Below are 57671 nucleotides of genomic sequence, written 5' to 3'. Positions count from 1 at the left end.
ACTTCCCCTCGCTCGCGCGGACGCGTGTGGTGCCGGAGGTTCCCGAGGCGCCAGAGACTGCCGAGGCGACAGAGATTGCCGAGGTACCGAAGACTCCCGAGGCGCCTGCGACAGTCGATGCGTCCGCGACTCCCGAGGTGCCGGGCGGCTCGGATGCCGCTACCGCCTCGGCGTCGGTATCCGATTCCACCCCGCCGGCGCGCGCCCGCGCGTCACTGTGGCGGGCACCCACCGCCGTGTTCCTCATGCTGTTCTTCGGGCTGCAGTCGATGAACGCGTATTTCCAGATGGGGTGGCTGCCGCAGGTCTACATCGACAACGGCGTGTCGGCGTCGGTCGGATCCGTGGCGCTGGCGCTCGTCGGCGCGCTCAACATCATCGGCGGACTCACGATGCCCACGATCATCGACCGATCACGCTGGCTCGCGATCTATCCAGTCGTGTTCTCCGTGTTCGCGGCCGCGGGCTACCTGGGGCTGTACCTCGCCGCGGACACGTGGCCGCTGCTGTGGGCGTTCCTGCTGGGGCTGGGCGGCTTCTGCTTCCCCACCGCGATCGCTCTCATCCCCGCGCGCAGCCGGACCCCACTGGTCACGGCCCGCGTGTCCGGCTTCGTCCAGCCGTACGGCTACTTCGTGGCGGCCGCGGGCCCGCTGATCGTCGGTGTCGTGTACGGCGCGACGGGGGAGTGGTCGGCGATCCTGCTGGGGCTGGTCGCCGCGACAGTGCTCATGGCGATCGTCGGCTACCGTGCCAGCCGCCGCGGCTTCATCGACGACGAGCTCGAGGCCGGAGCAGGGGCGGTCTAGCAGCCACCCTGACCCGGATCTGCCGAGCCGCCGCCCGGATCTGTCGGCCACGAGCACCGCGACCGCAACCGCGACCCACCAGCTTTCATCAGACCGCATAGGAAAGAAGTCGTGCGACCTGATGAAAGCTGGTGGGTCGCGCGGGTGACGACGGTCGCGCCCCGCCGGGTCGCCGGAGTCGCGCCCCGCCGCCCCGTCAGAACTGCGGCCCGTCAGCGCTGCGGCTCAGTCCTTCTTGGTCGGGCGGAACAATGTCTCCTGCGCGATCGTCGCCAGATGCGCGCCATCTTCCGCGCCCAGCCGCCCTCGGTACAGCCCACGACCATGGGTCACGGCCTCGGGGTGCAGGTCCATGAGCACCCACCCGTTCATGTCGACGTTCCGGTGGAACCACACGGCGTGGTCGAGGCTCGCATCCGACGTGAAGTCATCCGTGTTGTACGCGCCCACACCGGACGAGATGTCCGACAGGTACGTCAGCGCGCACTGGTGCAGCAACTGTGATTCGCCCAGGTCCTCCGTGCAGCGCGCCCAGAAGCGCAGCGGGTAGTCCTTCGCGGCGTAGACCTGCTCCGTGGTCCGCGCTTCGAAGCCGAACATCCGCGGAAGCGTGGAATGCGTGCCCATCGGCGCCTCGGCGACCGGCAGCGGATCGCCGTACTCGGGGCTCTCCACCGGGTGGGCGAACGACGCGGACATGCTGAAGATGACCTTGCCCTCCTGCAGCGCAACGACGCGGCGTGCGGAGAACGACCGGCCGTCGCGGTCACGGAACACCTGGAGGACGGTGGGCTTGGCCGCGTTGCCCGGGCGCAGGAAGTAGCCGTGCAGGGAATGCGGCTTCCGCGCCGCCTCGACGGTGAGTCCCGCCGCCATGAGCGACTGCGCGGCGACCTGTCCGCCGTACAGGGCGTAGGGCTCTTCGAAGACGTAGCCGGCGCGATAGATGTTCGTGTCGATCTCTTCGAGCGACATCATCTCAGTGAACGACCCGTCCATCGGGGCGGCGTGGGAGAACTGGACTTCCGGCATGGAGCCTCCGATCAGCAGGTGAGGACACATGCGTGGCATGTGCAGGGCGTCACCTGATCCTAGGCGGACGCTTCCCGTGGGCGATCCCCCACCCCGATCCACCGTCGCTCAGCCACCCCACACGCTCATCCTCACACGCCCACCCCACACGCAGCCGGCCAGCAGTTAGACTGCTCGGACATGTGACATGGGGTGCCCCACCTCGCGCGCCGCACCTGCGGTGCACGGCGGGAAGGGCTGAGACCACACCCACCGAACCTGCTCTAGTCAGTACTAGCGAAGGGATCGTCATGACGACAGTCGACGTCGCCGCACACCTCCGTACGATGCGCGCCCAGGTGCCGCTCGTCCAATGCATCACCAACACCGTCGTGCAGCAGTTCAGTGCGAACGTGCTGCTGGCGGCCGGGGCCTCGCCCGCGATGCTGGACCACGAGGCGGACGCCGCCCAGTTCGCCCGCATCGCGAACGGCATCCTCGTGAACTTCGGCACCGCGACCAGCCACCAGCTGCTCGCCGCCGATGCCGCGACCGCAGCCGCCGCAGAATCGGACACGCCCTGGGTGCTGGACCCCGTGTCCTTCGGCGGTGTCGCCCACCGCACCCTGCACATCCGCCGCCTCGCCTGGTCCCATCCCACCTGCATCCGCGGCAACGCCTCGGAGATCTCGGCACTGGCTGGTGCGGGCGCCGGAGGACGGGGCATCGAATCCACGGACGAGGTCGACGCGATCCTCGACCACGCCGGTCGCCTCGCCACCGACACAGGCGCGATCATCGCCGCCTCCGGCCCGCGTGACGCGATCATCGACACCCACCCGGACGATTCGGGCCGCCTCCTCCTCGCCCGCGTGGCAGGCGGCTCCCACCTCATGCCGCTCGTCGTGGGCACCGGATGCTCGCTCGCGGCGCTCACTGCGGCCTACCTGGGTGCCGTCACACCGGAGCGGGCCCAGGACCGCTTCGCCGCCGTCGTGACCGCGCACGTCCACTTCGCAGCCGCGGGTGCGGTCGCCGCACGCACCGCCGAGGCCCCCGGCTCCTTCGCCGTCGCCTTCCTCGACGCCCTGCACACGGTGTCGGAGGACGACCTCGCCGCAGTCGACGTCACGGTCGAGACCGTGGAAAGGACACACTGATGACCAGCCCCACCCCCGTGCTGCCCGCGCGTCTGGCTCCGTACGACTGGAGCCTGTACCTCGTCACCGACACCGCGCAGTGCGCCGCTGCCGGCCGCACTGTCCCGCAGACCGCTGCCGAGGCCGTCGCCGGCGGAGTCGGGATCGTCCAGATCCGCGACAAGCACGCCTCCGACGCCGAGGTCGCCGCACTCACCCGCGACACCATCTCCGCGATCCGGGCCACCGGACGGTCGATCACTCCGGTGGATGTCTCCGGGTCTGACGCCGCACCCGGTCCAGGCGCCGCATCCGGATCGGGCAGCAGACCCGGCCCGGGCGTGACCCCCGCAGCATCGTCCGAACGTCCCGTCGCAGTCTTCGTCGACGACCGGCTCGAGGTCGTGAAGTCACTTCGCGCCGAGGGCCTCGACGTCCACGTCCACGTGGGCCAGACCGACGAACCGGTCGAGGACGTCCGCGCGGTCCTGGGCCCGGACCCTCTCGTCGGGCTGTCCGCCGGCAGCCCCGCCGAGTTCTCCGTCGCCGGCTCCCTGCGCGACGAGACGACGGGAGCCGCGCTCGTCGACCTCGTGGGCATCGGTCCGGTGCACGACACGACGACCAAGCAGGGCGCACCCGCGGGGATCGGCCCCGAGCGCACCGCCGCCCTGGCGTCCATCGCCGCAGAGATGGGACTGCCAGCCGTCGCGATCGGCGGGATCACCGCGGACCGCGCCCCCGCACTGCGCGACGCTCCGCTCCTGGGCATCTGCGTCGTGTCCGCGATCTGCACAGCCGAGGATCCCCGCGCTGCGGCGAACGCCATCCGCAGCTCCTACCTCGCCGCCTGACTGAGCGTCCTCGCTCCACCCGAAAGGCCTCTATGACCTCGCCTGTGCCAGCGTCAGTGCCCGTGCCTGCCCACTCCCGCCCGCCTGTCGCCCTGTCGATCGCGGGGACGGACCCCTCCGGAGGCGCCGGCATCCACGCGGACCTCAAGGCGTTCACCGCTCGCGCCGTCTACGGCACGACGGTCATCACCGCCCTCGTCGCCCAGAACACGCACGGCGTCAGCCGCGTCTACCCGATCGACACGGACTTCGTCGCCGATCAGTTCGACACCGTGCTCGAAGACATGCCGGTCGACGCGTCCAAGACGGGCATGCTGGGGTCCCGGGAGCTCGTCGAACTCGCTGTGGACCGTGCCTCACGGACCCGCGACGACGGGCGCTCCCACCTGGGCTTCCTCACCGTCGACCCGGTCATGGTCGCGACGTCGGGGCACCGCCTCCTCGAGAGCGACGCGGTGACCGCGGTGCGCGATCTGCTCACTCCGGTCGCCCAGCTCATCACACCCAACCTCCCGGAGGCCGCCCTGCTGCTGGGCGACGACGTCGCCGAGGCCACAGACGTCTCCCAGCAGCGTGCCCAGGCCATCGAGCTCGTCCGCCGAGGCTCCCGCGCCGTCCTCCTCAAGGGCGGCCACATGGACGGCGACCGGCTCGTCGACGTGCTCGCGGTCGCGGCGGCGACCGGGACCTCGGCGGCGGCAGCGGCCTCGGGAGAGTGGGTCCAGGACGGCGACGTCGTCCTCCGCGAGTTCCACCACCGGCGGATCGCGACCCCGCACACGCACGGGACCGGCTGCACGCTGTCGGCCGCGATCACCGCGGAGACGGCGGCGGCAGTGCATGCGGGCCGCGACATGTCGTCGCCGGACGCCATCGCCGAGGTCGTCGCCAGCGCACTCGCCTACCTCGCCCGCGCGATCGGGTCGGGGTCCGGGTGGCGGCTCGCGTACGACCCGGCCGATGCCCACGGACCGGTCGACCATCTGGTCGACCTCACGAGCCACGTGCGAGGACCGCACGGACAGGGACAGCAAGACCAAGGTCGGCACGGTCAAGGACAGGGAGAAGCATGATGCGGACGTATGAACAGGGTGAGCACAGCAGCGCGGTGTGGGCCGGGGTGTCGGGGACGCTGGAGAAGATCGAGGCGCTCGACTTCCTCGACCGACTGGCCGCGGGCGACCTGGACGCCCAGTCCTTCGTGAACTACATCCACCAGGACGGTCTCTACCTCAACGGATACGCGAAGGCGATGTCGCTGCTCGCGGCGAAGGCGCCCACCGCGGAGGAGGCCCGGTTCTGGAACCGGTCCGCCGCAGACGCCGTCGAGGCGGAGACGGTGATGCACGCGGACCTGCTGTCGGACGACCGGTTCGCGAAGGTCTCCGAGGAGATCGCCCCCGGCGGCGTCGCGGAGCCGTCGCCGACCACGCTGGGCTACGTCTCCTACCTCGTGGCGACCGCCGCGACCGAGCCCTACGAGGCGGGCGTCGCAGCCGTCCTCCCGTGCTTCTGGGTGTACGCCCACATGGGGAAGGTGCTCGTCGAGCGCGCCGGCGACCTCACCGCCAACCCGTACGCCGCGTGGGTGCAGGCGTACGACTCACCCGACTTCGACTCCGCCGTCGACGACGCGGTCACGCTCTACGAACGATGCGCAGCCGGGACGACGGAGGACGGCCGGGGGCGGATGGCCGACGCCTTCGCACAGGCGACGGTGTACGAACTGCACTTCTGGGCGACCTCGGCGGCCTTCCAGGACTGGAGCGTGTGACCAGGACTGGAGCGTGTGACGCACGGCTGCGAACCCGGGCGCACGCCCGGCGCGAGACCCGACGGCACGCCCGGGAACAGTCGCGGGCCGGGTGCTGTTGTCGGTGGTGAGAGCGCACGATGTCCGGGGTGCGCTCGACTGAGGAGGAGAAGACATGAGTGTTGAGCAGTTCCTGCCCGAAGAGGGTGCCGTCACGATGTTCACGACGTCGTGGTGCGGCTACTGCCGTCGGCTCAAGCCGCAGCTCGACCAGGTCGGGATCGACTACTCCGAGGTGAACATCGAGGACATCTCCAACGGTGCGGCCATCGTCGAAGAGGCGAACGGCGGCAACCAGACGGTCCCCACGCTGCTGTTCTCCGACGGGTCCACGCAGACGAACCCGTCGCAGGCGCAGGTGAAGGCGAAGCTCGAGGAGCTCTCCGCCGCAGGATGAGCAGCCTCACGCTCACTCAGGAGTTCCAGCACGCGCTGGAACTCCTGAGTGCTGGTCGCCACCTGTTCCTCACCGGGCGCGCGGGAACGGGGAAGTCGACGCTCATCCGGCACTTCGTGGACACGACGGACCGGAACGTCCTCTCCGTCGCACCCACCGGCATCGCCGCACTGAACGTCGACGGGTACACGATCCATCGGCTCTTCTCGTTCCCCATGGGGGTGAACGCGGAGACGGTGCGCAGCGGCCGGTACCACCCGGGCCGCTTCGCACAGGCGCTCGCCTCGCTGGACACCCTCATCATCGACGAGGCGTCCATGGTGCGCGCCGATCTCTTCGACGCGCTCGCCGCAGCTCTGGAACGGTTCGGCCCACAGCCGGGAGAGCCCTTCGGAGGCGTCCAGCTGGTGCTGGTCGGTGACCTCTATCAGCTGCCGCCTGTCGTGCACGATGACGAAGCGGCATACGTCGAAGAGCATTTCGGCACGCCGTACTTCTTCTCCGCGAAGTCCTTCGAACCCGATGCGTTCCCCTCGGTCGAGCTCACGACGGTCTTCCGACAGGTCGGTGACTCGCGCCTGGTGGACCTGCTGAATGCGGTGCGGGAGGGAACGCTGCTGGACGACGCCCGCGCGGAGCTGAATGCCCGCACGGACGCGGACTTCGAGCCGGCACTCGACGAGTTCTGGCTGACGCTCGCCACCACCAACCGCATCGTGCGCTCCAGGAATCGTCGGATGCTGGAGCGCCTCGACGCTCCGACCCAGACATTCCGCGCGGAGATCCGCGGAGACACGGACGGGTTCGAGCACCCCACCGACGACGATCTCGCGCTCGCCGTCGGAGCCCAGGTGATGCTGCTGAACAACGACCCGTCCGATCGCTGGGTGAACGGGTCGATCGGGAAGATCACCGCGATCAGCAGTGACGACGGCGAACCCGTCGTCCACGTGCATCTGCGCGACGACCGCACCGTCGACGTCCGTCCGCACACGTGGGAGATCACCCGCCCGGTCGTCAGCGGGGGCTCGCTGACTCACGAGGTCATCGGCACGTTCACCCAGCTTCCGATGAAGCTGGCGTGGGCGATCACGATCCACAAGAGCCAGGGCCAGACGCTGGACCGTGTCGTCGTGGACCTCACGGGCGGGACGTTCGCCAACGGTCAGCTCTATGTCGCGCTCTCCCGCTGCACGAGCCTCGAGGGACTGGTGCTCAGACGCGACGTCCTCCCACGGGATCTGAAGTCCGATCCCCGCATCCGGCGCTTCCTGGCGGGTTCCGGCGGTTCCGCGGCGTCCCTGGGGGACGTCTACCTGTCTGCGCTCACCGTCGGGAACGCGGGGGACCGCTACCGTCCACGGCCGGTGGAGATCGCGGCCGTCACCGATGACGGGGACGAGGCGACGACGGTCGTGAACCCCACGAGCGACCTCTACGCGGCCCGCACGGACTTCGGGATCACGACCCGCGACGTCCAGCTCGCGCCGCTCCTGTCGGAGGCCTGGTCGGCATTGTCGCCGCTGCTCGCCGGCCGCGTGCCGGTCGGAGTCCGGATCGACGAGTCGCTGGGCTGGATCGACTTCGAGCTGAAGCGGGTCGGCCGCGTCGAGCCCATGCCGCTGGGCGTCGAGCTGCCGCTCACCGAGACGACGGCGGCGGAGGCGGAGGGACTCCGCGCACCGACCGCGCTCGCCCGTGCCCGTGCGGCCCGCGACCTCGCCGCCCGAACAGGACTGCGGGGAGACGCTGCAGGCCACGGCGGCATGCCCTTCCCGACCCTCGCCCGAGGCCGCGGCTACCTCCTCGCCCGCACCTCCGGACCGGACGGTGCCCGAGGCCCGGAGGGATTCACCGTCGGCGGGAACCTGTCCGCCGAGGACGACCCGGCGCTCGTGCTGGCGCAGATGCTCGAGGACGCGTGGTCACGCGTGACGGATCGGGACGCGGAGATCGTCGTGCGGCTGCGCGACGTGGAGGAGCACTTCGGTGTGAGCATCCTGCCGGAGGGCTTCGAACTGGAGGAAGCGGCCGGGGCCGGTTCAGTGCTCCAGGCCGGAGTGCGGGTGTGCTTCACCGGAGAGGTCGTCTCTCCGACCCTGGGATCGCTGGATCGCGACCAGATGGAGGACCTCGCCCGAACCCGCGGTCTGATCCCCGTGCCGACCATGACGAAGACCAGGACGGATGTGCTCGTCGTCGCGGAGCGCGGTACCCAATCGGGCAAGGCCAAGAAGGCCGCCGGGTGGGGAAAGCCGGTCCTCCACGCGGACGAGTTCCTCACGTGGGCGCATGGATGAGAGCCGGCCGCGACCATTCGCCGCCTGCGTGCCCCGGACGCCGCTGCAGGAACCGGCCACGCGAGCACGGAAGCGGCGAACGGGCCCACCGGTCTGCGTGACAGGTCCCTGAGGATCGGCTCTGCGCCCAGCCGGTAGGCTGGGAGGGTGAGCCAAGAGATTGAGATCGGTCGCGGGAAGCGGGGTCGTCGCGCCTACGGGCTGGACGACATCGCCGTGGTCCCGGCCCGTCGTACCCGTGACCCCCAGGACGTCGACCTGTCGTGGCAGATCGACGCCTATCGCTTCGAGCTGCCGTTCATCGCGGCGCCGATGGACTCCGTGATGTCGCCGGCGACGGCGATCGCGCTGGGGAAGCTCGGCGGCCTGGGCGTCCTCGACCTCGAGGGACTGTGGACCCGCTACGAGGATCCGCAGCCCCAGCTCGACGAGATCTCCCGACTGGACCGCGCCTCGGCCACGGCCCGCATGCAGGAGATCTACTCGGAGCCGATCAAGCCGGAGCTCATCACCGCGCGCATCGAGGAGATCCGCGACGCGGGCGTCACCGTCGCCGCGGCGCTGTCCCCGGCCCGCACGCTCGAGCACTGGAACACCGTCGTCGAAGCCGGTGTGGAGCTGTTCGTCATCCGCGGCACGACCGTGTCCGCGGAGCACGTCTCCAGCGGTGACGACACCCTGAACCTCAAGCAGTTCATCTACGAACTCGACGTCCCCGTCATCGTCGGCGGGGCCGCCACCTACACGACGGCGCTGCACCTCATGCGCACCGGCGCCGCTGGCGTGCTCGTCGGATTCGGCGGCGGCGCGTCCTCCACCACGCACCGCACCCTGGGGATCCGCGTGCCGATGGCCACCGCCATCGCGGACATCCACGCCGCACGCCGTGACTACATGGACGAGTCCGGCGGCCGCTACGTGCACGTGATCGCCGACGGCGGACTGGGCCACTCCGGCGACATCGTCAAGGCCTTCGCGATGGGGGCCGACGCCGTCATGCTGGGCACCGCCCTGGCCCGTGCGGACGAGGCCCCCGGCCGCGGCTCGCACTGGGGCGCAGAAGCGCACCACGCGCAGATGCCGCGCGGGCACAAGGTCGAGCTCGGCACGGTCGGCCCGTTGGAGCAGGTGCTCCAGGGTCCCGGCCACACCGCGATCGGCGAGGTGAACATCGCGGGTGCACTGCGCCGTGCGATGGCCACCTCCGGCTACCTGGACCTCAAGGAGTTCCAGCGCGTCGACGTCGTCGTGTCCCCGGAAGCCGATAAGCGGAAGCTCTCCTGAGTGCTCCGACTCGCGCTGACACCGCGATGGCTGTCATTCCTCGCGCTGGTGCTCGTCCTGGCGAGCATCTTCGTCGGCCTGTCCATGTGGCAGGTCGACCGCGCTCAGCATAAGAACGACGTCCTCACCGCGCAGGACGTCGACACGATGCGGCCGTTCAACGACGTGCTCGACGCGCAGGTGCCCATGCCCCAGCGCCTGGTCGACCAGCGCGTGAGCCTGTCCGGCCGCTACCTCCCCGATGCCGAGGTGCTGGTCACCGACCGCATCCACGAGGGGGACTCCGGATTCTGGGTCGTGACGATGTTCGAGGTCGCGGGCGCCCAGCTGGGTGAGGAGGCCCAGTTGAGCAGCCCCGATACGGCCACCGCCAAGCCCATCGCGATCCCGGTGATCCGCGGCTGGGTGGCCGATGCGGCCTCGGCGGCGGACCATCCCGCACCCGCGGGAGACATCGACATGGAAGCCCGGCTGGGTCCCGTCGAGGGGCCGCTGCAGGCCTCCGACCTGCCGGACGGGCAGGTGCGCAGCGTGTCGACGTCGCAGCTGATCAACATGTTCGACGTCCACACCTACTCCGGCGTCCTCTTCCCGGAGCACGCCTCCATGACCGGCGCCGGTGACGGCATGCCGCACGTCGACCTCGAGGCCGAGGAGGACGGCAAGGGCGTCGACTGGCAGTCTGCGATCTACGCGCTCGAATGGATCTTCTTCGCAGGGTTCGCCTTCTACATCTGGTTCCAGCTGCTGCGCGACGCTCACCGCGCACAGCAGCAGGAGGAGTTCGGCGGGCCCACCGAATACGTCATCGTCAAGCAGGCCGGCGAGAAGGACCTGCAGTCGAGGGGCTCGCAGACCGGCGACACGCAGACCAGCGACACGCAGTCCGGACGCACGGACACCAGACGCACGGACGCCGGCGACACGGACACCAGCAGCACCCGGAACACGCACGCAGGAGGAACACCGCAGTGACGCAGAACCCCGATGCCGCGCCACAGTTCGACCCGGACGAGGTGTGGACGGTCAAGCAGTTCACGTCCGCACGGAACGCCGTGCGGTTCTACCGCGTGATGGCGCTCATCACCGGCACGATGCTCATGATCCTCACCGTGGAGATGCTCTACAAGTACATCTACGTGCCGTTGGTGCTGGGCGGCTCTCCCGCTGAGGCGCTGAACTTCGGCGGCTTCGACCTCGCCGCGGCGATCGCGATCAGCCACGGCTGGTGCTACGTCGTCTACCTCATCGCGTGCTTCTGGCTGAACTCGTCGATGCGGTGGAAGCTGGGTCGCCTGCTGATCCTCGCACTCGCGGGCGTCGTGCCCGTCATGTCGTTCATCCTGGAGCGCCGCATCCACCGCCAGGTCGAAGCGGAGCTCGATGCGGCGGTCGTAGTCGCACCCAAGGAGTGACGGTGCACGCTGAGGTGCCTGTGCAGGAGCGCTTCGACCCGTACGAGAGGCAGAGCGTCCGGCGGACCTTCGGTCGCATCGGCTGGCTCAAGACGGAGGTGCTGGGCGGCCTCGTCGTCGCACTGGCGCTGATCCCGGAGGCCATCGCGTTCTCCATCATCGCGGGCGTGGACCCGCGGGTGGGTCTCTTCGCGGCCTTCACCATGGCGGTCACCACCGCGATCCTGGGCGGGCGACCCGCGATGATCTCTGCGGCGACCGGTGCCGTCGCCCTCGTCATCGCACCGCTCATGGACTCGCACGGACTCGACCACCTCATCGCGGCCGTGATCCTGGCCGGTGTCTTCCAGGTGCTGCTCGCGCTCGTGGGCGCCGCGCGGCTCATGCGGTTCATCCCGCGTCAGGTGATGGTCGGCTTCGTCAATGCGCTGGCGATCCTCATCTTCATCGCCCAGGTGCCCGAGCTCATCGGCGTGCCCTGGCTCGTCTACCCGCTGGTCGTCGCGAGCCTCCTCATCGTCTTCCTCCTGCCGAAGGTCACGACGGCAGTCCCCGCGCCGCTAGTCGCGATCGTCGTCGTCACCCTGCTGGTCGTCCTGAGCGGGTGGAGCGTGCCGACCGTGGGGGACAAGGGCGAGCTGCCGGAGTCCCTGCCCATGCTGTTCTTCCCCGATGTCCCGCTCACGTGGGAGACATTCCAGGTGATCGCTCCGTACGCTCTGGCGATGGCGGTCGTCGGTCTGCTGGAATCGCTCATGACCGCGAAGCTCGTCGATGACATCACGGACACCCGCTCCCACAAGACGAGGGAGTCGTGGGCGCAGGGCGTCGCGAACATCGTCACCGGCTTCTTCGGCGGCATGGGCGGCTGCGCGATGATCGGCCAGACGATGATCAACGTGAAGGCATCCGGTGCGCGGACGCGGATCTCCACGTTCCTGGCGGGCGTCTTCCTGCTCATCCTCGTCGTCGTGCTGGGCGACATCGTGGGACTCATCCCGATGGCCGCCCTCGTTGCGATCATGATCTTCGTCTCCTGGGCGACGTTCGACTGGCACTCGATCAGTCCGGCGACGCTCAGGCGCATGCCGAAGTCGGAGACGACCGTCATGCTCGTCACCGTCGTCGCGACGGTGTGGACGAACAACCTCGCGATCGGTGTGGTCCTGGGCGTGCTCGTCGCGATGGTGGCCTTCGCCAATCGCGTCGCCCACTTCGTCACGGTGGACCGGGAGGTCGTCCCCGCGGCCGATGGCTCACATGACGCCGCAGTCGCCCGCTACACCGTGGAAGGCGAGCTCTTCTTCGCCTCGTCCAACGACCTCTACACGCTGTTCCACTACGCGGAGGACCCCAGCCGCGTCATCATCGACATGCGCGCCTCCCACGTGTGGGACGCCTCGACGGTGGCCGCGATCGATTCCGTGACGGAGAAGTACGAGTCCTACGGCACCGTCGTCGAGGTCCACGGCCTCAACGAGGCCAGCCGCCGCATGCGGGAGCGCCTCTCCGGCACACTGGGTGACTGAGACGGGAACTGAAGGAGTGCACATGGGCGAGTACGACCACCTGCGGCTGATCGACGGTGCCGGTGCGGCGATGCCGCCGTACGAGCAGATCCGCCGCGGCATCATCGACGCCGTCGCGACGGGCGAACTGCTCGCGGGCGACAGGCTCCCGGCGATCCGGGCGCACGCCACGGACCAGGGGCTCGCCGTGAACACGGTCGCCCGCGCCTACCGCGAACTCGAGGAGGCCGGGATCGTCACCACCCGCCGGGGTGCCGGCACCCGCATCAGCGAGGGGATCGATCCAGCGGATCTGCCGACGGCCTCGGGCCTGGATCCGGCTGTGGAGACCTACGCCGCCGAGGTCGTCGCCACCGCCCGTGAACGCGGACTGCCGCTCGACCAGCTGGTCGTCGCGGTGCGCGACGCTGTGGCCGGCTGACGAGCGCGCGTGAACGGCACGGTGGCGGGGGACGTAGGATGGCACGCATGAGTGAGTCCCCCTCCGCTGCGGGTATCCCGCACCCGCAATCACGCCCGGTCCTCGTCGTCGACTTCGGCGCCCAGTACGCCCAGCTCATCGCTCGCCGTGTGCGGGAGGCGGGCCTCTTCTCCGAGGTCATCCCGCACACCGCCACGGCAGAGGAGTTCGCCACGAAGGATCCCCGGGCCATCGTGCTCTCCGGCGGGCCGTCCTCCGTGAATGAAGAGGGAGCACCGGCGCTGTCGGCGGGTGTCCTCGATCTGGATGTGCCGGTCTTCGGCATCTGCTACGGCTTCCAGACGCTCGCCCGCGCATTCGGCGGGACCGTCTCGAAGACCGGCAAGCGGGAGTACGGCTCGACCGTCGCGACGGTCGCCGCGGACGGCGGCGCGCTGCTCGACGGGGTGAGCGGTGAGCAGAAGGTGTGGATGTCCCACGCGGACTCCGTGACGGAGGCCCCCGAGGGCTTCTCCGTCCTCGCATCGACCGCCTCGACCCCCATCGCCGCGTTCGAGGACCGCGCACGGAAGTGCGCAGGCGTCCAGTGGCACCCGGAGGTCCTCCACTCGGAGAACGGCCAGAAGGTGCTCGAGAACTTCCTCTTCGAGGTGGCGGGCCTGGAGGCGGACTGGACGGACCAGTCGATCATCGAGGACCAGGTCGCACGGATCCGCGCGCAGGTGGGCGACAAGAAGCTGATCTGCGGCCTGTCCGGCGGCGTCGATTCCGCCGTCGCGGCGGCGCTCGTGCACCGGGCTGTGGGGGACCAGCTCACGTGCGTGTTCGTCGACCACGGACTGCTGCGCGAGGGCGAGCGGAAGCAGGTCGAGGAGGACTTCGTCGCCTCGACCGGCGTGCGCCTGGTGACGGTCGACGCGGTCGACACGTTCCTGGGCGAGCTCGACGGCGTGACGGATCCTGAGGCCAAGCGGAAGATCATCGGCCGCGAGTTCATCCGCTCGTTCGAGCAGACTGCGGCGGATCTCGTCGCAGAGTCCCGTGAGGGCGCAGGTGGGGACATCGAGTTCCTCGTCCAGGGCACCCTGTACCCGGACGTCGTCGAATCCGGCGGCGGGGCCGGCACCGCGAACATCAAGAGCCACCACAACGTGGGCGGACTCCCGGAGGACCTGCAGTTCCAGCTCGTCGAGCCGCTGCGGGAGCTCTTCAAGGACGAGGTCCGAGCGATCGGCCGCGCCCTGGGCCTGCCCGAGATCATCGTCGGACGCCAGCCGTTCCCCGGCCCCGGCCTCGGCATCCGCATCGTCGGTGCGGTCTCCGCGGAGCGCCTCGCGATCCTCCGCCGCGCGGACGCGATCGCCCGCGAAGAGCTCACGAAGGCGGGCCTCGACGACGAGATCTGGCAGTGCCCGGTCGTGCTGCTCGCGGACGTCCGCTCCGTGGGCGTCCAGGGCGACGGCCGCACGTACGGCCACCCGATCGTGCTGCGCCCGGTCAGCAGCGAGGATGCGATGACGGCGGATTGGACGCGGGTGCCGTTCGACGTGCTCGCGCAGATCTCCAACCGCATCACGAACGAGGTCGACGAGGTCAACCGCGTCGTGCTCGACGTGACGTCGAAGCCCCCGGGCACCATCGAGTGGGAGTGAGCGGGCGAGTCGCGCTGGCAGCGTGACTCGCCCTTTCGCGGCGTGAGCAGTCGGCTCGCGGAGTGGGGCAGTCCGCAGGAACGATGAAGGAGGCCTCCATGGATCTCGACGATCTCCTGGAAGCGCTGAATGCCGGTCAGACCATCACGGGGGACTCCCCGCTGCACGAGGTCATGCACCGCACCAGTCAGGATGCGCTGCGCATCACCGGCGAGCTGAATGGCGGGTATCACGAGCCTGCACAGGTGCGTGAGCTGCTGGCCTCACTCATCGGTGGGCCCGTCGATGAGACCGTCACCGTCTTCCCTCCGCTGCACTCCGACTTCGGGAAGAACATCGCGCTCGGGAAGCGCGTCTTCATCAACTCGGGCTGCCGGTTCCAGGACCAGGGCGGAGTGACGATCGGCGACGACTGCCTGATCGGGCACAACACGGTGCTGGCGACGCTCAACCATGATCTCGACCCCGCGCGGCGCGCAGACATGCACCCGGCTCCGATCGTCATCGGTCGCAACGTGTGGATCGGGGCCAACGTGACTGTCCTGCCGGGAGTGACGATCGGGGACGACGCAGTCGTGGCGGCCGCGTCCGTGGTGACGAAGGACGTCCCGAAGGGCACTGTCGTGGTGGGTTCCCCGGCGCGCGTGGTGCGCACGGTGACGGACTGATCCCAAGCGCAGCCGTCCGCCTCGCCTCCTGAACGGTGTTCAGGTACTGTGTGCCCCATGCCCTGAACGCCGTTCAGGAGTACGGTGTCGCACAGACGAAGGAGTTCCCATGTCACACGCAGCGACCGCAGACCGCGGAGCGGTGTCGCAGTCCGAGGTCTCGGCCTCCCGCAGTCGATGGGGCGCCGGCGATCTGGCGTTCATCGCGGTCTTCGCGGCTCTGCTCGCGGTGTTCGCCGCGATGCCCGCGATCCCCGTAGGCGGAGCGGGTGTACCGATCACCCTCCAGACACTCGCCATCGCGCTGTGCGGCATGGTCCTGGGGCCCGCGCGCGGCTTCCTCGCCACCGCGCTCTATGTGGCGCTGGGGCTCATCGGCCTGCCGATCTTCTCGAACTTCTCCGGCGGCCTCGGTGTGCTTGCGGGACCGTCCGCCGGATACATCGCGGGCTTCGCGCTCTACGCGCTGGTGGTCGGTGCGATCGCCGGCTGGGCCGTCAAGCGCCTGCGCGGCTGGAAGCTGTGGCTGGCCCTCTTCGCAGGCGGGCTGATCGCGAGCTTCCTCACCGTCCACCCGCTGGGCATCACGGGCATGTCCCTCAACCTGGGCCTCACCCTGCAGCAGGCGTTCGTCGCGGACATGGCCTTCTGGCCCGGGGACGTGCTGAAGAACGCCGGCGCAGCAGCCCTGGCCGTCGTCGTCCACCGCGCCTTCCCCGCCGTGCTGATCCGGCGATGACTGATTCTCCGATGGCTGACCCCGCGATCGTCTTCGATAACGCCGGCGTCCACGTACTCGACCCGGCTGCCGATCGCCGTCCGGATGAGGCGACGAGCCGCACGATCCTCTCGGACGTCTCGTGCACCCTCACGGAGCCGACGGTGACCGTCATCGGGGCCAACGGATCCGGCAAGTCGACCCTGCTCCAGCTCATCAACGGGCTCATCCCGGTCGACGAGGGGCGGGTCATGGTCGACGGGCTCGACGTCGCAGACCGCGGACGTGAGGTCCGGCGGCGCGTGGGATTCGTCTTCACGGATCCGGCCGCTCAGCTCGTCATGCCCACCCCGCTCGAGGACGTCGAGCTCTCCCTCAAGCACCTCGTCCGTGACAAGCGCGAGCGCCGCACCCGCGCACTCGCAGTCCTCGACGAGCTGGGCGTCGCGGATCTGGCGGAGCGCAGCGTGTACGAGCTGTCGGGCGGGCAGCGGCAGCTCGTGGCCCTGGCGACCGTCCTCGCCGTCGACCCCGCAGTGCTGGTGCTCGACGAGCCCACGACCCTGCTCGACCTCGCGAATCGGGAGAAGCTGCGCGGCGTGCTCGCCGACCTCGTCTCCCGTCGCGGAGTCCGCACCATCCTCTCCACCCACGACCTCGAGGTCGCCCAGGACGCCGAGCGCACCCTCCTCATCCACCATGGTCGCCTGCATGCGGACGGCGCCCCCGCCGAGGTCGTCGCCGCCTACCGCGCGGTCGTCGCCGAGGAATCCCGCGCCGTGGAGTCCGGCGCGCCTCGGGCCCGTGAGTGACGGCCCGCGCATGAGAGCCCGCATAGCGAGAGAACGAATAGTGAGAGCCCGCACAGTGAGAGCACGCGCATGAGGGCCCGCCAGCGCTTCCTCGGGCGCCGGGTCCCCGGTGACTCGTGGCTGCACCGATCGCCCGCGTGGACGAAGCTCGCAGGCGTCGCCGCCCTGAGCGTCGTCGTGCTGGCGACGCGTGACGCCCAGGTCAACGTGGGCCTCCTCGTGCTCATCGTCGCCGTGGCGGTCAGCGCCCGTCTGCCGCTGCGTGAACTCGTCGCTCCCGTCCTGCGGATCGGCCTGATCATCGTGGCCGTCTTCGCCGCGCATCTCTGGCTCACGGACTGGGCCACTGGCCTGCGGCTCTCCTCGACCATCGTCGTGTGCATCATGGCCGCCGCTCTGCTCATGCTCACGACGACGGTGGGCGAGCTGATCGCGGTGTTCGAGGTCCTCGCGTGGCCGCTGCGGTTCGTCGGCCTGCGACCGGCGACCGTCGGCCTGGCCGCAGGGCTGGTGGTCCGCAGCCTCCCCGTCATCGCCGACCTCGCGCGGGTCGCCGGAGACTCCGCCCGCGCCCGAGGTCTCGAGGGCTCCCTGCGCGCCCGCACCATCCCGCTGGTGCTGGGCACGGTGAAGTACGCGCAGGACACCGGGCGCGCCCTCGAAGCGCGCGGCCTCGAGTGAGATGCTGAGCCTCCGCTGAACGTGAGTCATGTCATAACAGCGGTGCTCTGAGTCACACGTCACCTCCCTTCCGGATACCGTGGCGCATATGGGACTCATAGATGACCTCAACACATGGCTCGGCAACGCCGAAGGGTGGCTGTGGACCTGGCTGGGCATGCCCGTCGTCGGGCTGCTGGCGCTGTACTTCACGCTGCGCACCGGCGCCGTCCAGTTCCGGATGCTGCCGGCCATGTTCCGTTCCATCACGGAGAAGCCGCAGTCCGACGAGGGTTCGAAGGATGACACGAAGTCGCTGTCCGCATTCCAGGCGTTCGTGATCTCCGCGGCCGCCCGCGTGGGCACGGGCAACGTGTCCGGCGTGGCGGGTGCGATCTTCATCGGCGGTCCCGGCGCCGTCGTGTGGATGTGGATCATGTGCCTCTTCACCTCCGCGGCGAGCTTCATCGAGTCGACGCTCGCCCAGCTGTGGAAGGTGCGCGCCGACGACACCTACAAGGGCGGGCCCGCCTTCTACATCCATCGCGGTCTGGGCAGCCGCGGGTTCGGCGCGTTCTTCGCGCTGCTCTTCATCTTCTGCTTCGCCCTGGCGTTCACCTCGCTGCAGGCGAACACGATCACCGATGCCGTGAGCGGTGCCGTCGGTGCCTTCGCAGATCCGGCGGGTCTGCCGTGGCTGCCGTTCCTCGTGGGCATCGTGCTCGCACTCTTCACCGCCGGCATCGTGGTCGGCGGGATGCGCCGGGTCGCGAACGTCGCCCAGAACATGGTCCCGGTCATGGCGGCCATCTACCTGCTGATCGGACTCATCGTCGTCGGCATGAACTTCGGCGAGCTGCCCCGCGTCTTCGGCCAGATGTTCGAGGGCGCCTTCAGCCCGCAGGCGGCTGTGGGCGGCGGCATCGGCGCTGCGATCGTCAACGGCGTGCAGCGCGGGATGCTCTCCAACGAGGCGGGCATGGGCTCGGTGCCGAACGTCGCAGCGACGGCCTCGGTCAGCCACCCCGTCAAGCAGGGCCTCGTCCAGACGCTGGGCGTCTACTTCGACACGCTGCTCATCTGCACGATCACCGCGTTCATCGTGCTCGTGGCCTTCCCGGACCCCTCGACCGGCGGCGAGGGCCTCCTCATGGTCCAGGAGTCGCTCACCGCGAGCCTGGGCGCCTGGTCGGCGATCCTCCTGGGCGCGATCATGCTGCTGCTCGCGTTCACATCCGTGCTGGGCAACTACTCCTACGGCGAGGCGAACGTCCACTTCCTCACGTCGAAGCGCGGCTGGCACCTGGCCTTCGGTCTGTCCGTCGTCGCGATGGTGTTCATCGGCTCCGTCATCTCCGTGGAGCTCGCGTGGTCCATCGCCGGGGTGTCGATGGTCGTGATCGCGCTCATCAACCTGGTCGTCATCACGATCCTCGCGCCGACTGCGATGCGCCTGCTGCGCGACTACCGGGCGAAGCTGGGCAAGGGGGAGGACCCGATCTTCCTCGCAACCGACATGCCGGACATCAAGAACGTCGAGACTTGGGCCCCGGAGGACGTCAGCGACTACGTCGACATCCACGACAGGACCTCCGCCCAGGGAGCCTGAGCCCAGCCGCTCACGTCCTCGCTGACCTCTCTCGCAGAGCCCAGCCGCTCACGCTCTCGCGAAACGCCGGTGACCGGTATGAAACACCGCGCCTGAACACGGTGTTTCATACCGGTAGCCGGCGTCTCGCCGTGTGTGCTGGTGGCTGTACCTGTGCGGGTCTCGTGCACGGGCCTCCGGCGGCGCCCGTCAGACGAGACCCACGACTGCGCCGTGCCCCTCAGGCGCGCCCCAGGCCCCACCCCTCAGACGCGGTCCTGCGCCCACCGGGCACCACCGGTGTACGACCGGCCGATGACCTGCGGCGCGGGCCTCGCGATCGCCGCCGAATAGTGGCCGATCAGCTGCGAGCACACGCTCTTCCACGTGCGGCCCAGCACTGTCTCCCGCGCCGTCCGCCCGAAGGCCCTCCTCTTCGCCGCATCACCGGCGAGGTCCGCGACGTGTGCGCGCAGCCCCTCGAGGTCGCCCGGGCGGTACAGCCACCCGGTGCGGGAGGAGTCGACGAGGTCCAGCGGTCCGCCGCGCGCCGGCGCCACGACGGGGACCCCGGAGGCCATCGCCTCCTGGATGGTCTGGCAGAACGTCTCGAACTCGCCCGGCGAGGCCATGATGTCGAAGCTCGCGACGGCCTGGGCCAGGGCGTCCCCGCCCAGGAACCCGGTGAAGTGGGCGTCGGGGAGCAGACGTCTCAGGCGGTCCTTCTGCGGCCCCTCGCCGACGATGACCAGCTTCACGTTCGGGACCGAGGACAGGATCCGCAGGTCCTCGACCTGCTTCTCCACGGCGAGGCGTCCCACGAAGCCGACGACGACCTCGGGCCCGGTGCCGTTCCCACTCACGCCGACCTTCGCGCGGAACGACGCGGACCTGTGGGAGGGGTCGAACCGCGAGGAGTCGACGCCGCGGGCCCACAGGCGCACATCGGATACTCCGATGCCGGTGAGCTGGTCGATCGTGTAGGACGACGGTGCGAGCGTGAGGGAGGCGTGCTGGTGGATGGTGCGGACGTGGTTCCACAGCACGGTCTCGAGGCCGCGCATCCCGTAGCGGGCGGCGTAGGCGGGGACCTCGGTCTGGTAGACGGCGACGGACGGGATGCCCAGATCCTGTGCGGCGAGCACGCCCCGCCATCCCAGGACGAAGGGTGAGGCGACGTGGACGACGTCCGGGTCGAAGTCCGCGAGCAGCCGCCGGATCCGGGCGACTCCGCCCGGGGCCACGCGGACCTTGCGGTACTTCGGCATCGCGAAGCTGGGGACTCGGAGGACTCTGGCACCTGCGACCTCGCGCGGACGATCGCCGCGACTGCCGGGTGCGATGACGATGGCTTCGTCTCCGCGCTCGGCCAGATGGTCGAGCACGCGGAGCAGGCTGTGGCTGACCCCGTTCATCTGCGGGAGGAACGATTCTGCGATCACTGCGACTCTCACATGGTTCATCTCACGTGACGAAGATGACGGATACCGGGTGGAACAGGTGACGTACCGGCGAACGCCTCGCGAATCCGCGGTGCTCTCCGGACCCGCCTGCGTTCTCACACCGGTCAACGGCGCCTGAACCACCGGTGAACATGTGTATTCTGCGGGTATCGGAGTCCCTGGGGACTCGCGGAGAACTTCGTCGGAGTGGGGGCTTCCAGACACATGCAGTGGGTCGTGCTCGTCGCTGTGATCGCGCTGGTGGCAGGCATCGTCGTACTCCTCACCACCCGCTACAACCAGCTGTCGCTCAACCGATCGCTCACGCGGGAGGCCCGTCGGCAGTTCGACGTGGCCCGCGCAGCCCGGCACGGACTCGTCCCCGTCTACGTCGATGCGGCCGGGCGCGTCCTGGGCGAGGATCCGCGCATCGGAGACCTCGAAGCGGCGGTGGCGAACGCGCAGGCCGTGCGCACCCGCATCGACGCCGGTGTCGCCGAGCACGTCGTGACCGATGCCGTCCGCGCCGTCGCCGCAGGCACCCGGGAGAGGGTGGGCACTCGGACAGAGTCCGGCAACAAGGCGGAGTCCGGCGCCCGGACGAAGGCGGCCTCCGCCGAGGCCCTGTGCCGGTTCGCCGACGACCTCCTCTCCCAGCTCGAGGCGCACGAGACCCACATCGGTACCGCGGTCCGGCATCACAATTCGAGCGTCCGCGCCTACACCCGTCGGCGTGCCCGGATCCTGTCCGCACCGTGGCGCGGTGTGTACGCGACGGTCGCGGAGATCGACTACACCCCGTCGGAGCTCGATGAGCACCACATCGATGACGATGCCTCGCCGGGTTCGGAGAACTACCGGCCCGGACGCGTCGGGGAGGGCCTGTGACACAGACGCCGGACGGCGACGCGTCCTCGGCTCCAGCAGTCCCAGCAGCCGCGGCACCTCCAGCAGCCCCGTCCCGGTTCCGGATCGACCTCGGATACGTGGGGACGGACTTCCACGGATGGGCGGCCCAGCCGTCCCTGCGAACCGTTCAGGGTGTGCTCGAAGAGGGGTTCGCCACAGTCTTCGGGGAGCGGGTGCGCACGGTCGTCGCGGGAAGGACGGACGCAGGCGTCCACGCGAGGGGGCAGGTGGTCCACTGCGACCTCCGGCCCGATGCGCTCGCCCATCTCACCGGCAGGGGGAAGCGGACCAGAGAGCCGGCCGACGGTCTGGTGAGCCGGCTGCGCGGGGTGCTCCGGCATCTGGGCGCCCCGGACCTCGTGATCCACGGGGCGCAGGAGGTGCCCGCAGAATTCGATGCGCGGTTCTCCGCCGTGTGGCGCAGGTACTCCTACCGCATCGCGGACGACGAGGCGCTGCGCGACCCCCTCGCGGCGCAGCACACGGTCGTCCATCGCGGGACGCTCGACCACGACGCGATGGCGGGGGCCGCCTACGAGGTGCTGGGGCTCCATGACTTCCTGCCGTTCTGCAAGCCGCGACCGGAGTCGACGACGATCCGCACGCTGCTCGACCTCGCAGTCGTCCGGGAGGATTCGGGGGTCATTGCGCTGGACCTGCGCGCGGATGCGTTCTGCCACCACATGGTGCGTGCGCTGGTGGGCGGACTGGTGCGTGTGGGATCCGGTGCGTGGAGCGTGACGGAGCCCGCGCAGCTGCTGGCGCGAGCGGAGGCGGGGGCGGACCGTGCGGAACTGCCGCCCATGCACCTCATGCCTGCTCACGGTCTCGTCCTCGAGGGAGTCGGGTACCCCGACGGGCCGGATGGATGGGCGCTTCAGGCGGAGTCCGCGCGCAACCGCAGGCAGCCGGGCGAGCTCCGCGGCTGAGCGCTGCTGCAACCGTTCATGGGAATTCACGCCGCATTCATGCGAACTCGGGCTATTCTTCGAGTGTATTCACAAGAATCTCGGACGTAACACCCACCTTCTGTTATGAGGACGACGATGAAGAAGACTTTCCTGCGCGGCGTGGTCGCTGGTGCGGCCGCCACGGGGATGGTGCTGCCACTGGCGGCGCTGCCCGCATTCGGCGATGCGCCCGCCGGCACCCAGGTCCAGCTGCTCAACATCACCGACTTCCATGGGCGGATCGCAGAGGCCGGCCACGGCGTCGCCTCCGTCGCCGAACGCGAACGCGCGGCCTTCGACGGTGAGACTGCCATCCTGACGGCCGGCGACGACATCGGTGCCTCCACCTACGCGTCGTCCTCGCAGGAGGACCAGCCCACGATGGATGTGCTCAACGCGATCGGTGCGGACGCCGCATCGGTGGGCAACCACGAATTCGACCGCGGCTACGCGGATCTGCGTGACCGCGTCAGCCCGAACACGGACTTCCCCAACGTCGGCGCGAACGTGTACGCGAAGGGCACGACTGAGGTCGCGGACGGGATCGACCCGTACGCGATCGTCGAGCAGGGCGACGTGCGGATCGGCGTCATCGGTGCAGTGACGGAGGAGACCGCACAGCTCGTGAGCCCGGGCGGCATCGAGGACATCGAGTTCGGCGATCCCGTCACGGCGATCAACGACGCCGCAGAAGAGCTCGAAGCGCTGCCGGACGACGAGAAGCCGGACCTGACGGTCCTCGCGGCGCACCTGGGACCAGGCGATGTCTCCGACCTGGATTCTGCCCTGTCGTCGAACGAGGAGTTCAACTCCGTCGTCACGGGTGCGGACGCGTCGATCGATGCGATGTTCTTCGGACACTCGCACATGCAGGCGAACTTCTCCGCCCCCGTGCCGGGCGACGACGGGCGCACGCGCCCCGTCGTCCAGTCGGGCAGCTACGGCGAGATCGTCGGCAAGGTCACGCTCACCAGCGAGGGCGAGGGCGACTGGTCGGTCGACGAGCAGGCACTGCTCGAGACCGCGGACCAGTCGTTCGACTCGCCCGTCGTGGATGAGGTCGACGGGATCGTCGCGGACGCCGAGGAGACGGCGAACGAGATCGGCTCCGAGGTCGTCGGGACCATCGACGAGGACATCACCCGCGCGTTCAACGAGGACGGTTCGGAGGACCGCGGCGGCGAGTCCCAGCTGGGCAACCTCGTGGCGGACGCCCTCAAGGAGGGCGTGGAGATGTCGCAGCTCGAAGAGGCCGACTTCGGCATGACGAACCCGGGCGGCCTGCGCACCGACCTGCTCGTCGATGACGTCTTCGGCGGCGAGGAGCCGGGCGAGGTGACGGTGGGCGAGCTCAACGCCGTCCTGCCGTTCGCCAACGACCACGGCGTCGTCACGCTCACGGGTGCGGACGTCATCCAGCTCATCGAGGAGCAGTGGCAGCCGGACGGGGCGTCGCGCTCGTTCCTCCACATGGGCATCTCCGACGAGCTCGACGTCGTCTACGACTCCGACGCGGAGCGCGGCGAGCACGTCGTGTCCGTCGAGTTCAACGGTGAGGAGATCGACCCGAACGCGGAGTACCGCGTCGCGACACTGAGCTTCCTGGCCTCCGGCGGCGACAACTTCTCCGCCTTCGCCAACGGCGAGTTCCAGCAGTCGGGCATCACCGACTTCGAGGTCTGGGAAAACTACTTCGAGACCCGCGACGTCGTCGAAGGGGATCCGCAGGAGCGTCAGGCGGACTTCGCGCTCGACGTCATCAACACGGAGGATCTCACAGCGTCGTTCGCCTACTCCGGCGGCGAGGAGATCGAGGTCGAGCAGGGCGGCGACGTCGGGCTCACCTTCATGACCGAGGCCGCGCGTGACATCGACGGCCCCTTCGACCTGGCGCTCGAGCTGCCGGAGGGCTTCTCCGCCGACCTCGCAGGAGTCGAGGACGCGTTCACGGCTGCGAACGCCACGGCTGCGGAGTCCGCAGTGCTCGAGAAGATCGCAGAGGGCACGACGGAGAGCGAGCTCACCGTCGCTGCCGGCGACGACGTGGAGGCCGGCGAACACACGGTCACCGCGACGCTGATCGCGGATCCGGAGCACGCGTGGTGGGACGACAACCCGCTGCCCGTCAGCCGTTCGCTCGACCTCACCGTCACCGTCACCGATGCCCAGCCGGGTGAGGACGACGATGACAACGGTTCCGATGACGGTGGCAACGGTGATGACGGCGGCAGCGGTGACGACGGTCGCGACGACGACAACGGCGGCGACGACAATGGCAGCGATGACGGCGGCAACGGCGATGACGGCCGTGACGACGATGCCCGTGACGATGACAACGGCGATCTGCCCCGCACCGGTGCAGAGCTGGGCGGCATCCTCGGCCTCGCTGCGGCACTCGTCGCAGCCGGCGGCGCGGCACTGGCGGCCAGCCGCAAGCGCGGCAAGGGGCTCTGACGGGTCAGGACCTCTGACTAGTCAGGATCACTGACTGGTGAGAAACTCAGCCGGACCAGTACCTCAGCCGGACCAGTACCTCGGCCGGGCCAGTACCTCGGCCGGGCCAGTACCTCGGCAGACGGAGGGCCCGCACGGAAACGTGCGGGCCCTCCGTCTGCAATCCCAAGGTGAATCTCCCGCCTGAATCTCCCGCCCATGATCGCCTGCACTCTCGAGTGAGTACAATCCGGTCTCAATGCGCCACAGGTCTCAATGCGCCACACCGTGGACCAGGTTGTACTCACTCGAGCACGAGACGGGCGGAGCAGGAGCCGTCCGCTCACCCTCACCCTCACCCGAGTGCGGGCTGCTCCTTCGCCTTCAGCCCCACCAGGTGGGTGAGGGCCGGTACCAGGAAGAGGATGCCGACGGCCGGGACGACGATGCCGGAGTCGTTGATGAACGTCCCCACGGTCAGCAGCACGGCCAGTGAGATGACGGAGGTGCGCAGCAGCGGCATGTCGCGATACCACTCGCGCAGCAGGGGGATGCGGAAGCGGGCGGGGGAGATGGCGGCCCACAGCACGGCCGCCAGCGCGAACGGCAGGAGCATCGTGAGCCAGCTCTGCGTGAGGATGTCGATGTTCATGCCGATCTTCCGCAGGAGCACAGCGCCGGCCTCACCGGTGAGGATCGAGTCGAAGAAGTTCCCGAAGTGGGTCCGCTGCTCCGCGGGCCGCAGCCAATCGAGGAACAGCACGAGCAGCATGAGGCCCGCCGCGCCGCCGCCGAACAGCAGCAGCCTGCGCCATGACAGCTTCACCCCGGCAGCGGTGAGCGCGAAGACGGCGGTGCCCAGGACGAGGGTGGGCACGGATCCGAACTTGGTGCCCAGCCCCGGTGTCGCGAGCAGAACGCAGGAGGCGAGCACCGCCACGATGACCACTGTCGTGATGGCCCAGCGGCGGTGCATCCAGGAGCAGACGACGCCCAGGCCCAGGAGGAGCGCGGTGCAGTACAGCGCGAGCGCGGAGTTGCCGATCCCGTAGAACCGGGAGGCGATGAGCAATGGCTCTCCCAGCAGCGTCGACATCTGCAGCGAGGAGCCCGTGATGACGTCGACGGCGAGCACCCCGACGGTCGTGGCGGCTATGAAGCCCAGAGCACCGGCCGGCAGCCTGCGCCACGGGCCCAGCAGCGCGAGCGCGGAGAGCACGATCGCCCACCCGACGACTCCGCCCAGCATCGCGACGTCCGCGGACGGCGACCGCTCCCACGGCAGCACGTTCACGAGGAACGTCGACACCGGCAGAGCCGCGGCGAGCAGCCCTCCGACCTTCATCGCGTTCGCGACCCGCCGCACTCCGCGGCGCTTGGCGATCACCGTGCACGTCACCAGCAGGCCGGCGAGCAGGAGCCCCCACGCGGCATAGAACCATGCGGAGATGTTCTCCTGGGTGAGGACGGCGGTCTGCCGGTCGATCATCGCCTGCTGCTTGTTCGCCGCGTCCGTGGGGCCGTCGACGAACGACAGGGGAGCCCCCGCCATTCCGCCGGTACCGGTGACGCCCGCGGACGCGAGGAGCGTGGGGGTGAGGTCCGTGACCTGCACGAGCCCGGGCTGCCGTGTGGACGACGAGGTGAGCAGCTGGGACGATCCCTGACCGCCCATCGGGCCCCCGGCTCCGATCCCGCCGCGCACGGCGGAGAACTGCATCCGGGAATCATCGGTGCGTGCATCGGCGATCGACGCGGCGATGATCGTGGGGGAACCCTCGGCGGGCAGTTCGTCGATCGATGCGAGGACCTCGCCGACCGCTTCGTCGATGCCCGCGACGGACTGTCCCGGCGAGTACACGCTGCCGAGGTCGACGAGCACGATGTCGGATGTCGACGACGCCGCGGCCACCTGCTCACCCACCTCACCGGGCTCGCGCAGGGGCTGCCAGTCCTCCGTGCGCCCGTCCGGCTGCGCCGTGCCGATGGCCGCGCCGGGGCCGATCCCGGTGACGCTGGCGTCGGCCTCCTTCGCCGTTTCGGTGAGCGTCCCGACGGCGGGCGTGTAGTTGTCCTCCGCGGCCTGGTCCAGGTACACGTCCCAGTCGGGCACCCACCCGCCGATCGGCTCCTGCAGCACGCGGCACGTGGGCCGGGGCTCATCCGCGGCGCGCCGTCCGGAGCTCAGCGCGAGCCACCCGTCCGCAGCACAGCTGGTGGGCCGTACGGAGCGTGGGGTGAGCGAGCCGACGGCGCTCTCGTCGATGAGCCGCCACAGGTTCGGCGTCCGGTTCGGATCGAGGTCTTCGAAGGTGACGCCCGCGAAGCCCAGGAAGACGACGGGGTGAGCGCTCGCCTCGTCCTGCGCGGGAGACGCCACCTCTGCTGGAGACGCCACCGCAGGTGCGGCCGCCAGTGCGAGGATGAGGATGACGGCCCACACCGCCGCGAGTGCGCGCCTCATCGGTCGGCCTCCACAGCTTCCGCTGTCGCCTCGGCCTCCACGGCCGACTCGGATGTCCTGTCCGCAGAGCCCTCACGCGCTGAGTCGGCACTGTCACGGTCGATGCCCACGCTCATGACGACGAGCATCGGTACGAGCATCATGGCTCCGGTCGCGGGGACCGCGACGCCGGAGTCGGTGATGACGAGTCCCACGCCCAGTGCGATGGCCGCGGAGAGGAAGCCCGCGTGGACGGTGGGGTGCGCGAGCGCCGGCGGCAGGGTGTTCGCCCACGGTCGCGCGAGTGCTGCAGTGGCCTGGTAGCGCTGCAGGTACGCCAGGCTGAAGAGGACGGTGAAGACGGCCAGCGGCACGACGATCGCGAGCGCCGGGTTGATGACCATGATCCTGAGGTTCGCCTCGAGCTTGCGGGTGATCACCTCGATGAGCTGACCGTCGAGGGCCTGGCCGAAGAAGTTTCCGAAGTGCGAGCGCTCGGCGGGCGGTCGCAGGTAGTCCAGCCCCGCGACGCCCACGATGATCGTCAGCGCACCCGCCCCGATGAGCGCCAGGCGCACGATGCTCACACGGATCCGGAAGAGGGACAGCAGCAGGACGGTGAATCCGACGAGCGCGGCGACGGTCCCGCCGAACTTCGCACCCCACGCCGGGTTGCCCAGGACGAAGACGGACACGAGGGCGAACCCCGCGACCAGCAGGCGCGCGGTCACGGTCCTGCCCGTGTCGACGAGTCGTGACGCGATGATGCCCAGGCCCAGGAGCGCTGCTGCGAGGAAGAGCGCGGCGCCCTGATTGCCCAGTCCGTAGAAGCGGCCCGCGACGATCGGGTTGTATCCCATGAGCGCGTTGAACTGCAGGCGCGAGCCCAGCGCGACGTCGGCGACGAGCACGACGGCGGACACCAGCGACACCGCCGCCACACGGCCCTGCCAGGTGCGTCGCCACGGTCCCGCGATCGACACCGCCACGAGGGCCGCCGTGCCCAGTGCGATCGCACCTGTGAGCCCCCACCCGGGCGCCGGCACGCGACCCCACGGCAGGACGCCGGCGGCGAAGCTCGCCATCGGCAGCAGCCCGATCGTGAAGCACACCCACGCGCCGGACGTCCGCAGCGCTGTGAGCGTGCGGGGCGTCTTCGTCCGCAGAGTCCGGACCACGGGCACCAGCAGCAGGATCGCCAGCGTGATCGTGAGCGCGTAGTGGATGACGTCGAGGAAGACGCTGAAGGTCTGCGCGTGCGTGTGGACCGTCCCGGCCTTGCGGGAATCCGCGACCAGGTCGTCCATGCGCGTGGAGGCGTCGTCGGACGGGTCGACGACGAATCCCGCGGGGGACGTGCCCTCCGATTCGAGTCCGACCTCCCCGATCGCTGCCGGCAGCACGTCGGTGAGCTGCACGAGGCCCGGCTGCCGGGTCGAGGAGGAGCGCAGCGTGCCGGGCTCGTAGGAGGGGCCCGCGGCGATGACCGCGCGCAGGCGCGAGGGGTAGTCGGCATCGCCCAGACCGGCGACGACGACGTCGGAGGTGTCCGGAGTCTGCTCGAGGACGCGACCCACGCGCGCGTCCAGTGCCGCGATCTGCCCGGTCCGCGTGCGGCCCAGCGATTCGTCGTTCCACGCGTGCCACGCGTTCGGCTCCCACGTGGGGTCCGCGGCGGTGCCCGCGTCGATGAGCGTGAGCGCGCAGGAATCGAGGATCTGCTCGTCCTCCTCATCCGCCGAGGTGCCGGTCGGGTCCGTGACCAGGCTCGTCGTCGGGGCCCAGGTCTCGACACGGCCCTCTTCGTCCGCCGCCGCGTACGCGGCTCCACGGCCGTAGGCCACTGTGCACCAGTCGGCATCCTCCGCGGCGCGGGTGAAGACACCCGGATCCGCGCCGTATCCGGAGCCTGCGTTCGCCGCGAGGACCCGCTCGAAGTCCTCGAAGGTGGCGGGCCCGGCCGCGACCGGCGTGCCGGCGGGGACCTCGGGGTCGTCGGAGACATCGGAGTCCACCGACGGTTCGGCGGCGTCGGGATCCTCTGCCTCCGGCGCCTCGGCGGCGGAGGCCGGGACGGGGTCGACCATCCGGGGGCACGAGGTGTGGGCGAGCAGCGGACTGAACCAGTCCGGTGTGAGGTCGACGCTGTGCATCCGCGCGCCCGCACCGAAGCTCAGCCAGCCCGCAGCCGCGCACGTGGCGGGCGTGAGTGTGCGGACCGCGAGGTTCGCAGACGCTCCGTCCTCCACCAGCGACCAGAGGTTCGGTGTGCGCTCCGGTCCGATGTCCGACAGTGTGAGACCGGAGGCGCCGATCACGACGACGCCGGTCGCGGCGTCCTCGTCCGCGGACGGAGCGCTGGATCCTGCGGGAGAAGCGCTGGATCCAGCGGTCTGGGCAGGCGCTGCGACGGCTGCGCCCGGGACGACGAGGCCCAGGACGCAGGCGACGGACGCGAGCACACGGAGGAAGAGCACCGTGTCAGCCTACCGGCGAAGCCTGCGGACCGGCTGGAGCGGGTTTGCAGGGTCCTGTGCGGATGCGGTAGATTTGAGCGTCGTTGCGTACGTCAGCACACGTTCCTCGCTAAGCCTCTAGTCGCGTTGCAGGTTTCAGGTGGGTCATCCGTGTCGGAAGCGTAGCGCGCACAGGACAGGCCCGTCCGCGAACTCGACGTCACGACTCGAGCAAGTGGGTGTGTATGGGCCCTAGGACTACTGACGAATGTAAGAAGGCAACTTTGCGTACGTACACCCTGAAGACCGGCGATGTTCAGCGCCAGTGGCACGTCATCGACGCCACTGACGTCGTTCTCGGCCGGCTCGCTTCGCAGACCGCGCGTCTGCTCCGCGGAAAGCACAAGCCGACGTTCACGCCGAACGTCGACTCGGGCGATTTCGTGATCATCGTGAACGCCGACAAGGTCGCGCTCACCGGTGCCAAGCTGGAGCAGAAGCGCGCCTACCGCCACTCGAACTTCCCGGGTGGCCTCAAGAGCGTCAACTACGCCGAACTCCTCGCGACTCACCCCGAGCGCGCGGTGGAGAAGGCCGTCACCGGCATGATCCCCAAGACTCGCCTCGGTCGGGCGCAGATGCACAAGCTCAAGGTCTACGCAGGCTCAGAGCACCCGCACTCAGCCCAGAACCCCCAGCCGTACGAGATCACCCAGGTCGCGCAGTAAGCGCGCGGGTCGAACAGCTTACCGAGGAGAATCGTGGCAGAGAACACAGTCGAGGACGTCGACCTCACCGAATACAGCACTGAGACCCCGGCCTCCGCTGGCCTGGGCGAAGCCGTGGCCGGTGGCCGCGGACAGTCGATCACCGCACCGGGATCGGGAGTGGGCCGCCGCAAGCAGGCGGTCGCTCGCGTCCGTCTGGTGCCCGGCACGGGCGAATGGAAGATCAACGGCCGTGACCTGGAGACCTACTTCCCGAACAAGCTGCACCAGCAGCTCGTGAACGAGCCCTTCCGCCTGCTCGATCTGGAGGATCGCTTCGACGTGATCGTCCTCATCAGCGGCGGCGGCCCGTCGGGCCAGGCCGGAGCAGTCCGCCTGGGCATCGCTCGTTCGCTCAATGAGATCGACCGCGACAACAACCGTGCGGAACTGAAGAAGGCCGGCTACCTGTCCCGTGACGCTCGCGTCCCGGAGCGCAAGAAGGCCGGACTGAAGAAGGCGCGCAAGGCGCCGCAGTTCTCCAAGCGCTGATCCAGCGCCTCTGCAGCATGCTGCGGAGCGGAACGTGCGAAGGCCCCCGACCTCTTGGTCGGGGGCCTTCGTGCTGTTCCATGCGCGTGCAGTGCACGCGAGGGCATCGCCGGGCCCCGTAGACTGGCGGAAAAGTCTCAGGAAGGATCCCTGCTTATGTCTCGACTCTTCGGCACGGACGGTGTGCGAGGTCTCGCGAACCGTGACATCACCGCTCGCCTGGCCCTGCAGCTCGCAGTGGCCGGCAGCCGCGTGCTCGCGCGTCCCGAGAACGCGCCGTTCGGCAAGCGCCCCGTCGCGATCGTCGGTCGTGACACGCGGGTGAGCGGCGAGTTCCTCACCGCCGCGACGTCGGCGGGGATCGCCTCGACGGGCGTCGATGTCCAGGACGTCGGCGTCCTGCCCACGCCGGGGATCGCCCACGCGGTGAAGGCGACGGGAGCGGCGTTCGGCGTCGTGCTCTCCGCCTCGCACAACGCGATGCCCGACAACGGGATCAAGTTCTTCGGCCAGGGCGGCACGAAGCTCACGGACGCGCAGGAGGACGAGATCCTCGATCTGCTGGATGCGGAGTGGGAGCGCCCCACCGGGGCCGGCGTCGGTCGCATCGCGCGCTACCCCGCCGCGGCGGACGAGTTCACCGAGCACCTGGTGCGCGGCCTGGGCGAGACGACGGATGCGAGCCCGCTGTCAGGCCTCACCGTCGTCGTCGACTGCGCGCACGGAGCGGCCGCGGTCGTCGGACCGGCTGCCCTGCGACAGGCGGGCGCGGAGGTCATCGTCACCGCCGCGGAGCCCAACGGCTACAACATCAATGACGGGGTCGGCTCCACGCACATCGAGAACCTGCGTGCCGCAGTCGTGGGACAGCAGGCGGATCTGGGCGTCGCCTTCGACGGCGACGCGGATCGCTGCCTGGCGGTCGACTCCCTGGGACGCGAAGTGGACGGCGACCAGGTCATGGGCATCCTCGCGCTGGGGATGAAGGAGGCCGGGACGCTCGCGGACGACACACTCGTCGTCACCGTCATGTCGAACCTGGGCCTGCGCCTGGCGATGGAGAAGCGCGGCATCGCGATCGAGGAGACGGCGGTGGGCGACCGCTACGTGCTCGAGCGCATGCTCAAGGGCGGCTACTCCCTGGGCGGTGAGCAGTCGGGACACGTGCTGCTCCTGGATCACGGGACGACCGGCGACGGCGTCCAGACCGCTCTGCACCTCATGCACCGCATGGCCTCCTCGAAGAGGACGCTCGCGGATCTGGCAGCAGAGGTGCCGAAGCTCCCGCAGGTCCTCATCAACGTCAAGGGCGTCGACAAGACCGCCGCCGGCGACGACGCGGACGTCCGGGCGGAGGTCGCTGCGGTGGAGGCGGAGCTCGGTGAGACCGGGCGCGTGCTCCTGCGCGCCTCCGGGACTGAACCCGTCATCCGCGTCATGGTCGAGGCCGCCACGCAGGAGGCCGCGCAGTCGCAGGCCGAGCGCCTCGCCGCCGTGGTGGGGGAGCGCCTGGCCCTCTGAGCGGGGCCAGGTCGTGGGGGCGGGAGCCGCTCAGCGGTCCTGGCTGAACTGCGTCCGGTAGAGCTCCGCGTAGCGTCCGCCGCGTGCGAGCAGGTCTGCGTGCCCGCCGCGCTCAGCGACCTGCCCGTCCTCGACCACGAGGATCTCGTCCGCCGCCTTGACGGTGGACAGTCGGTGGGCGATGACGAGTGCCGTGCGGCCCTCCATCGCCTCGCCCAGCGCCTGCTGGATCGCCGCCTCGTTCGTCGAGTCGAGCGCGCTGGTCGCCTCATCGAGGATGACGACGGGCGGTGACGCGAGCAGGAGCCTGGCGATCGTCAGGCGCTGCCGCTCGCCGCCGGACAGGCGGTACCCGCGCTCTCCGATGATGGTGTCCAGGCCGTCCGGGAGGTTCGCGAGCACACCGGTCAGGCGCGCGCGGTCGACGGCGGACTCCAGCTGCTCGTCGGTGGCGTCCGGCTTCGCGATGAGCAGGTTGTCGCGGATCGATTCGTGGAAGAGATGGCCGTCCTGCGTCACCATCCCCACGGCGTTCTGGAGGTCCTCGAACGACAGGTCGCGGACGTCGACGCCGCCCAGCTCCACCGCGCCACCGGTCACGTCGTAGAGGCGGGGCACCAGCGACGCGATCGTCGACTTGCCGGCGCCGGACGAGCCGACGAGCGCGACGGTGCGTCCCGCGGGGACCTCGACGTCGATGCCGTGCAGGACCTCCGTGCCGCCCCGCTCGTCCAGGATGGCGACCTCTTCTAACGAGGCGAGCGAGACCTCGGCGGCGGAGGGGTACGCGAAGCGCACGTCGCGGAACGCGACAGACAGTGCGCCGGACGGCAGCGGAGTGGGGTCGGCGGGCGGCCGGATCAGTGCCACGAGGTCCAGGACCTCGAAGACGCGCTGGAAGCTCACCACCGCGCTCATGATGTCCATGCGGGCGTTCGCGAGCATGGTGAGCGGACCGTAGAGGCGGGTGAGCAGCATCGCGAGCGTGACGACCTGGCCGGCGTCCAGCGGACCCGTGACCGCCTGCCAGCCGCCCAGCCCGTAGACCAGGGCCAGCGCCAGCGCGCTCACCAGGGTCAGCGCTGTGACGAAGGTGGCCTGCAGCATCGCGACGCGCACGCCGATGTCGCGGACGCGGCCGGCGCGCTCGGCGAACTCGGACGATTCGTGGGCGGGGGAGCCGAACAGGCGCACCAGCGTCGCGCCGCCCGCGGAGAACCGCTCCGTCATCCGCGTGGACATCGCCGCATTGTGATCAGCGGCCTCGTGCTGGAGCTTCGCGAGCCTGTCTCCCAGTGTGCGTGCCGGGATGAGGAAGATCGGCAGGAGGAGGATCGACAGGACTGTGACCTGCCACGAGATCGTCACCATGACGCCCACCGTGAGGGCGAGGGAGACGACATTGGACACGACGCCGGAGAGCGTGTTCGAGAACGCTCGCTGCGCACCGATCACGTCGGTGTTGAGGCGGGAGACCAGCGCGCCGGTGCGGGTGCGGTTGAAGAACGCGATCGGCATCGTCTGGACGTGGTCGTAGACGGCCGTGCGCAGGTCGAAGATCAGGCCCTCGCCCACATGGGACGACAGCCAGCGGTTGACGATCGTGAGGACCGCCTCCGCGATCGCGAGTCCGGCGATGCCTGCGGCGAGCCAGCCGATCGTGCTCAGGGGCCCACCTGCTGTGATCGCATTGACCACATTGCCGGAGAGCACGGGCGTGATCACGCCGACGACGGCCACCAGGACGGATAGCAGGAGGAAGCCGATGAGTCGGCCCTTCTGGCGTGCTGCGAAGCCGATGATCCGCCGGATCGTCGGACGGTCGATGCGGACGTCGCGGGCGTCGCCGCCCTGGCGCGCTGCTCGTCTGCCGCCGCATCATCATGTGCGGACTGGGCATACTCATGGGGCCTCCCTCCGTGCACGTTGAGCGCGCACCCGAAGGTCAACACCGGCGGCTGCGGTTTCATTTCCGCATCGTGGAGGGGTGGAGGGTGGAGGGGCCGGCAGCGCCCGCCCCGCTCAGAGCTTGCGCAGCTGGATGCGCGACACGGAGTGGTCCGAGGACTTGCGCAGCAGCAGATCCGCGCGACCGCGCGACGGCATGACGTTCTGGTGGAGGTTCGGGGCGTTGATGGAGTCCCAGATCTCAGTCGCGAGGTCCCTGGCCTCCGTGTCGCTCAGCTGCGAGTAGCGGTGGAAGAACGAGTCCGGGTCGGTGAAGGCGCCGTGCTTGAGGCGCAGGAACCGGCTGATGTACCAGGAGCGGACGTCCGCGGAGGCCGCATCGACGTAGATGGAGAAGTCGAAGTAGTCGCTCACCGCGACCCCCAGCTTGCCGTCTGCGCGGGGACGCGGCGGCTGGAGGACGTTGAGGCCCTCGACGATGAGGATGTCGGGGCGCCGGACCGTGATGCTCGCTCCGGGGACGATGTCGTACGTGTGGTGCGAGTAGACAGGTGCGCGGACTTCCCGGGCGCCGGACTTCACCGCCGCCATGAACCGCAGCAGGGCGCGACGGTCGTAGGACTCGGGGAAGCCCTTGCGCCCGCTCAGGCCTCTGCGCTCCAGTTCCGCGTTGGGGAAGAGGAAGCCGTCGGTGGTGAGCAGCTCCACGCGCGGGGTGTCGGACCAGCGGGCGAGCATCTCCCGCAGCAGACGTGCGGTCGTCGACTTGCCCACCGCCACGGAGCCGGCGACGCCGATCACGAACGGGGTGCGCTGGGGTGCGGGCTCGAAGCCCTCGTTCGCCAGGGGCGAGAGGAACTTGCGCGTCACGTCGTGCTTCTGGCCCCGCGCGGCGGAATAGAGGTTGAGCAGGCGCGACAGGGGGAGGTAGACGGTCTCCACCTCGTCGATGTCGATGCGCTCGCCCAGACCGCGCAGCCGTCCGACGTCGGACGTGGTGAGCGGGAGTGGGGTCGAATCGGACAGGCGCGACCACTGCTCGCGGGTGAAGTGCCAGTAGGGGGACTGGGCGGCTTCGGAGTCCTGACGGGGCGCGGGGCGCAGCCCGGCGAGCCTGCGGGCGGCATCGGAGACGAGGGACTCGTCGGCATTCGCAACCATGGCCACGATTGTTCCACGGTCGGACGTGAGGCACGTCTCCCGGGTGGGGGATGAGACGACCGGCTCAGCTCACAGTGCGGGGATCCGAGCCGATCCGAATGTCAGCGGTGCTGCACGCCACATGACGCCTGACCAGGGTCTTCTGCTTAACCATACATATGGTAGGTTCGTGCTGTGTCGACCAAGAGTGAGATCCTCGAAGGAGCGCAGGCCGTGCTGCGCCGCAGGGAGCCGCTGACCCTCGACTCCGTCGCCGCGCAGGTCGGCCTCACGAAGCCCGGCCTCGTCCACCATTTCCGGACGAAGGAGGCGCTCGCCGTCGCGGTGGTGGAGCACGTCGCCCTGCGCTGGCTGGACGGACTGAAGCGGTACGCGGGGGAGTCCCCGTCGCCGGTGGAGCGCCTGCGTGCGTACATCCGATACACGATGACCGACGACATCGACGCGAGCGACCTCGCACTGCTGTCCGACGCGAAGCTGTCCGGACAGCTCGTCGCGCTCTGGGACAGCACGCTCTCGCCCTGGATGGGCGAGGTCATCGATGCGTCGCCGTCGGATCGGGCTCGCTACCGCGCGGCACGTCTCGCCGCAGACGGCGCCTGGTTCGACCGCGCACTGGGAGTCGTCTCCTTCTCCCGCGAGGATCTGGCAGAGGTCCTGGACGTGGCGCTGAGCCTCACCCGTGCATCGCAGAGTCCCACCCACGAGCGGGGCCCCACTCACGAGCAGAGCCGCACGGGGGACCGGTGAGTGCCCGCACGCGCGCCTGGATCGCTCTGGCCTTCGCCGTGATCCTGGAGGTCGGCGGGTCGTTGTCGATGAAGGCCGCGCTCGAGGCCCCGTGGCTGTTCCTACTGACCGGTACGGGGTACGCGGGCGCATTCGTCCTGCTTGCGCAGGCGCTGCGGATGGGCATGCCTCTGGGCGTCGCGTACGGCGCCTGGGCCGCTGCCGGCGTCGCACTGACCGCGGTCCTGTCGGCAGTCGTCTTCGCGGAGCCCTTCACCCCGGTCATGGGGGTCGGCATCGTGCTGATCGCGGTCGGTGTGCTGTGCGTCGAGCTGGGAAGCTCCCTGCCTGCGACGGGGCGAGGGCAGCAGACACCAGGGCAGGAACCACCAGGGCCGGAGCCGCGGCGGCAGGTGGTCGACGTATGACGGCGTGGCTGCTGCTGGCGGGTGCGATCGTGCTCGAGGTCTTAGGCACCCTCGCCCTGCGGATGGGATCCCATGGCTCGCGGCTCTGGTACATCGCCGTCGGCGTCTTCTATACGGGGGCGTTCTCCCTGCTGGCGCTCGTCCTCGCTCAGGGCATGCCGCTCGGCGTCGCCTACGGCATCTGGTCGGCGGTGGGCGTCTCCGTCACCGCCGTGCTGGGCCGGGTGCTCTTCAAGGAGCCCTTCACCTGGCTGAGCGGGTTGGGCATCGTGCTCATCGTGGGCGGCGTGCTGTTGGTGGAGACCGGGGCGGCGTGATCGTCCAGTGGATGGAGGACCGGCAGATATCGCTGTATCTTGCGGGCCTGGCGATCGGCGCGCTCATCGGGCTGCTCGCGCCTGCCCTCGCGGGTCCGGCCGCGGCGGTGATCCTCCCGGTGCTGGCGCTGCTGCTCTACACCACGTTCCTCGCCATCCCCTTCGACAGGATCGGACAGGCCTTCCGCGACTGGCGCTTCCTCGCGACCATCCTGGGGGTGAACTTCGTCGTGGTGCCGATGGTGGTGTGGCTGCTGTCGCGGATCGTGGCCGATGATCAGGTCCTGCTGGTCGGTGTGCTGTTCGTGCTGCTGACGCCCTGCATCGACTACGTCATCGTGTTCACCGGGCTGGCCGGCGGAGACGAGGAGCGCCTGCTGGCCGCCACACCCCTGCTGATGCTCGCCCAGATGCTGCTGCTCCCGCTCTACCTCTGGCTGTTCGTCGGCGCCGAGTTCGTCTCCGCCGTCGAATTCGCGCCTTTCCTCGAGGCGTTCGTCCTCATCATCGTTCTCCCGCTCGCCGCGGCCGCTCTCACACAGGCCCCCGCGCACCGGACACGCGCTGGACGAGTCGTGGAGCAGGTCGGATCGAGCGCGATGGTGCCGCTCATGGTCATCACCCTCGCGGTCGTGGTCGCCGCCCAGGTCGCGGACGTCGGCGCGCAGCTGGGCTCACTGCTGAGAGTGGTCCCGGTCTTCCTCCTCTTCGCCGCGGTCATGGTGCCGATCGGCATGGCCGCCGGACGGCTGGGCGGTGTCGACCCAGCCGGCCGGCGCGCGGTCGTGTTCAGCGGTGCGACGCGGAACTCCCTCGTCGTGCTGCCGCTCGTCCTCGCCCTGCCCGCGGAGTTCGATCTCGCAGCCTCTGTGGTCGTCACCCAAACCCTCATCGAGCTGCTCGTCATGGTGGCCCTCATCGTCCTCATCCCACGGCTCATCCCGAAGCCGGCGCAGCCGTGACGACCAGACAGACGAGAAAACTGCGATTTCTCTTCGGATCCGGGGTGACAGGCTGTGGAATGCAGAGAGCCGCGGCCTCGGACCGCTACGCTTTTCCCCATGTGTGGAATCGTCGGATACGTCTCGTCGGCCGCTGCGAACAGCGCTGACCACCTCGCTCTCGACGTCCTGCTGCAGGGCCTGGGAAGGCTCGAGTACCGCGGATACGACTCCGCGGGCGTGGCAGTCGTCACTGAAGGGGGTGAGCTCGCGGCGCGCAAGCGCGCAGGCAAGCTCGCGAATCTCCTCGATGCGGTGACGGACGATCCACTCCCCGACGCTCGGACCGGCATCGGGCACACCCGCTGGGCCACACACGGCGGACCGTCGGACGACAACGCCCACCCGCACCTCGCGGACGGTGGCAGGCTCGCTCTCATCCACAACGGCATCATCGAGAATTTCGCGCAGCTCAAGCGGGACCTCGTGGCCGACGGCGTCGAGTTCTCCTCGGAGACGGACACCGAGGTCGCCGCCCACCAGCTGGCCAAGAACTACCGTGCGACCGGTGACATGACCGAGGCCATGCGCGTGACGGTCGGCGAGCTCGAGGGTGCCTTCACCCTGCTGGCCGTGCACGCGGACGCCCCGGACACCGTCGTCGCGGCCCGCCTCAACTCGCCCCTGGTCATCGGACTGGGCGAGGGCGAGAACTTCCTGGGCTCCGACGTCGCCGCCTTCATCGACTACACGCGCAGAGCCGTGGAGATCGGCCAGAACCAGATCGTGACGATCACACCGGAGCAGGTGCGGATCATCGACGCGGCAGGCGCCCCTGTCGAGGGTGAGCCGTTCGAGGTCGACTGGGACCCTGCGACCGCGGAGAAGGGCGGCTTCCCCTCCTTCATGGACAAGGAGATCCACGACCAGCCGCAGGCGGTCGCGGACACCCTGCGGGGGCGCTTCGGACTGGACGGACGTCTCCAGCTGTCGGAGATGACCATCGACGAGACGATCCTCAAATCCGTCGACAAGATCGTCGTCATCGCGTGCGGCACCGCGGCATACGCGGGGCAGGTCGCGAAGTACGCGATCGAGCACTGGTGCCGCATCCCCACCGAAGTCGAGCTGGCGCACGAGTTCCGCTACCGCGATCCGGTCGTGACGGAGAAGACGCTCGTGGTGGCCATCTCCCAGTCCGGCGAGACGATGGACACCGTCATGGCCGTGCGCCACGCGCGGGAGCAGGGCGCGAAGGTCATCGCCATCTGCAACACATTCGGCTCCACGATCCCGCGCGAATCCGACGGCGTGCTCTACACGCACGCTGGCCCGGAGATCGCCGTCGCCTCGACGAAGGCGTTCCTGTCGCAGGTCGTCGCCTGCTACCTGCTGGGCCTCTACCTCGCCCAGCTGCGGGGGAACAAGTACAACGACGAGATCCAGCTGATCCTGTCCGAGCTGGAGACGATCCCCGGCAAGATCGAGCGGATCCTCGAGGGGACGAAGCAGCAGATCACGGATTTCGCGATCCGGCACAAGGATGAGCAGTCGGTGCTCTTCCTGGGACGCCACGTCGGCTACCCGGTCGCGATGGAGGGTGCGCTCAAGCTCAAGGAGCTCGCATACATCCACGCGGAGGGCTTCGCCGCCGGCGAACTCAAGCACGGTCCGATCGCGCTCATCGACGAGGGACAGATGGTCATCATCGTCGTTCCGTCGAGCCGTGGCCGCGACTCGCTGCACGCGAAGGTGCTGTCGAACATCCAGGAGGTGCGCGCCCGCGGGGCGAACGCGGTCGTCATCGCCGAGGAGGGGGAGACGGAGGTCGAGGAGTTCGCCTCCGAGGTCTTCTACGTCCCGGAGACGACGACGCTGCTGGCTCCGCTGCTCGCCACCGTGCCGCTGCAGATCTTCGCGATGGAGCTCGCGACGGCGAAGGACCTCGACGTCGACCAGCCGCGCAACCTGGCGAAGTCCGTCACCGTGGAGTGAGCGCGGTCCGGTCCGCGCGTGCGCGGCGCACGCGCGCGATCGGCTACCGTCGGTGACATGGCGATCATCGGAGTAGGCGTCGACATCGCGGACGTGCCGCGGTTCGCGGAGCACATCGAGCGCGTCCCGGAGCTGCTGGACCGGCTGCTGACCCCGGCCGAGCAGCTGAAGAAGAACGGCAAGCGCCGGTCCGCGGAGTCCCTGGCCGCGCGCTTCTCTGCGAAGGAGGCGCTGGTCAAGGCGCTCCAGCTGCCGCAGATCATTCCGTGGCAGGAGGCCGAGGTCGTCTCCGCGTTCTCCGGAGCGCCCAGCTTCCGGCTGACCGGCTGGGTGCTCGAGCACTTCCGGCAGAAGGGCGGCGAGACCGTCCACCTCTCCATCACCCACGACGCGGACCGCACCGTCACGTTCGTCGTGGTCGAGGGCGACGGCGCGAAGATCGTGCCGCCGGTCGACCAGCCGGCGCCCCTGCTCCCCGGCTCGCCCGAGGCCCTCGCGGAGCTGGAGAGGTTCCGCACGATGGCCCGCGCGACGCGGGAGGCGCGCCGCGCCGAGCGCGAGGCGGCCCGCCGCCCTCGAGGGGACTGACTCAGCGCACCCCAGCGACGACCTCGGCGGCGGCTCGCTGTCCCGAGCGGACGGCCCCGTCGATGTAGCCGTTCCACACGGCTGCCGTCTCTGCCCCCGCCCAGTGGATCAGCCCGCACGGCGCAGCAAGGTGGGCTCCGACCGTCGTCCAGAGACCGGTGGCGAACCGACCTCCGTAGCAGCCGCGTGTGAAAGGCTCCTCCGACCAGTTTCGCTGCAGCACCTCGGTGGGGCTCGCCGCGTCGTCCCCGAAGAACGCGGTGAGGTCGTCGATGACTCGACGGGCGCGCTCCCGCTCGTCCAGCGAGTTGAAGTTTCGGGCATGGGTGCCTTCAACGAACGCGACGAGTATGCCTGCGTCGGAGTCCGGCACGCAGTTGTCGTAGACGAGCGAGACGTCATGATCGAGACTCATCACCATGCCGCTCAGGCCCTCCTGCCGCCAGAACGGGCGCGGGTACTCGACCTGGAACTTCAGAACATTCCCTGGGGTCATGTGCGACTGGGCGACGTCGCGGCCGGCAGGCAGTGGGGGGTCGTACGAAAGGCGCGTCGCCATCGTCGGCGGCACCGCGACGACGACCCGATGACAGCGCAGGGTGCGGTGCTCGGTCGTCACGGCCACGGCTTCGGAATCTGCGTCGTCGGCGGAGTCCCACCCAGTGATGCGCAGGACCTCCTCGTCCAGCAGCACTCGCTCGCCGAGGCTCTCCGCGAGCCTCTCCGATAGCTGGTGGGTACCGCCGCGCACGCGTGACTCCTGCGCTCCGCCGATCGTGAGCATCATGCGGTGGAGTCCGCCGCCCGAGCCTAGGTAGAAGAGCAGATGGAGAGCGGAGTACTCGTCCGATTCCGCCGCGAGGATCGACGCGAGCATGGTGTCCATGAAAGCGCGCGCGTCCGCGTCGCCGCAGTGCGCATCGAGCCACTGCGCTGCTGTCATCCGGTCCAGGCGCACGGCGTCCGCGGAGTCCCAGGGCGCCTCCCGGTCGATCGTCGCCGCAGTGCGGTCGATGTGCTCGACGAGGTCCGTGAATGCCCGCGCGGCGTCCGTGCTCAGTCCGAACGTGTCATCGTCGCCCTCGGTGCGCGTACCGTCAGCGAAGAGCAGTGAGGAGCCCTCGTCGTAGACCGTGAAGGTCTCGAGCCCCAGCCGCTGCGCCAGCGCGAGCACTTCATCCTGGGTGGGGCCTACCCACTGACCGCCCAGTTCGACGACCGTGCCCGAGGCGAACTCGCCTCCCTCAGTCCGCCCGCCCACGCGGTCGCGGGCTTCGACGACGCGGACGTCTAACCCGGCTGCAACCAGCTGTTCTGCCGCGGTGAGTCCTGCGATGCCCGCGCCTACGACGACGACGTCGCAGGTGAGATCGCTTGCGTTGGCCTCGATGGCTGTCATTGCGTCTCCTTGTTCAGCACGACTGTAGTGACGGAGGTGCGGGGGTCGAAGAGTGCCTTTGTGGGGAGTGAGAGCCGGGCGGCCAACGGTGCTGCGAGACGCGCTGGGTAGTCGGTCGGGTCGCCGTAGGCCACGAGCATATGCGCGTTGAGGCCGTCGAGCAGTGCGATGAACTCCCACGCCGCAGCCCGAGGATCGTCGACGGAGAACTCTCCGTGTTCAGCTCCGTCGACGAGTATCGCAACGATGAGTGCCTGCCACGCGTCCATGGCGGTCCGCACGGCGCGGGCCATGAGGGGATCTCTGCGACCGATGCTCCACCCGTCGAGCCAGACACCCGCCCGGTCCTCGCGTCCCGTGCGACCCAGCTCGCGGATGAGCGCCACGAGCTGATCCGTCGCGCGGGGGGCGTCGGCGGTCAGCGCCTCGGCGGTCTCATACTCTTCACGCAGCAGTGCTTCGCAGGCCCGTACCCTCAGATCGCCGATGTCAGACGCATGGTGCACGACCAGGGTGTGCGTGATGCCCAGGTGGCCCGCGATGCTGCGATGGGTGATGTTCTGCAGACCGTCCGCCAGTGCGAGGTCCTGGGCCGCGCCGTCGATCGACGCGCGCCGTTTGGCGGCAGAGAGTCTGCGCCGCCTCGGCTTCGCGTCGTGTCCTGCGTCGCGCTCCGTCTCCATTCGCAACTCCGTCTCCATTGACAGGGGTTGTGACCCCGCTTACTGTATCGGCAGTGGTATTGACCACGTGGTCAATATGGCGTGGTGAGACGGATGTGTCAACCGCACCACCCGTGAGAGCCCTTCACGGGCAGCACTCAACATGAACCCGCGGACACTCGATGAGGAGACGCACGCGATGACGGCACCAGGTCCCAGACCCGACCACCAGACAGTCCTGTCCGACCACCAGCCTGCTCAGCGAGGCCTCATTCGGTCGATGGGCGTGCCGACTCTGATCTTCTTCGGTCTCGCCTACATGGTCCCGATGACGGTGTTCACGACCTACGGGATTGTGAACGAGGTGACGGGCGGATTCCTCGCGAGCGCCTACGCCATCACGCTGGCCGCGATGCTCTTCACTGCCTGCAGCTATGCGTTCCTGGGCCGGCGCATCCGCACCGCGGGTTCGGCGTACGCCTATGCCCGCGAGGGGCTGGGAGGCGGGGCAGGGTTCCTCACCGGATGGACGGTGATGATCGACTACGTCCTGCTCCCGATGCTCAACTACTTGCTCATCGGTCTCTACCTGTCGGAGAGGTTCCCGCAGATCCCGGCGTGGGTCTTCAGCATGGTGGCACTTGTGCTCGTCACCGCCCTCAACATCATCGGGATCACGGTGGTGAAGAGCGCGAACGTCGTGTTGGTCGTCCTGCAGGTCGTCTTCTTCCTCGTCTTCTTCGTCTTCGCGTCCCGCGCGTTCGACCCGGATACGGGCCCGCTGGATCCGTTCCTGCGGTCTGACTTCAGCCTGCCCGCCGTCGTCGCCGGATCCGCAGTTCTGTGCCTGTCGTTCCTGGGGTTCGACGCGATCTCCACGATGGCTGAGGAGGCGAAGAGGCCCACGCGCTCCATCCCGATCGCGGTCATCCTCACGACGGTGATCGGCGGCTTCTTCTTCATCGCGATCTCCTGGTTCGCGCACATGACCTCCCCGGACGTGGTGACGGGCGACGGTGCGGACGTCGCGGCGCTGTCGATGCTGGGACGGCTGGGCGGCGAAGTCCTGACGGCGCTCTTCCTGGCGGCCTATGTGACCGGTGCGCTGGGGTCCGCGCTCGCTTCTCAGGCGTCCGTCGCCCGCATCCTCTATGCCATGGGTCGCGACGGCGTCCTGCCGACGAGGGTCTTCGGCGCACTGTCGGAGCGCTTCCGCACGCCTGTCGGGGCGATCCTCGTCGTCGCGGTCGTGTCGATCTCCGCAGTGTTCGCCGACGTCGACTTCGTCGCCTCCATCGTGAGCTTCGGGGCCCTCACCGCTTTCAGCGTCGTGAATGTGAGCGTGGTGAGCGTCTTCCTCGTGAAGGAGAAGCAGCGCGGTGTCCGCGCGATCCTCACATACGGCGTCATCCCGACCATCGGCTTCCTTCTCACTGTGTGGCTGTGGACGAGCCTCGCACCCCACACCGTGCTGCTGGGCATCGGGTGGATCGTCTTGGGGCTGCTCTATCTCCTGTGGACCACACGAGCATTCCGCCGGCCCGTTCCACGCATGCATCTGGAATGAACCGTGTGTCCTCGCCCAGACGCCCGCACTCGTCAGTCCGCGCCCGTCGCTACCCTGGAGCCATGTCCCTTCCGACTCCTGCCGCGAACCCGCCCGCACCCTTGCCGACCACGGCCGAGGCCGATGCCCTCCTGCCTCAGCTCCAGCAGATCCGCCGGTCCCTCCACCAGAGCCCTGAGGTCGGTCTGGACCTGCCGCTCACGCAGCGCACGGTGCTGGACGCGCTCGACGGACTCGACCTGGAGGTGACGACGGGTGCGGGGCTGAGCTCCGTGGTCGTCGTGCTGCGCGGCGGCAGGCGGGAGGAGACGCACGCGGGAGTGCTGCTGCGCGGAGACATGGACGCGCTGCCGATCACCGAGGAGACGGGCTTCGACTTCGCCTCCGACAACGGCGCGATGCACGCGTGCGGCCACGATCTCCACACGACCGGCCTCGTCGGTGCGGTCCACCTCCTCCACGCGCACCGCGCGCAGCTCCCCGGAGACGTGGTCTTCATGTTCCAGCCGGGGGAGGAGGGCTACGACGGCGCGGGGAGGATGATCGACGAGGGCGTGCTCGACGCCGCCGGAGTCCCGCTCCTGGGCGCCTACGGCGTGCACGTGTCAGCGGATCAGGAGCCCGGGCACGCGTACACGCGGCCGGGGCCGTACATGGCCGCGTTCTCGCGCTTCGACGTGACGGTGCGCGGCCGGGGCGGGCATGCGGCTCGTCCGGAGAACGCACTCGACCCCATCGAAGCCGGCGCCGCCCTCATCGGCCAGCTCCAGGAGTACATCACCCGTCGCTTCAACATCTTCGACTCGGTCGTCCTCACCGTCGGCATGTTCCACGGCGGGACGGCGCCGAACATCATCCCGGAGACGGCCGACCTGTCGATGAGCGTCCGCACCTTCTCTCCGGAGGCCACAGCCCGGGCGGAGGAGGAGCTGCCCCGCGTCGCGCAGTCGTTCCTCGCAGCACACGGGCTGGGCGCAGACATCACGTTCGAGACCCTCCTGCCGGCGACCGTCAACGACGACGGGGAGGCCGACTTCTTCCTCGAGACCTTCGCAGAGCTGTTCGGTGACGACCACGTGCACCGGGTCCCGCACCCGCGGACCGGATCCGAGGACTTCTCCCGCGTCCTGCAGCGGGTGCCCGGCTCGTACGGCCACCTGGGCGCAGCGATGCCGGGAGTCGACGCCGCCGCTCAGGAGGTCAACCACTCGCCGCGTGCCCGTCACGGCGACGGCGGCCTGGGGGACCAGTCCCTGTTCCTCGCCCACCTCGCCGCTCGCAGGCTTCACCGGGAACTGGACCGGAGGGCCGCAGCCGGCCAGTCGTGAGGCTGCGTGCGACCGGGCGGAGGCTCCGCGCGACGTGCCTGGGGCACTTCGCGACGTGCCCGGGGCCGGGTTCCCGGTACTAGTCTGAGAGCATGCCCGTCCCCGCCCACAGCGCCGCCGCAGTCCGCGCCGCCGAACAGCCGCTCATCGACGCAGGCCGGGGCGAGTCCCTCATGCGGCCGGCCGCTGCGGGGCTCGCCACCGCCTGCCGCCGCGCGCTCACGACCACTCGCGGCCGAGTCACCGGCGCCCGCGTCGTCGTCCTCGCCGGCCCCGGCAACAACGGCGGGGACGCGCTCTTCGCCGCCGCGAACCTCGCCCACCGCGGCGCCCACGTCACCGTCGCCGCACCCCTGGGCCGCCTCCACGAGGAGGGCTGGCGGGCCGCTCGCCGCGCCGGTGCGCGGTTGCTGGACGGGGCCCCCGACACTGCTGCCGACACCGCCCCCGACACCGCCGCCGAGGCCGCCGTCGCCGAGGCCGTCGCCGGCACCGCCGCCCTCGCGGCCGCCGCCGACCTCGTCCTCGACGGACTGCTGGGCACGGGCGCCCGCCCGCGCCTCGAGCCACCGCTGAGCACGCTCATCGACTCGTGGCAGAGAGCGGCTCGCCGCCGGTCTCGCCAGCAGCAGTCCACCTCCCACGGCACCTCCACCTCCCACGGCACCTCCACCTCCCACAGCACCTCCCCGGTCGTCGTCGCGGTCGACGTCCCCACCGGTGTCGACGCCACGACGGGGGAGTGCGGGGACGTCCACGTGCGCGCCGACATCACCGTCACGTTCGGCGGGAGGAAGGCGGGCCTCCACCTGCCCGGCGGGGCGGAGGCGAGCGGGCGCATCGAGTTCGTCGACCTCGGCCTGGACCTCCGCTCCTCCCATGACGCTGGGAAACCTGACGAAGGTCAGCCCTCCCACGACAGCGACGCGACCCCGCCGACGACGACCCTGCCGACCACGACTTTGCCGACCACGACCTCGGGCCCGGCGGTGTGGGTCGTCGACGACGTCGACCTCCGCGACTGGCCCCGCCCCGGCCCCCACGACCACAAGTACATGCGAGGCGTGCTGGGCGTCATCGCGGGCTCCCAGCAGTTCCCGGGCGCCGGGGTGCTCACGAGCCTCGCCGCGGTGAATGCCGGGGTCGGCATGCTGCGGGTGCAGGGCGCTCGGACGGTGCAGGACGCGGTCGTGGCTCGCGCGCCCGAGGCCGTGACCGCCCCCGGCCGAGTCCAGGCGTGGACGATGGGCTCGGGTGCTCCCGAGCCCCACGACATGATGGAGTTCCTCAGTGAGGCGATCGGCACGGGGACGCCGCTCGTGCTCGACGCCGGCGCGCTCGCCCTGCTGCCCGCTCTGCTGGCCGTCGCGTCCGCACCGCTGCCGCCCTGCACGGTGCTCACTCCGCATGCGGGCGAGCTCACGGAACTGCTCACCCGCATCGATGACGAGGCGTCCGATCTGGAGCGCGAGGACGTCGAATCCGCTCCCGTCCGGTGGGCCCGCCGCGCGGCCGCACTGACCGGTGCGGTCGTCCTGCTCAAGGGCCACCGCACCATCATCGCCGCACCGGACGGACGACTCTGGGCGCCCACACCCGGGCCGCCGGGGCTGGCGACCGCAGGCAGCGGCGATGTGCTCGCAGGACTGGTGGGCGCCGCGCTCGCGACCGGGCTGCGCCCGGACCGGACGGACGATCCCGCAGGCCGCACCGCAGCTTTGGCGGCACTCGCCGTCATCCTGCACAATCGTGCGGGTCGCTCCGCACGCAGCGCCTCGGGAATCGTCGAGGCGATCGCGGCGGAGCTCGCAGGGATCGAGCACGTCGGTCCGACGGGGACGGGAAGAGGAGACACGCATGCACGCTGAGGCTCCTTCGACCCTGCGCGCGCAGATCGACGCTGACGCGCTGGCGCAGAACGTGGCGGCGATCCGCGCGCGGATCGGTGAGCGCACCCTCATGGCCATCGTGAAGGGCGATGCCTACGGCCACGGCCTGGCGCAGGTGGTGCCGACGGTGCTCGCTGCGGGTGTGCGACGGTTCGGAGTCGCCACCCTCGCCGAGGCCCTGGACCTGCACGAGCACCTCTCCCGCCTGCCGTGCGGAGACGAGGCGACCGTCCTGTTCTGGCTGCATGACGACACGACGGACCTGGGTCCTGCGCTCGCGCGTGGATTCGAGGTGGGAGTCTCGACCGCGGACGGATTCGCCCGTGCCCGTGATGCGGCCCGCCGCACCGGCACGACCGGGCGCGTCCACCTCAAGGTCGACACCGGACTGGGGCGCGGCGGCTTCACCCCTGCGCAGCTGCGGGAGTTCCTCGGAGAGCTCGGTGACAGCGACGCGGCGGACGTGCAGATCGTCGGACTCATGAGCCACCTGGCGAACGCCGACCTTCCGGGGGACCCTGCGACCCACCAGCAGAAGGATGTGTTCGCAGCCGTTCACGGCGTCCTCGCGGACTTCCTCGCGGGCCCCGGCAGACCCTTCGCCGCGCCCGGCGGTCTCATGACGCACACCGCGAACTCGCCCGGCGCGCTGGGTGACGACGACGTCCCCGGTGACACGGTGCGGGTGGGGCTGTCGCTCTACGGACTCAGCCCCTTCGAGCAGACCAGCGCGCAGGACCTGGGACTGCGCCCGGCCATGTCCCTCGTGTCCCGGGTGCTCACGGTGAAGGACGTTCCCGCAGGTCAAGGGGCCTCCTACGGACTCACGTACAGGACGGAGAAGCCCACGCGCTTCGCCCTGGTCGCCGGCGGGTACGCGGATGGGATCCCCCGTCCTGCCTCCGGCCGCGCCGAGGTCACGATCCGCGGACGCCGCCTGCCGGTCGTCGGTCGCATCGCGATGGACCAGATGATCGTCGATGCAGGTGATGCGCCCGTCCAGACAGGGGATGCGGTCACCGTCCTGGGCGACGGCGTCACGGGTCCGAGCGCCGAGGAATGGGGCGAGTGGGCCGGCACCATCAACTACGAGATCGTCACGCGCATCGGCCCCCGCGTCGACCGGGTCGCGATCCCAGCGCCGTCGCGTGAGGACACCCCAGTGCCGTCGCGAGAGGGCTCCCGCGAGCGGGAGCCCCTGTCGGTGACGCTCACCATCCCGGGGCGGGCCGCGATGGCCGATTTCGCCGAGGCCGTCGGCCGGGTGGTCCGTGCGGGCGACGTCCTCGTCCTCACCGGCAATCTGGGTGCGGGCAAGACGACGTTCACGCAGTTCCTCGCGCGCTCACTCGACGTGCGCGGGAGGGTGTCGTCGCCGACGTTCGTCATCGCTCGCGAGCACCCGCCGCGGGGCTCAGGACCCGGGCTGATCCACGCCGATGCCTACCGGCTGGGAGGCGCCGACGAGTTCGACGATCTGGGGCTCGACGCCTGGCTCGACGAGTCGGTCACCGTCGTCGAATGGGGGCGCGGCATGGCGGAGACCCTGGGCGACCACCTCGACGTGGAGATCCTGCGGGATGCGGAGGCTGCGCGAGACGCAGATGCTGTGCGGGATGGGGCGACCCCTCGCGTTGCGGATACCACCTGCAGGATGGAACACGAGGGCGAGGCTCCCGAAGGCGGTGCTGCCGACGGAGCCGGATACGGCTACGGCAGCGGCGGCCACGATGAGCCGGACGAGGACGGTTCCGATGACGAATTCCGCACAGTCATCCTCACCGCTCACGGGGAGGCCTGGACCGGTAGACTCACGAAGCTCCGCGCCCACTTGAGTGCACGCGCGGACTCGAGCGCGACTGACGACTCCAGCAGCGACCGGACCAGTCACCCGAACAGTGACCTGCGTAGTGACCTGACCAGCACCCCGACCAGCGACCCGAGCACAGAGGAGGCCCCGTGATCGTCGTGGCGATCGACACCTCGGCGGCGGCCTCCGTCGCACTGGTCGACGGCGAGCGGCTCATCGCCGACCGGACCGAGTTCGCCGCCAGGCGCCACGTCGAGTTCGTCGGTCCTGCGCTCGCAGAGGTGTTGGCCGAAGGCCGCGCGGAGGGCCTCGTGCCGGATGCGGTCGTCGTCGGGATCGGCCCCGGACCCTTCACCGGTCTGCGCGCCGGTATCGCCGCGGGCATCGGTGCCGCACTGGGGATCGGGGTGCCGGTCCACGGCGTCGTCAGCCACGATGCGCTGGCGCTCCGCGCACTCGCAGACACGGCTGCCACCGGCGCAGCCACCCCGAGCACCAGTGCAGCCACGACAGTCACCATCGCCACCGATGCGCGTCGCCGGGAGGTCTACGCGACGACGTACAGCGGCCTCGACGACGCCGGCCTGCCCGTGCCCGCGTCCGGACCGGCCGCACTGTTCCCCGCGGACCTCGCTGAGTGCCGTCCGGCACGGCGTGTGGGGCGCGGCTTCGCCCTGTACCGTGACGTGCTCGGCGATCCGGAGGACGAGGACCCGAACGCCCTCGATCCGACGGCCGCGTGGTTGGCGCGCCTCGCGCATCGCGCCCTGTCCAGCGGGCGCGCGCTGCGGGGGACGGAACCGCTCTACCTGCGCGAGCCCGACGCGAAGCCCAGCGCACGCCGCGAAACGCTTCTCAGCTGACGAGAGGACGGAATCGACCCCTCTCACCCGCCTGATCTCACTCTCATGTCACCCGATCGCACGCCCCGCACGCACACCTCTCGACCCATCGACGGAAGAACCCTGTGAAGCATCCCGACCCGGCTTCGAACCCCGACCCGGCCGCACACGCCGAACCCGCCCCCGAGCATCCGCAGCCAACCGCGTCCCCGCAGCCCACCGCGCCTCGGCTTCGGCGCATGCGCTGGTGGGACATCGATCGCGTCGCCGAACTCGATACCGTGCTCTTCGGCCCCGACACCTGGACGCCGGAGTTCTTCTGGTCGCAGCTGGCGTCCCCGGTCGCGCGGATGACGATCGCAGTGGAGGTCGGTGACGGGCTGTGCGGCTACGTGGGCGTGAGCGTGGCGGGTCCGCAGGCGGACATCCTCACGATCGGCACTGCGCCGTCTGCGCAGGGACGCGGACTGGGACGGCGGCTGCTGTCCCACGCGGCGGACTGCGCACGGGATGCGGGCGCCGAGGTCCTCCACCTGGACGTCGCCGCGGACAACACGGCGGCGCTCGGCCTCTACCAGTCCTTCGGCTTCGACGAGCTGGGTCGCCGTCCTGCCTACTACGCGGGCGCGGACGCGATCGTGATGAGGGCGTTCCTCTGACGCCGGCCTCCCGCGCACTCGATCTTCGCGCATAGGATGAGGGCATGACGGAACATCTGGTGGACGCCTCGGTGACCGAGTGGGAAGACGGCATCGACCTCGTCCTCGACACCCAGGTCGCCCTGCCGCCCACGCAGGTCTGGCCGTACGTCACCCGCTCCGAACTGCTCGAGAACTGGTTCGTCGGCTATCAGTCGGACTCCGGTGATGCGGACATCCTCCTCGAGCTCGACGACCAGCCGGTGCCCGCTCACGTTCTGAGCGTCTCCGCGCCCGAGGACGACACCGACGTCGCCCACGTCCTCCTCGAGGTCGACGGCATCGGCCGCCTGGGTCTGACGCTCGCGCCGCTGCCGGACGCCGCCGGGGCCTCAGGCACCCGCATCACCCTGGCCCACACGATCGCGGACCGGGGGATCGACCACGACATCCTCGCCCAGGCGATCGCGCAGGTGGGGCCCGTGTGGGAGACACACCTGCGCCTGCTCGCCGGGACGCTCACCGACAGCCCGGGCGCCTACGACGTGCCGGAATCGCAGATGACGACCCGCTACGAGGCGCTGGCCGAGGAGATCGGATGACCCGTGCCGAACCGCTGGTCCTCGGCATCGAGACGTCGTGCGATGAGACCGGCGTGGGCATCGTCCGCGGCCGCACCCTGCTCACGAACACCGTCGCGACATCGATGGACGAGCACGTGCGGTTCGGCGGGGTCGTGCCGGAGGTCGCCTCCCGCGCGCACGTGCAGTCGATCGGCCCGATGATCGAGAAGGCGCTCGCGGATGCCGGCGTGACTCTGGACGACCTCGACGCGCTCGCCGTCACGGCGGGGCCGGGCCTGTCCGGCGCGCTCATGGTCGGCGCCGCGGCCGCGAAGGGGCTGGCCGCGTCGACGGGGCTGCCGCTCTACGGCATCAACCATCTCGCCGCACACGTCGCAGTGGACCTCGTCGCCCCGGATTCGCCCGGCCTGCACACGCCCACCATCGCGCTGCTGGTGTCCGGAGGGCACACGGAGATCCTGCGCATCGGCGACATCGTCGATGACATCGAGCTGCTGGGTGCCACCATCGACGACGCCGCCGGCGAGGCCTTCGACAAGACGGCCCGCCTCCTGGGCCTCGATTATCCGGGCGGCCCCAGCATCTCCCGCGCCGCCGCCGGGCTGCTCGACGAGAGCGGCGTCCCCGGCGACCCCACTGCGGTGCGCTTCCCCCGCGGGCTCTCGACGAAGAAGGATCTCCGCGATCCGGAGCGTCGGTTCTCGTTCTCGTTCTCGGGCCTCAAGACTGCCGCTCTGCGCACCGTCACCGCCGCCGAGGCGGCAGTGTCCGCCCAGCCGACCGGCACCTCGGCAGCGTCGTCACCGAGGGCACCGCGACTGGCGGACATCGCCGCCTCGTTCGAGGAGGCCGTCGTCGACGTGCTGGTCAAGAAGACCCTGCTGGCATGCGAGGACACAGGCATCGACCACGTGCTGCTCGGAGGCGGAGTCGCTGCGAACGCCCGGCTGCGCGAACGGTTGGCGGAGAGGTGCGAGGCGGCCGGCGTCACCCTCCGGATCCCTCCACTGGGCCTCTGCACGGACAACGGGGCCATGGTGGCCGCGCTGGGAGCGGAGATCGCTGCGCGGGGGAATGCGGCCTCGGGCCTGGAGTTCGGAGTGCTGTCGTCGCTGGAGGTGGACGATGTCCTCGTCTGAGGAGACGCAGCCTGATGAGGCGCCGTCTGGTGACGCGCCGTCTGGTGACGCGCCTGAGCCTGCGTCCAGTGCGAAGGGTGCTGACAAGGTGGAAGGTGCACCCGGTGCGGAAGGTGCGCCGAGTGCGAAGAGCGCTCCGGGCGCGACGGGCGAGCTGTCGCAGGAGCTTCGTGAGCACCTGCGTGCTCGTCGTCGAGCCGGCGATGGCTGGGTCGAGACCCCCAGAGGCAGGTTCTGGGGGCTGTTCGGCGCGGCTGGACTGCTGCTGCACGATCCGGAGCGAGGTGTGCTGCTCCAGCATCGGGTCTCATGGTCGGCCCACGGCGGCACCTGGGGCGTCCCTGGTGGTGCGATCGACGCGGGCGAGACGCCTCTGACGGGCGCGATCCGCGAATGCCACGAAGAGGCCGGAGTCCCTCAGCTCGACGGGGCCGACATCCGCATCATCCACACGCATGTCGTCGACATGGAGGGGTGGTCCTACACGACTGTCGTGGCGCGGACGCTCGCGCACCTCGAGGAGTATGTGAACGACATCGAGAGCGTCGAGCTGCGCTGGGTGCCGCTCCCCGAGGTGACGGACTACCCCCTCCACCCCGGCTTCGCCGCGGCGTGGCCGAAGCTGCGCGGCGTGCTCGAGGGCTGAGAGAGCCGCGGCTCGGAGCGAGCGTTCTGCGTGGGTGCTCTGAGGCGGAGCGTTCGCATTGCAGACTGCAACGAACATCTTGGGCGCAGTGTTGTCCTCGACGTGCGTCTATAGCCTCGGCATGTGCCGATAGCCTTGGAGTGTGTCTCAACCTCTCGAATCAGCGCGTGTCTTGCTGGTCGCGTCGTTGGCGACGGCACTCGCCGCCGGAGCTATTGCAGCGGCGTGGCTGTTCATCGGGCCTGCGGGGTTCTCCTTCGCCTTGGTCACTCATTTCGTTCTCATGGCGTGGGTGTCCGCGATCGTCGGCCCCCGAGTACAGATTCCGAATCTGGGTTGGCTGTGGGTCGGGCGCTGGGAGTCGCGGCTTTACCCAGCACTGGGGGTCCGGTTGTTCGGGAAGTTGCTCGACGTCATCGGATGGAACCGGGTCATAGCAGAAGAACGCGGATTCAACGGCACGCGAGAGGGGTTGCAAGAGCTCGATCAGCACACGCGGCGCTCCGAGGTCGGCCACAGCCTCTGCATTCTCGTCACTGTGGCTATGGCCCTCGGCGTGCTATCGACAGGGGCATGGCAAGGCGCTGCTTGGCTGGTTGCACTCGGACTGCTCTTGCACCTGTACCCGGCGCTGCTTCAGCGACTCTTGCGCGCCCGCATTCAATCCGTAGCGGACAGGCTTTCAAGGAAGAGCTAGCCGATCGACGCTGTGGAGCTGGTAGTTCGTCAGCCGGAGACGACTGCGAGAGCGAGCCGCCACGTAGCACCGTGAGGACCCCGCCACTGTTCTTTGCAATCCACACCCCACGATGAAGAACTCACTCGAACACTCTTGTGCGCTCATCCGTTCTGCCCTAGAATAGAACATGAGTTCGATCGAAGTCGATCGACTGCAGATACGCAACGAGGCGTGAGGCGGGTGAGTGGCATGGCGGAAGGTGCGGACCGGTCTGAGCCCTTCCCTGGTGCCCAGCGTCGTGTCGAGCCCCTTGTCTCCATTCCTCCGATCGCGAGCGTGGACGCACTCTATGAGACGCTGGATTTAGGACATCCGGTACTCGGTGGCCTCGAGTACCTGGACTGGAGCGCGATCGTCTCGCCGTGGAGCACGTGCGAAGGAGCCTCCGGCGACAAATCACCTGGTGCTGGCGTCGAGACTAGTTTTGAGGCTGGTGCCAGTGCCAGTGCCAGTGCCAGTGCTGAGCATGGATCTGAACCTCGGCCCGGTGCTGCGGCGTCGTGTGCGGAGCGGCTCTCGTCCCGGTCGGTCGCGCTGGATCGACTCCGCGGCTTGGAACTCGTCGACCTCGCCACGACTGCGCTCTCCCTGGCGCGGGCGGAGGAATCTTCGCGCCAGAGGATGGAGAACCTCTTCGAGGACTGTGAGTCCGATGAGGATGACTGCACCTCAGAGCAGTATGCGCAGTTGGCTGAGAGCTACGAAGCGTTCGGGGCCCATGCGGAGTATCTGCTCACGACGGAGCATGAAGCCACCCTGAGCGCGCGTTTGAATACGCGCACCGGCACAGCGCGGAAGCGCGTCGGGCAGGCGATCACCGCGTACGTCGGCGTGCCGCTCACGCTGAGCGCGATTCTTGAAGGGCGCCTGCGTTTCAATCGGTGGGAAGCCATCGTACGGCGGATCGAGAGCCTGTCGCTTCCACATCTGCGTGCGCTTGATGTGTTCATCGTCGGGTTGGATCCTCGGTACTCACTGGGGCAGTTCACCCGCCGAGTGTGCCGCTTCCTAGCAGATCTGCTGGACAAGCCGGTGCTCGCGGCAAAGGTGCGGTCGCGGCGGACGGCATGGGTGGAGGACCTGCCGGACGGCGAAGCGATCGGTTCCATCCGGGGACCCGCCCCACTCGTGCACGCATGGTTCCAACAGGGCTATGCCTTCTCCGCCGCAGCGTTGAAGCGTCAATTCACGAACGTGGATGTCACTCCGATCGACAAGACTGTTGTGAGGCAGAAGGACCCTGCAGAAGCAGGGGATGGTGCTGCTGCCGGAGTGTCAGAAGCAGACGCCGCAGAGGTCGTGGATCCACCCGTTCCGATGACTGGGTCGGACGAACTCCCGCCCCTCGGAACGCTGGCGGTGAACGATGAGCGGCAGATCCGGCAGATGATGTTCGACGTGATCACCGGGGCCTCTCCGCGGACTGAGACGATACTCGAGGAAGTCGACGACGAGGACGGCACGACGACCCGCTATCGGGTCGGCATCGCCTTCTCCGATGAGGCGTCCGTGCTGCGCAAGCATGCCTCCGTCGTCGTGACGGTGCCGATGACCACGCTCATGGGGCTGGACGATCGGCCGGGAACGATAGCCGGAGCCCCCTTGCCGGCGGACATGGCCCGTATGGTCGCCTCGAGCTCCACCGTCTGGTATCGGATGCTCACAGACCCCACGACGGGCAGAGTCCTCGACGACACAGCATTGACATACGAACCCGACCGCGCCACCCGGATCGCAGTGCGGGGCAAATGGCAGACCTGCACCGCACCGGGCTGTTCGCGCCCTGCGGTGGAATGCGAGATCGACCACGGCATACCCTTCAACCACCACCAGCCGGAACTCGGAGGTCGGACCGAACCGGCGAATCTCCACCCGCTGTGCAAACGGCACCACCAGGCGAAGACCGAAGGCCGCCTGCGCATGCGACGGACCATTGCGGATGAGATCGAATGGATCATGTCCATCGGCACCACTGACACGACAGTGGCTCCTTCCGTGGACGACGGAGGCATCCTCAGCGACGCATGCGCGGTGGAGGATTCTCCGGAGAGGGCTGAAGCGCGCCGCGTCATGAGAGAACGTGTCGTCACGGATCCGCTGACGGGTGCGGACGCGGCCGATGCGGTGCTCGCCGGAGCGTGGCGGGAACTCCAGGAGGAGGAAGCCAAGCGCGAAAGGCGCTACGCGGAGCAGGCAGCGGCACGCTCTGTGCGGGAGGCGGCTCTCGAAGCAGAGTGGCAGCGCGTGAAAGCGTGGCCGGCGGAAGAGCGCGTGCGACTGGAAGAGTGGGAGGCGCGTCTTGGACGACGGTCGCTCGACGTCGCCAGACGGGATGAGAGGGTGACTCGGGACGAGCGCCTCGTGTCACTGCTGCGGGCGGATGTGGAGCGACGCCGTCAGGATCTGCGGACACGTCAGCAGTCCGCGCCCCAGCAGTCCGTGCCCCATCAGTCAGTGAGCCAGCAGTCCCAGAACCAGCAGTCCGTGAGTCGCCAGTCGGTGAGCCAGAGGACGGAGGACCCACCGGAAGGCGACCAGTCAGCTGCTCCATCGAAGCGCGGCGAGTCCAGCATCGCGATGCGGACGATCATTCCCATGACGACGACGGTCTACGAGTATGAGCGCGGTGTGACCAGCAGTCTTCACAGTCCGCTCTTCGGATCGAGAGCACAGCGGGCGGCGAGGCGCGGCGAGATCGACGAGCTTGCGGCCACGTACGACGAAGCCCGGCAGTCGGGGGAGTGCGAACCTGGGGGCCGCGAGCCCGGGGACCGCGAGTCTGGCGAGTTCACATCCGGCGAGAACTCCGTGCGAGGACCACGGTCCACAGGGAAGCTCGCGCGCAGCGCCTCCGTCATCGAGGACCGGCTGGCGACAGAATTGCACGATCGCATGGCGGACAGGGTTCCCGATCTGGTGGTGTCCTTCGGACAGATTCCGCCGGCGGATGCGACGCCTCCCTGGCCTGAGGAGCTCCGTCGGAGGATGGCTTCCCTCCGCGGGGACTCGACAGATCCTCCGAGCGATCCACCGGACTCCCATAAGCCACAGGACTCCGGCACGACGCACGACTTCCGTGAGTCATACGACTCCCGTGAGCCACAGGACTCCGGCACGGCAGCAGAAGAGAACGACCCCCCGCCATTCTGATCGGGAAAGAAGGGAAGTGCCCTGCGGCCTATCCGCTACGGCTTGCCGGCGCGGAACTCGGAGACCAGCAGCTCGGCGACAGAGGTGAGCGAACCGGTCTCGGCCAGCCTGGCCCGCTGGCGCTGGTACCCGGCTCCCCATGTGGCGAATCCGTTCATCAGCTCGAGCTCTTCGACACACCCCAGCCGCCCGGCGACGGGGCGCAGGCGCTCGACCTCATCCGCGATGACCTCAGTGACGAGGCGTTCGTTCGCAGCCGCATCCTCGATGATGATCGCGTCCATACCGTAGCGCGCAGCGCGCCACTTGTTCTCGACGTGGAACCAGTCCGGCATCGTCGGCAGGGTCTGGCCCGCATCCAGACGAGCAGAGAAATCATCCACCAGGCACTGCACGAACGCGGTGACCGCAGTGATCTCCGACAGGGTCGACAGGCCATCGCAGACGCGGACCTCGACCGTGCCCCAGTGCGGGGCGGGCCGCAGATCCCAGCGGATCTCCGTCAGTTCGTCGATGACGCCGGTGTGCTTCATATCCGCGATGTAGGACTCGTAGCCCGCCCAGTCGTCGAAGAGATAGGGCAGCCCTGCCGTCGGGAGTTGCTGGAACATCATCGCGCGGTTCGACGCGTAGTGCGTGTCCGTCGCCTCCCAGAACGGCGAGCTCGCACTCACCGCCTGGAGATGCGGGACGTAGCAGGTGAGGGCCGCGAGGATCGGCAGCACCTT

50 protein-coding genes and 1 riboswitch (2 of these 51 only partly in view) are annotated in these 57671 nt (G+C 69.4%); of the genes, 41 read left to right on the top strand and 9 right to left on the bottom strand.

The window, feature by feature from the left end; genetic code table 11:
- On the top strand, nucleotides 1-809 hold the 3' portion of the coding sequence (locus BSP109_RS08640) for an MFS transporter (protein WP_101600049.1). The gene continues 592 nt to the left of window position 1, outside the view; only the last 809 of its 1401 coding nucleotides appear in the window; the start codon falls outside the window, past its left edge; it ends in the stop codon at nucleotides 807-809.
- Nucleotides 810-1034: 225 nt separating this feature from the next.
- On the opposite strand, the gene BSP109_RS08635 is transcribed toward BSP109_RS08640, so the two are convergent.
- Complete coding sequence (locus BSP109_RS08635) at nucleotides 1035-1841, bottom strand: acyl-CoA thioesterase II (protein WP_101600067.1); 807 nt, start codon at nucleotides 1839-1841, stop codon at nucleotides 1035-1037.
- A 178-nt stretch (nucleotides 1842-2019) separates the two neighbouring features.
- Nucleotides 2020-2144, top strand: a riboswitch (TPP riboswitch).
- On the opposite strand from BSP109_RS08635, the gene thiM reads away from it, so the two are divergent.
- From thiM to BSP109_RS08550, 17 genes are all read left to right on the top strand, one after another.
- Entirely contained in the window at nucleotides 2132-2980 is an 849-nt protein-coding gene (gene thiM / locus BSP109_RS08630; RefSeq protein WP_101600048.1) for a hydroxyethylthiazole kinase, read from the top strand. It overlaps the preceding riboswitch by 13 nt.
- Nucleotides 2980-3813, top strand: coding sequence for a thiamine phosphate synthase (locus BSP109_RS08625; RefSeq protein ID WP_180959662.1), 834 nt, complete (start codon nucleotides 2980-2982; stop codon nucleotides 3811-3813). The genes thiM and BSP109_RS08625 overlap by 1 nt, the downstream gene beginning before the upstream one ends.
- Nucleotides 3814-3845: 32 nt before the next feature.
- Entirely contained in the window at nucleotides 3846-4886 is a 1041-nt protein-coding gene (gene thiD, locus BSP109_RS08620) for a bifunctional hydroxymethylpyrimidine kinase/phosphomethylpyrimidine kinase (RefSeq protein ID WP_101600047.1), read from the top strand.
- Nucleotides 4883-5587: a TenA family protein gene (locus BSP109_RS08615; RefSeq protein ID WP_101600046.1), complete on the top strand. Its 705-nt coding sequence runs from the start codon at nucleotides 4883-4885 to the stop codon at nucleotides 5585-5587. The genes thiD and BSP109_RS08615 overlap by 4 nt, the downstream gene beginning before the upstream one ends.
- A 154-nt stretch (nucleotides 5588-5741) precedes the next feature.
- Nucleotides 5742-6023, top strand: coding sequence for a mycoredoxin (locus BSP109_RS08610; RefSeq protein ID WP_087005296.1), 282 nt, complete (start codon nucleotides 5742-5744; stop codon nucleotides 6021-6023).
- Nucleotides 6020-8323 carry an AAA family ATPase gene (locus tag BSP109_RS08605; RefSeq protein ID WP_101600045.1) on the top strand — a complete coding sequence of 768 codons (2304 nt, stop codon included), beginning with the start codon at nucleotides 6020-6022 and terminating at the stop codon, nucleotides 8321-8323. Before BSP109_RS08610 ends, BSP109_RS08605 begins: the two co-directional genes overlap by 4 nt.
- A 147-nt stretch (nucleotides 8324-8470) precedes the next feature.
- A complete protein-coding gene (locus BSP109_RS08600) occupies nucleotides 8471-9607 on the top strand; it encodes a GuaB3 family IMP dehydrogenase-related protein (RefSeq protein ID WP_087005290.1) in 1137 nt (378 codons plus the stop codon).
- A complete protein-coding gene (locus tag BSP109_RS08595) occupies nucleotides 9608-10582 on the top strand; it encodes an SURF1 family protein (RefSeq protein ID WP_101600044.1) in 975 nt (324 codons plus the stop codon). It abuts the gene before it with no gap.
- Nucleotides 10579-11022: a DUF3817 domain-containing protein gene (locus tag BSP109_RS08590; RefSeq protein WP_101600043.1), complete on the top strand. Its 444-nt coding sequence runs from the start codon at nucleotides 10579-10581 to the stop codon at nucleotides 11020-11022. Before BSP109_RS08595 ends, BSP109_RS08590 begins: the two co-directional genes overlap by 4 nt.
- A 2-nt stretch (nucleotides 11023-11024) precedes the next feature.
- Nucleotides 11025-12551: a SulP family inorganic anion transporter gene (locus tag BSP109_RS08585; RefSeq protein ID WP_101600042.1), complete on the top strand. Its 1527-nt coding sequence runs from the start codon at nucleotides 11025-11027 to the stop codon at nucleotides 12549-12551.
- 22 nt (nucleotides 12552-12573) lie between these two features.
- On the top strand, nucleotides 12574-12972 hold the full coding sequence (locus tag BSP109_RS08580; protein ID WP_180959661.1) for a GntR family transcriptional regulator: 399 nt from the start codon (nucleotides 12574-12576) through the stop codon (nucleotides 12970-12972).
- 47 nt (nucleotides 12973-13019) lie between these two features.
- On the top strand, nucleotides 13020-14624 hold the full coding sequence (guaA, locus tag BSP109_RS08575) for a glutamine-hydrolyzing GMP synthase (RefSeq protein ID WP_101600041.1): 1605 nt from the start codon (nucleotides 13020-13022) through the stop codon (nucleotides 14622-14624).
- A gap of 98 nt (nucleotides 14625-14722) precedes the next feature.
- Nucleotides 14723-15292 (top strand): DapH/DapD/GlmU-related protein, encoded by a 570-nt coding sequence (locus tag BSP109_RS08570; protein WP_087005276.1) that lies wholly within the window; start codon nucleotides 14723-14725, stop codon nucleotides 15290-15292.
- 109 nt (nucleotides 15293-15401) lie between these two features.
- A complete protein-coding gene (locus BSP109_RS08565) occupies nucleotides 15402-16031 on the top strand; it encodes a biotin transporter BioY (protein WP_087005273.1) in 630 nt (209 codons plus the stop codon).
- Nucleotides 16028-16822, top strand: coding sequence for an energy-coupling factor ABC transporter ATP-binding protein (locus BSP109_RS08560; protein ID WP_257944611.1), 795 nt, complete (start codon nucleotides 16028-16030; stop codon nucleotides 16820-16822). The genes BSP109_RS08565 and BSP109_RS08560 overlap by 4 nt, the downstream gene beginning before the upstream one ends.
- Nucleotides 16823-16891: 69 nt before the next feature.
- Nucleotides 16892-17503 (top strand): energy-coupling factor transporter transmembrane protein EcfT, encoded by a 612-nt coding sequence (locus BSP109_RS08555; RefSeq protein ID WP_087005267.1) that lies wholly within the window; start codon nucleotides 16892-16894, stop codon nucleotides 17501-17503.
- A gap of 88 nt (nucleotides 17504-17591) precedes the next feature.
- Nucleotides 17592-19091, top strand: coding sequence for a sodium:alanine symporter family protein (locus BSP109_RS08550; protein ID WP_101600039.1), 1500 nt, complete (start codon nucleotides 17592-17594; stop codon nucleotides 19089-19091).
- Nucleotides 19092-19336: 245 nt separating this feature from the next.
- Here the strand turns inward: BSP109_RS08550 and BSP109_RS08545 are convergent, their stop codons facing one another.
- Complete coding sequence (locus BSP109_RS08545; protein ID WP_219618519.1) at nucleotides 19337-20524, bottom strand: glycosyltransferase family 1 protein; 1188 nt, start codon at nucleotides 20522-20524, stop codon at nucleotides 19337-19339.
- A gap of 195 nt (nucleotides 20525-20719) precedes the next feature.
- Here BSP109_RS08545 and BSP109_RS08540 point away from each other — a divergent pair, with 195 nt between their 5' ends.
- The 3 genes from BSP109_RS08540 to BSP109_RS08530 all read left to right on the top strand — a co-directional run bounded on the left by BSP109_RS08540 (nucleotide 20720) and on the right by BSP109_RS08530 (nucleotide 24825).
- Nucleotides 20720-21400, top strand: a complete 681-nt coding sequence (locus tag BSP109_RS08540; protein WP_146001108.1) for a hypothetical protein — start codon at nucleotides 20720-20722, stop codon at nucleotides 21398-21400.
- Nucleotides 21397-22350, top strand: coding sequence for a tRNA pseudouridine(38-40) synthase TruA (truA, locus tag BSP109_RS08535; protein WP_101600037.1), 954 nt, complete (start codon nucleotides 21397-21399; stop codon nucleotides 22348-22350). Before BSP109_RS08540 ends, truA begins: the two co-directional genes overlap by 4 nt.
- A 117-nt stretch (nucleotides 22351-22467) precedes the next feature.
- A complete protein-coding gene (locus tag BSP109_RS08530) occupies nucleotides 22468-24825 on the top strand; it encodes a bifunctional UDP-sugar hydrolase/5'-nucleotidase (RefSeq protein ID WP_101600036.1) in 2358 nt (785 codons plus the stop codon).
- Nucleotides 24826-25159: 334 nt separating this feature from the next.
- Here BSP109_RS08530 and BSP109_RS08525 read toward each other — a convergent pair whose 3' ends face one another.
- Both BSP109_RS08525 and BSP109_RS17275 read right to left on the bottom strand, forming a co-directional pair.
- Nucleotides 25160-27268, bottom strand: a complete 2109-nt coding sequence (locus BSP109_RS08525) for a hypothetical protein (protein ID WP_101600035.1) — start codon at nucleotides 27266-27268, stop codon at nucleotides 25160-25162.
- On the bottom strand, nucleotides 27265-29724 hold the full coding sequence (locus BSP109_RS17275) for a hypothetical protein (RefSeq protein WP_180959659.1): 2460 nt from the start codon (nucleotides 29722-29724) through the stop codon (nucleotides 27265-27267). The genes BSP109_RS08525 and BSP109_RS17275 overlap by 4 nt, the downstream gene beginning before the upstream one ends.
- 263 nt (nucleotides 29725-29987) lie before the next feature.
- Here BSP109_RS17275 and rplM point away from each other — a divergent pair, with 263 nt between their 5' ends.
- From rplM to glmM, 3 genes are all read left to right on the top strand, one after another.
- Nucleotides 29988-30431, top strand: coding sequence for a 50S ribosomal protein L13 (gene rplM / locus BSP109_RS08515; protein ID WP_087005247.1), 444 nt, complete (start codon nucleotides 29988-29990; stop codon nucleotides 30429-30431).
- 33 nt (nucleotides 30432-30464) lie between these two features.
- A complete protein-coding gene (gene rpsI / locus BSP109_RS08510) occupies nucleotides 30465-30962 on the top strand; it encodes a 30S ribosomal protein S9 (RefSeq protein WP_087005245.1) in 498 nt (165 codons plus the stop codon).
- A gap of 156 nt (nucleotides 30963-31118) precedes the next feature.
- Complete coding sequence (glmM, locus tag BSP109_RS08505; protein WP_101600034.1) at nucleotides 31119-32483, top strand: phosphoglucosamine mutase; 1365 nt, start codon at nucleotides 31119-31121, stop codon at nucleotides 32481-32483.
- Between the two features lie 30 nt (nucleotides 32484-32513).
- Here glmM and BSP109_RS08500 read toward each other — a convergent pair whose 3' ends face one another.
- Both BSP109_RS08500 and coaA read right to left on the bottom strand, forming a co-directional pair.
- Complete coding sequence (locus BSP109_RS08500) at nucleotides 32514-34223, bottom strand: ABC transporter ATP-binding protein (RefSeq protein WP_308297909.1); 1710 nt, start codon at nucleotides 34221-34223, stop codon at nucleotides 32514-32516.
- Nucleotides 34224-34505: 282 nt separating this feature from the next.
- Nucleotides 34506-35552: a type I pantothenate kinase gene (gene coaA / locus BSP109_RS08495; RefSeq protein WP_087005236.1), complete on the bottom strand. Its 1047-nt coding sequence runs from the start codon at nucleotides 35550-35552 to the stop codon at nucleotides 34506-34508.
- Nucleotides 35553-35726: 174 nt separating this feature from the next.
- Between coaA and BSP109_RS08490 the strand changes: the two genes are divergently transcribed.
- From BSP109_RS08490 to BSP109_RS08465, 6 genes are all read left to right on the top strand, one after another.
- Nucleotides 35727-36302, top strand: a complete 576-nt coding sequence (locus BSP109_RS08490) for a TetR/AcrR family transcriptional regulator (RefSeq protein ID WP_101600032.1) — start codon at nucleotides 35727-35729, stop codon at nucleotides 36300-36302.
- Nucleotides 36299-36709: a multidrug efflux SMR transporter gene (locus tag BSP109_RS08485; RefSeq protein ID WP_101600031.1), complete on the top strand. Its 411-nt coding sequence runs from the start codon at nucleotides 36299-36301 to the stop codon at nucleotides 36707-36709. Before BSP109_RS08490 ends, BSP109_RS08485 begins: the two co-directional genes overlap by 4 nt.
- Nucleotides 36706-37026, top strand: a complete 321-nt coding sequence (locus BSP109_RS08480; RefSeq protein ID WP_101600030.1) for a multidrug efflux SMR transporter — start codon at nucleotides 36706-36708, stop codon at nucleotides 37024-37026. The genes BSP109_RS08485 and BSP109_RS08480 overlap by 4 nt, the downstream gene beginning before the upstream one ends.
- A gap of 11 nt (nucleotides 37027-37037) precedes the next feature.
- A complete protein-coding gene (locus tag BSP109_RS08475; protein WP_101600064.1) occupies nucleotides 37038-37988 on the top strand; it encodes a bile acid:sodium symporter in 951 nt (316 codons plus the stop codon).
- Nucleotides 37989-38087: 99 nt separating this feature from the next.
- Nucleotides 38088-39962 (top strand): glutamine--fructose-6-phosphate transaminase (isomerizing), encoded by a 1875-nt coding sequence (glmS, locus tag BSP109_RS08470; RefSeq protein ID WP_087005225.1) that lies wholly within the window; start codon nucleotides 38088-38090, stop codon nucleotides 39960-39962.
- A 57-nt stretch (nucleotides 39963-40019) separates the two neighbouring features.
- Entirely contained in the window at nucleotides 40020-40550 is a 531-nt protein-coding gene (locus BSP109_RS08465; protein WP_087005628.1) for a holo-ACP synthase, read from the top strand.
- 1 nt (nucleotide 40551) lies between these two features.
- Here BSP109_RS08465 and BSP109_RS08460 read toward each other — a convergent pair whose 3' ends face one another.
- Together BSP109_RS08460 and BSP109_RS08455 are read right to left on the bottom strand one after the other, a co-directional pair.
- Nucleotides 40552-41949, bottom strand: coding sequence for an FAD-dependent oxidoreductase (locus BSP109_RS08460; protein ID WP_101600029.1), 1398 nt, complete (start codon nucleotides 41947-41949; stop codon nucleotides 40552-40554).
- The gene (locus tag BSP109_RS08455; protein WP_180959658.1) at nucleotides 41946-42632 is read right to left on the bottom strand and encodes a TetR family transcriptional regulator C-terminal domain-containing protein; all 687 of its coding nucleotides are present in this window, start codon (nucleotides 42630-42632) and stop codon (nucleotides 41946-41948) included. Before BSP109_RS08455 ends, BSP109_RS08460 begins: the two co-directional genes overlap by 4 nt.
- Nucleotides 42633-42810: 178 nt before the next feature.
- Here BSP109_RS08455 and BSP109_RS08450 point away from each other — a divergent pair, with 178 nt between their 5' ends.
- The 11 genes from BSP109_RS08450 (at nucleotide 42811) to BSP109_RS08400 (ending at nucleotide 56943) form a co-directional block, all read left to right on the top strand.
- The gene (locus BSP109_RS08450; RefSeq protein WP_257944610.1) at nucleotides 42811-44178 is read left to right on the top strand and encodes an APC family permease; all 1368 of its coding nucleotides are present in this window, start codon (nucleotides 42811-42813) and stop codon (nucleotides 44176-44178) included.
- A gap of 62 nt (nucleotides 44179-44240) precedes the next feature.
- Nucleotides 44241-45506 (top strand): M20 family metallopeptidase, encoded by a 1266-nt coding sequence (locus BSP109_RS08445; RefSeq protein WP_101600026.1) that lies wholly within the window; start codon nucleotides 44241-44243, stop codon nucleotides 45504-45506.
- A 92-nt stretch (nucleotides 45507-45598) separates the two neighbouring features.
- Nucleotides 45599-47374 carry a bifunctional ADP-dependent NAD(P)H-hydrate dehydratase/NAD(P)H-hydrate epimerase gene (locus tag BSP109_RS08440; RefSeq protein WP_101600025.1) on the top strand — a complete coding sequence of 592 codons (1776 nt, stop codon included), beginning with the start codon at nucleotides 45599-45601 and terminating at the stop codon, nucleotides 47372-47374.
- Entirely contained in the window at nucleotides 47364-49358 is a 1995-nt protein-coding gene (alr, locus tag BSP109_RS08435; RefSeq protein ID WP_101600024.1) for an alanine racemase, read from the top strand. The genes BSP109_RS08440 and alr overlap by 11 nt, the downstream gene beginning before the upstream one ends.
- Nucleotides 49355-50068 carry a tRNA (adenosine(37)-N6)-threonylcarbamoyltransferase complex dimerization subunit type 1 TsaB gene (gene tsaB / locus BSP109_RS08430; protein WP_101600023.1) on the top strand — a complete coding sequence of 238 codons (714 nt, stop codon included), beginning with the start codon at nucleotides 49355-49357 and terminating at the stop codon, nucleotides 50066-50068. The genes alr and tsaB overlap by 4 nt, the downstream gene beginning before the upstream one ends.
- A gap of 218 nt (nucleotides 50069-50286) precedes the next feature.
- Nucleotides 50287-50706 carry a ribosomal protein S18-alanine N-acetyltransferase gene (rimI, locus tag BSP109_RS08425; RefSeq protein ID WP_087005625.1) on the top strand — a complete coding sequence of 140 codons (420 nt, stop codon included), beginning with the start codon at nucleotides 50287-50289 and terminating at the stop codon, nucleotides 50704-50706.
- A gap of 44 nt (nucleotides 50707-50750) precedes the next feature.
- Nucleotides 50751-51287, top strand: a complete 537-nt coding sequence (locus BSP109_RS08420) for a hypothetical protein (protein ID WP_101600022.1) — start codon at nucleotides 50751-50753, stop codon at nucleotides 51285-51287.
- Nucleotides 51284-52408, top strand: coding sequence for a tRNA (adenosine(37)-N6)-threonylcarbamoyltransferase complex transferase subunit TsaD (gene tsaD, locus BSP109_RS08415; RefSeq protein WP_101600021.1), 1125 nt, complete (start codon nucleotides 51284-51286; stop codon nucleotides 52406-52408). The genes BSP109_RS08420 and tsaD overlap by 4 nt, the downstream gene beginning before the upstream one ends.
- An 88-nt stretch (nucleotides 52409-52496) precedes the next feature.
- The gene (locus BSP109_RS08410; RefSeq protein ID WP_257944609.1) at nucleotides 52497-53054 is read left to right on the top strand and encodes an NUDIX domain-containing protein; all 558 of its coding nucleotides are present in this window, start codon (nucleotides 52497-52499) and stop codon (nucleotides 53052-53054) included.
- Between the two features lie 142 nt (nucleotides 53055-53196).
- Nucleotides 53197-53751, top strand: a complete 555-nt coding sequence (locus tag BSP109_RS08405; protein WP_144573907.1) for a hypothetical protein — start codon at nucleotides 53197-53199, stop codon at nucleotides 53749-53751.
- 594 nt (nucleotides 53752-54345) lie between these two features.
- Nucleotides 54346-56943, top strand: coding sequence for an HNH endonuclease signature motif containing protein (locus BSP109_RS08400; protein WP_101600019.1), 2598 nt, complete (start codon nucleotides 54346-54348; stop codon nucleotides 56941-56943).
- Nucleotides 56944-56978: 35 nt separating this feature from the next.
- On the opposite strand, the gene BSP109_RS08395 is transcribed toward BSP109_RS08400, so the two are convergent.
- Nucleotides 56979-57671, bottom strand: partial view of a glutamate--cysteine ligase gene (locus BSP109_RS08395; RefSeq protein ID WP_101600018.1) — the 3' portion only. 429 nt of this gene lie beyond the right edge of the window; 693 of the gene's 1122 nt are visible here — the last part of the coding sequence; the start codon falls outside the window, past its right edge — the gene reads right to left on this strand; the stop codon is at nucleotides 56979-56981.

This window comes from Brevibacterium sp. Mu109 (assembly GCF_900169375.1).
Taxonomy (GTDB): Bacteria; Actinomycetota; Actinomycetes; order Actinomycetales; family Brevibacteriaceae; genus Brevibacterium; species Brevibacterium yomogidense_A.
This window is presented reverse-complemented; position numbering and strand designations above follow the sequence as displayed.

What these genes read in the sequence shown, in the direction of transcription:
- BSP109_RS08610 (WP_087005296.1), top strand. Translation starts at nt 5,742, where the DNA reads ATGAGTGTTGAGCAGTTCCTGCCCGAAGAGGGTGCCGTCACGATGTTC.
- guaA (WP_101600041.1), top strand. Translation starts at nt 13,020, where the DNA reads ATGAGTGAGTCCCCCTCCGCTGCGGGTATCCCGCACCCGCAATCACGC.
- BSP109_RS08560 (WP_257944611.1), top strand. Translation starts at nt 16,028, where the DNA reads ATGACTGATTCTCCGATGGCTGACCCCGCGATCGTCTTCGATAACGCC.
- coaA (WP_087005236.1), bottom strand. Translation starts at nt 35,552, where the DNA reads ATGGTTGCGAATGCCGACGAGTCCCTCGTCTCCGATGCCGCCCGCAGG.
- BSP109_RS08580 (WP_180959661.1), top strand. Translation starts at nt 12,574, where the DNA reads ATGGGCGAGTACGACCACCTGCGGCTGATCGACGGTGCCGGTGCGGCG.
- BSP109_RS08440 (WP_101600025.1), top strand. Translation starts at nt 45,599, where the DNA reads ATGCCCGTCCCCGCCCACAGCGCCGCCGCAGTCCGCGCCGCCGAACAG.
- glmS (WP_087005225.1), top strand. Translation starts at nt 38,088, where the DNA reads ATGTGTGGAATCGTCGGATACGTCTCGTCGGCCGCTGCGAACAGCGCT.
- BSP109_RS08525 (WP_101600035.1), bottom strand. Translation starts at nt 27,268, where the DNA reads ATGAGGCGCGCACTCGCGGCGGTGTGGGCCGTCATCCTCATCCTCGCA.
- BSP109_RS08625 (WP_180959662.1), top strand. Translation starts at nt 2,980, where the DNA reads ATGACCAGCCCCACCCCCGTGCTGCCCGCGCGTCTGGCTCCGTACGAC.
- BSP109_RS08450 (WP_257944610.1), top strand. Translation starts at nt 42,811, where the DNA reads ATGACGGCACCAGGTCCCAGACCCGACCACCAGACAGTCCTGTCCGAC.
- BSP109_RS08570 (WP_087005276.1), top strand. Translation starts at nt 14,723, where the DNA reads ATGGATCTCGACGATCTCCTGGAAGCGCTGAATGCCGGTCAGACCATC.
- tsaD (WP_101600021.1), top strand. Translation starts at nt 51,284, where the DNA reads ATGACCCGTGCCGAACCGCTGGTCCTCGGCATCGAGACGTCGTGCGAT.
- BSP109_RS08420 (WP_101600022.1), top strand. Translation starts at nt 50,751, where the DNA reads ATGACGGAACATCTGGTGGACGCCTCGGTGACCGAGTGGGAAGACGGC.
- BSP109_RS08475 (WP_101600064.1), top strand. Translation starts at nt 37,038, where the DNA reads ATGGAGGACCGGCAGATATCGCTGTATCTTGCGGGCCTGGCGATCGGC.
- BSP109_RS08565 (WP_087005273.1), top strand. Translation starts at nt 15,402, where the DNA reads ATGTCACACGCAGCGACCGCAGACCGCGGAGCGGTGTCGCAGTCCGAG.
- alr (WP_101600024.1), top strand. Translation starts at nt 47,364, where the DNA reads ATGCACGCTGAGGCTCCTTCGACCCTGCGCGCGCAGATCGACGCTGAC.
- BSP109_RS08530 (WP_101600036.1), top strand. Translation starts at nt 22,468, where the DNA reads ATGAAGAAGACTTTCCTGCGCGGCGTGGTCGCTGGTGCGGCCGCCACG.
- BSP109_RS08465 (WP_087005628.1), top strand. Translation starts at nt 40,020, where the DNA reads ATGGCGATCATCGGAGTAGGCGTCGACATCGCGGACGTGCCGCGGTTC.
- BSP109_RS08480 (WP_101600030.1), top strand. Translation starts at nt 36,706, where the DNA reads ATGACGGCGTGGCTGCTGCTGGCGGGTGCGATCGTGCTCGAGGTCTTA.
- BSP109_RS08445 (WP_101600026.1), top strand. Translation starts at nt 44,241, where the DNA reads ATGTCCCTTCCGACTCCTGCCGCGAACCCGCCCGCACCCTTGCCGACC.
- BSP109_RS08460 (WP_101600029.1), bottom strand. Translation starts at nt 41,949, where the DNA reads ATGACAGCCATCGAGGCCAACGCAAGCGATCTCACCTGCGACGTCGTC.
- thiM (WP_101600048.1), top strand. Translation starts at nt 2,132, where the DNA reads ATGACGACAGTCGACGTCGCCGCACACCTCCGTACGATGCGCGCCCAG.
- rimI (WP_087005625.1), top strand. Translation starts at nt 50,287, where the DNA reads ATGCGCTGGTGGGACATCGATCGCGTCGCCGAACTCGATACCGTGCTC.
- BSP109_RS08635 (WP_101600067.1), bottom strand. Translation starts at nt 1,841, where the DNA reads ATGCCGGAAGTCCAGTTCTCCCACGCCGCCCCGATGGACGGGTCGTTC.
- BSP109_RS08615 (WP_101600046.1), top strand. Translation starts at nt 4,883, where the DNA reads ATGATGCGGACGTATGAACAGGGTGAGCACAGCAGCGCGGTGTGGGCC.
- BSP109_RS08550 (WP_101600039.1), top strand. Translation starts at nt 17,592, where the DNA reads ATGGGACTCATAGATGACCTCAACACATGGCTCGGCAACGCCGAAGGG.
- thiD (WP_101600047.1), top strand. Translation starts at nt 3,846, where the DNA reads ATGACCTCGCCTGTGCCAGCGTCAGTGCCCGTGCCTGCCCACTCCCGC.
- glmM (WP_101600034.1), top strand. Translation starts at nt 31,119, where the DNA reads ATGTCTCGACTCTTCGGCACGGACGGTGTGCGAGGTCTCGCGAACCGT.
- BSP109_RS08555 (WP_087005267.1), top strand. Translation starts at nt 16,892, where the DNA reads ATGAGGGCCCGCCAGCGCTTCCTCGGGCGCCGGGTCCCCGGTGACTCG.
- BSP109_RS08455 (WP_180959658.1), bottom strand. Translation starts at nt 42,632, where the DNA reads ATGGAGACGGAGCGCGACGCAGGACACGACGCGAAGCCGAGGCGGCGC.
- BSP109_RS08605 (WP_101600045.1), top strand. Translation starts at nt 6,020, where the DNA reads ATGAGCAGCCTCACGCTCACTCAGGAGTTCCAGCACGCGCTGGAACTC.